The sequence below is a fragment of the Streptomyces sp. NPDC096048 genome (assembly GCF_044763415.1).
GTDB lineage: Bacteria > Actinomycetota > Actinomycetes > Streptomycetales > Streptomycetaceae > Streptomyces.
In genome coordinates, this window is record NZ_JBIWGG010000007.1 from 481183 (window position 1) to 538272 (window position 57090).

General features: G+C 73.1%; 51 protein-coding genes and 1 pseudogene (2 of these 52 cut by a window edge). 42 read left to right on the forward strand and 10 right to left on the reverse strand.

Annotation, left to right across the window (positions count from 1 at the left end; genetic code table 11):
- The 4 genes from ACIQ6R_RS22215 to ACIQ6R_RS22230 all read left to right on the forward strand — a co-directional run.
- Positions 1–332: the 3' portion of a YbaB/EbfC family nucleoid-associated protein gene (locus tag ACIQ6R_RS22215; RefSeq protein ID WP_121748203.1), read on the forward strand. It extends 13 nt beyond the left edge of the window; only the last 332 of its 345 coding nucleotides appear in the window; the start codon falls outside the window, past its left edge; the stop codon is at positions 330–332.
- A gap of 73 nt (positions 333–405) precedes the next feature.
- Complete coding sequence (gene recR / locus ACIQ6R_RS22220) at positions 406–1005, forward strand: recombination mediator RecR (RefSeq protein WP_087808111.1); 600 nt, start codon at positions 406–408, stop codon at positions 1003–1005.
- Complete coding sequence (locus ACIQ6R_RS22225; protein ID WP_404173498.1) at positions 998–1657, forward strand: DUF5063 domain-containing protein; 660 nt, start codon at positions 998–1000, stop codon at positions 1655–1657. The genes recR and ACIQ6R_RS22225 overlap by 8 nt, the downstream gene beginning before the upstream one ends.
- Positions 1658–1775: 118 nt before the next feature.
- Complete coding sequence (locus ACIQ6R_RS22230; protein ID WP_404222967.1) at positions 1776–1961, forward strand: DUF397 domain-containing protein; 186 nt, start codon at positions 1776–1778, stop codon at positions 1959–1961.
- A 138-nt stretch (positions 1962–2099) separates the two neighbouring features.
- Here the strand turns inward: ACIQ6R_RS22230 and ACIQ6R_RS22235 are convergent.
- A pseudogene (locus ACIQ6R_RS22235) lies at positions 2100–2321 on the reverse strand (FG-GAP repeat domain-containing protein); the annotation flags it as partial.
- Positions 2322–2580: 259 nt separating this feature from the next.
- Here ACIQ6R_RS22235 and ACIQ6R_RS22240 point away from each other — a divergent pair.
- From ACIQ6R_RS22240 to ACIQ6R_RS22255, 4 genes are all read left to right on the forward strand, one after another.
- Entirely contained in the window at positions 2581–3873 is a 1293-nt protein-coding gene (locus tag ACIQ6R_RS22240; RefSeq protein WP_404222968.1) for an aspartate kinase, read from the forward strand.
- Entirely contained in the window at positions 3873–4949 is a 1077-nt protein-coding gene (locus ACIQ6R_RS22245) for an aspartate-semialdehyde dehydrogenase (protein WP_404173519.1), read from the forward strand. The genes ACIQ6R_RS22240 and ACIQ6R_RS22245 overlap by 1 nt, the downstream gene beginning before the upstream one ends.
- 476 nt (positions 4950–5425) lie before the next feature.
- On the forward strand, positions 5426–6004 hold the full coding sequence (locus ACIQ6R_RS22250) for a SigE family RNA polymerase sigma factor (protein WP_404222969.1): 579 nt from the start codon (positions 5426–5428) through the stop codon (positions 6002–6004).
- Entirely contained in the window at positions 6001–7233 is a 1233-nt protein-coding gene (locus ACIQ6R_RS22255; RefSeq protein ID WP_404222971.1) for a hypothetical protein, read from the forward strand. Before ACIQ6R_RS22250 ends, ACIQ6R_RS22255 begins: the two co-directional genes overlap by 4 nt.
- Positions 7234–7276: 43 nt before the next feature.
- Here the strand turns inward: ACIQ6R_RS22255 and ACIQ6R_RS22260 are convergent, their stop codons facing one another.
- Entirely contained in the window at positions 7277–8089 is an 813-nt protein-coding gene (locus ACIQ6R_RS22260) for an SURF1 family protein (RefSeq protein WP_404222972.1), read from the reverse strand.
- 133 nt (positions 8090–8222) lie between these two features.
- Here ACIQ6R_RS22260 and ACIQ6R_RS22265 point away from each other — a divergent pair, with 133 nt between their 5' ends.
- Positions 8223–10079 (forward strand): S9 family peptidase, encoded by a 1857-nt coding sequence (locus ACIQ6R_RS22265; RefSeq protein ID WP_404173528.1) that lies wholly within the window; start codon positions 8223–8225, stop codon positions 10077–10079.
- A 147-nt stretch (positions 10080–10226) separates the two neighbouring features.
- On the opposite strand, the gene ACIQ6R_RS22270 is transcribed toward ACIQ6R_RS22265, so the two are convergent.
- Entirely contained in the window at positions 10227–12134 is a 1908-nt protein-coding gene (locus ACIQ6R_RS22270) for an NAD-binding protein (protein WP_404223030.1), read from the reverse strand.
- A gap of 243 nt (positions 12135–12377) precedes the next feature.
- On the opposite strand from ACIQ6R_RS22270, the gene ACIQ6R_RS22275 reads away from it, so the two are divergent.
- On the forward strand, positions 12378–12887 hold the full coding sequence (locus tag ACIQ6R_RS22275; RefSeq protein ID WP_404173531.1) for a hypothetical protein: 510 nt from the start codon (positions 12378–12380) through the stop codon (positions 12885–12887).
- 43 nt (positions 12888–12930) lie between these two features.
- Positions 12931–14484: a flotillin family protein gene (locus ACIQ6R_RS22280; RefSeq protein WP_404173534.1), complete on the forward strand. Its 1554-nt coding sequence runs from the start codon at positions 12931–12933 to the stop codon at positions 14482–14484.
- A 30-nt stretch (positions 14485–14514) separates the two neighbouring features.
- On the opposite strand, the gene ACIQ6R_RS22285 is transcribed toward ACIQ6R_RS22280, so the two are convergent.
- The 4 genes from ACIQ6R_RS22285 to ACIQ6R_RS22300 form a co-directional block, all read right to left on the reverse strand.
- Positions 14515–15558, reverse strand: a complete 1044-nt coding sequence (locus ACIQ6R_RS22285; RefSeq protein WP_404223031.1) for a PucR family transcriptional regulator — start codon at positions 15556–15558, stop codon at positions 14515–14517.
- Positions 15559–15795: 237 nt separating this feature from the next.
- Positions 15796–16098 carry a zinc-ribbon domain-containing protein gene (locus ACIQ6R_RS22290; protein ID WP_404173537.1) on the reverse strand — a complete coding sequence of 101 codons (303 nt, stop codon included), beginning with the start codon at positions 16096–16098 and terminating at the stop codon, positions 15796–15798.
- A gap of 110 nt (positions 16099–16208) precedes the next feature.
- On the reverse strand, positions 16209–16433 hold the full coding sequence (locus ACIQ6R_RS22295) for a helix-turn-helix domain-containing protein (RefSeq protein ID WP_376675265.1): 225 nt from the start codon (positions 16431–16433) through the stop codon (positions 16209–16211).
- The gene (locus tag ACIQ6R_RS22300) at positions 16433–16930 is read right to left on the reverse strand and encodes a DUF2975 domain-containing protein (RefSeq protein ID WP_404173540.1); all 498 of its coding nucleotides are present in this window, start codon (positions 16928–16930) and stop codon (positions 16433–16435) included. Before ACIQ6R_RS22300 ends, ACIQ6R_RS22295 begins: the two co-directional genes overlap by 1 nt.
- A 143-nt stretch (positions 16931–17073) precedes the next feature.
- Between ACIQ6R_RS22300 and ACIQ6R_RS22305 the strand changes: the two genes are divergently transcribed.
- The 3 genes from ACIQ6R_RS22305 (at position 17074) to ACIQ6R_RS22315 (ending at position 20417) form a co-directional block, all read left to right on the forward strand.
- A complete protein-coding gene (locus tag ACIQ6R_RS22305) occupies positions 17074–18198 on the forward strand; it encodes an amidinotransferase (protein WP_404222973.1) in 1125 nt (374 codons plus the stop codon).
- A 335-nt stretch (positions 18199–18533) separates the two neighbouring features.
- Positions 18534–18821 (forward strand): DUF3040 domain-containing protein, encoded by a 288-nt coding sequence (locus ACIQ6R_RS22310; RefSeq protein WP_404222974.1) that lies wholly within the window; start codon positions 18534–18536, stop codon positions 18819–18821.
- A 45-nt stretch (positions 18822–18866) separates the two neighbouring features.
- Complete coding sequence (locus ACIQ6R_RS22315; RefSeq protein ID WP_404222975.1) at positions 18867–20417, forward strand: potassium/proton antiporter; 1551 nt, start codon at positions 18867–18869, stop codon at positions 20415–20417.
- On the opposite strand, the gene ACIQ6R_RS22320 is transcribed toward ACIQ6R_RS22315, so the two are convergent.
- From ACIQ6R_RS22320 to ACIQ6R_RS22330, 3 genes are all read right to left on the reverse strand, one after another.
- On the reverse strand, positions 20408–20911 hold the full coding sequence (locus ACIQ6R_RS22320; protein WP_404222976.1) for a DUF4396 domain-containing protein: 504 nt from the start codon (positions 20909–20911) through the stop codon (positions 20408–20410). The genes ACIQ6R_RS22315 and ACIQ6R_RS22320 overlap by 10 nt on opposite strands.
- 203 nt (positions 20912–21114) lie before the next feature.
- Positions 21115–21768, reverse strand: a complete 654-nt coding sequence (locus tag ACIQ6R_RS22325; protein WP_404222977.1) for a DUF305 domain-containing protein — start codon at positions 21766–21768, stop codon at positions 21115–21117.
- 129 nt (positions 21769–21897) lie between these two features.
- Entirely contained in the window at positions 21898–22299 is a 402-nt protein-coding gene (locus tag ACIQ6R_RS22330; protein ID WP_404222978.1) for a DUF6153 family protein, read from the reverse strand.
- Between the two features lie 176 nt (positions 22300–22475).
- On the opposite strand from ACIQ6R_RS22330, the gene ACIQ6R_RS22335 reads away from it, so the two are divergent.
- From ACIQ6R_RS22335 to ACIQ6R_RS22470, 28 genes are all read left to right on the forward strand, one after another.
- Complete coding sequence (locus ACIQ6R_RS22335; RefSeq protein WP_404222979.1) at positions 22476–23579, forward strand: LuxR C-terminal-related transcriptional regulator; 1104 nt, start codon at positions 22476–22478, stop codon at positions 23577–23579.
- Positions 23580–23673: 94 nt separating this feature from the next.
- Positions 23674–23940, forward strand: coding sequence for an acyl carrier protein (locus tag ACIQ6R_RS22340; RefSeq protein WP_404173564.1), 267 nt, complete (start codon positions 23674–23676; stop codon positions 23938–23940).
- Between the two features lie 60 nt (positions 23941–24000).
- The gene (locus ACIQ6R_RS22345; RefSeq protein WP_404222980.1) at positions 24001–25251 is read left to right on the forward strand and encodes a beta-ketoacyl-[acyl-carrier-protein] synthase family protein; all 1251 of its coding nucleotides are present in this window, start codon (positions 24001–24003) and stop codon (positions 25249–25251) included.
- Complete coding sequence (locus tag ACIQ6R_RS22350) at positions 25248–26597, forward strand: beta-ketoacyl synthase N-terminal-like domain-containing protein (RefSeq protein WP_404222981.1); 1350 nt, start codon at positions 25248–25250, stop codon at positions 26595–26597. Before ACIQ6R_RS22345 ends, ACIQ6R_RS22350 begins: the two co-directional genes overlap by 4 nt.
- A gap of 5 nt (positions 26598–26602) precedes the next feature.
- Positions 26603–27589, forward strand: coding sequence for a beta-ketoacyl synthase N-terminal-like domain-containing protein (locus ACIQ6R_RS22355; protein WP_404223032.1), 987 nt, complete (start codon positions 26603–26605; stop codon positions 27587–27589).
- Entirely contained in the window at positions 27589–28431 is an 843-nt protein-coding gene (locus ACIQ6R_RS22360) for an alpha/beta fold hydrolase (RefSeq protein WP_404173573.1), read from the forward strand. The genes ACIQ6R_RS22355 and ACIQ6R_RS22360 overlap by 1 nt, the downstream gene beginning before the upstream one ends.
- Positions 28428–29387 carry an acyl-CoA thioesterase gene (locus tag ACIQ6R_RS22365; RefSeq protein ID WP_404173576.1) on the forward strand — a complete coding sequence of 320 codons (960 nt, stop codon included), beginning with the start codon at positions 28428–28430 and terminating at the stop codon, positions 29385–29387. The genes ACIQ6R_RS22360 and ACIQ6R_RS22365 overlap by 4 nt, the downstream gene beginning before the upstream one ends.
- Complete coding sequence (locus ACIQ6R_RS22370; RefSeq protein WP_404222982.1) at positions 29384–30526, forward strand: beta-ketoacyl synthase N-terminal-like domain-containing protein; 1143 nt, start codon at positions 29384–29386, stop codon at positions 30524–30526. The genes ACIQ6R_RS22365 and ACIQ6R_RS22370 overlap by 4 nt, the downstream gene beginning before the upstream one ends.
- Complete coding sequence (locus ACIQ6R_RS22375; RefSeq protein WP_404222983.1) at positions 30523–31629, forward strand: beta-ketoacyl synthase N-terminal-like domain-containing protein; 1107 nt, start codon at positions 30523–30525, stop codon at positions 31627–31629. The genes ACIQ6R_RS22370 and ACIQ6R_RS22375 overlap by 4 nt, the downstream gene beginning before the upstream one ends.
- Complete coding sequence (locus ACIQ6R_RS22380; protein WP_404222984.1) at positions 31629–32501, forward strand: SDR family oxidoreductase; 873 nt, start codon at positions 31629–31631, stop codon at positions 32499–32501. The genes ACIQ6R_RS22375 and ACIQ6R_RS22380 overlap by 1 nt, the downstream gene beginning before the upstream one ends.
- The gene (locus tag ACIQ6R_RS22385; protein WP_404173588.1) at positions 32498–33568 is read left to right on the forward strand and encodes a beta-ketoacyl synthase N-terminal-like domain-containing protein; all 1071 of its coding nucleotides are present in this window, start codon (positions 32498–32500) and stop codon (positions 33566–33568) included. Before ACIQ6R_RS22380 ends, ACIQ6R_RS22385 begins: the two co-directional genes overlap by 4 nt.
- A gap of 115 nt (positions 33569–33683) precedes the next feature.
- Positions 33684–33977 carry an acyl carrier protein gene (locus ACIQ6R_RS22390; protein ID WP_404173591.1) on the forward strand — a complete coding sequence of 98 codons (294 nt, stop codon included), beginning with the start codon at positions 33684–33686 and terminating at the stop codon, positions 33975–33977.
- Positions 33974–34402, forward strand: a complete 429-nt coding sequence (locus ACIQ6R_RS22395; RefSeq protein ID WP_404173594.1) for a 3-hydroxyacyl-ACP dehydratase FabZ family protein — start codon at positions 33974–33976, stop codon at positions 34400–34402. Before ACIQ6R_RS22390 ends, ACIQ6R_RS22395 begins: the two co-directional genes overlap by 4 nt.
- Positions 34399–34944, forward strand: a complete 546-nt coding sequence (locus tag ACIQ6R_RS22400) for a 3-hydroxyacyl-ACP dehydratase FabZ family protein (protein WP_404222985.1) — start codon at positions 34399–34401, stop codon at positions 34942–34944. The genes ACIQ6R_RS22395 and ACIQ6R_RS22400 overlap by 4 nt, the downstream gene beginning before the upstream one ends.
- Before the next feature lie 16 nt (positions 34945–34960).
- Positions 34961–35749: a 3-oxoacyl-[acyl-carrier-protein] reductase gene (gene fabG / locus ACIQ6R_RS22405; RefSeq protein WP_404222986.1), complete on the forward strand. Its 789-nt coding sequence runs from the start codon at positions 34961–34963 to the stop codon at positions 35747–35749.
- Complete coding sequence (locus tag ACIQ6R_RS22410; RefSeq protein WP_404222987.1) at positions 35746–36471, forward strand: 2-hydroxychromene-2-carboxylate isomerase; 726 nt, start codon at positions 35746–35748, stop codon at positions 36469–36471. The genes fabG and ACIQ6R_RS22410 overlap by 4 nt, the downstream gene beginning before the upstream one ends.
- A 181-nt stretch (positions 36472–36652) precedes the next feature.
- Entirely contained in the window at positions 36653–37069 is a 417-nt protein-coding gene (locus tag ACIQ6R_RS22415; protein ID WP_404173606.1) for a MaoC/PaaZ C-terminal domain-containing protein, read from the forward strand.
- 55 nt (positions 37070–37124) lie between these two features.
- Positions 37125–38792, forward strand: a complete 1668-nt coding sequence (locus ACIQ6R_RS22420) for a fatty acyl-AMP ligase (RefSeq protein WP_404222988.1) — start codon at positions 37125–37127, stop codon at positions 38790–38792.
- Positions 38789–40561 carry an acyl-CoA dehydrogenase family protein gene (locus tag ACIQ6R_RS22425; RefSeq protein ID WP_404222989.1) on the forward strand — a complete coding sequence of 591 codons (1773 nt, stop codon included), beginning with the start codon at positions 38789–38791 and terminating at the stop codon, positions 40559–40561. Before ACIQ6R_RS22420 ends, ACIQ6R_RS22425 begins: the two co-directional genes overlap by 4 nt.
- Positions 40558–42318 carry an acyl-CoA dehydrogenase gene (locus ACIQ6R_RS22430; protein WP_404222990.1) on the forward strand — a complete coding sequence of 587 codons (1761 nt, stop codon included), beginning with the start codon at positions 40558–40560 and terminating at the stop codon, positions 42316–42318. Before ACIQ6R_RS22425 ends, ACIQ6R_RS22430 begins: the two co-directional genes overlap by 4 nt.
- A 29-nt stretch (positions 42319–42347) precedes the next feature.
- Positions 42348–42632, forward strand: coding sequence for an acyl carrier protein (locus ACIQ6R_RS22435; RefSeq protein WP_404222991.1), 285 nt, complete (start codon positions 42348–42350; stop codon positions 42630–42632).
- Complete coding sequence (locus ACIQ6R_RS22440; RefSeq protein ID WP_404222992.1) at positions 42629–43969, forward strand: condensation domain-containing protein; 1341 nt, start codon at positions 42629–42631, stop codon at positions 43967–43969. The genes ACIQ6R_RS22435 and ACIQ6R_RS22440 overlap by 4 nt, the downstream gene beginning before the upstream one ends.
- Positions 43970–44068: 99 nt before the next feature.
- Positions 44069–46381 (forward strand): MMPL family transporter, encoded by a 2313-nt coding sequence (locus tag ACIQ6R_RS22445; protein WP_404173624.1) that lies wholly within the window; start codon positions 44069–44071, stop codon positions 46379–46381.
- A 207-nt stretch (positions 46382–46588) separates the two neighbouring features.
- On the forward strand, positions 46589–47572 hold the full coding sequence (gene sbnA, locus ACIQ6R_RS22450) for a 2,3-diaminopropionate biosynthesis protein SbnA (RefSeq protein WP_404222993.1): 984 nt from the start codon (positions 46589–46591) through the stop codon (positions 47570–47572).
- A gap of 6 nt (positions 47573–47578) precedes the next feature.
- The gene (sbnB, locus tag ACIQ6R_RS22455) at positions 47579–48580 is read left to right on the forward strand and encodes a 2,3-diaminopropionate biosynthesis protein SbnB (protein ID WP_404173630.1); all 1002 of its coding nucleotides are present in this window, start codon (positions 47579–47581) and stop codon (positions 48578–48580) included.
- 114 nt (positions 48581–48694) lie between these two features.
- Entirely contained in the window at positions 48695–48910 is a 216-nt protein-coding gene (locus ACIQ6R_RS22460; RefSeq protein ID WP_121748250.1) for an MbtH family NRPS accessory protein, read from the forward strand.
- A gap of 104 nt (positions 48911–49014) precedes the next feature.
- On the forward strand, positions 49015–54081 hold the full coding sequence (locus ACIQ6R_RS22465) for an amino acid adenylation domain-containing protein (protein WP_404222994.1): 5067 nt from the start codon (positions 49015–49017) through the stop codon (positions 54079–54081).
- Positions 54078–57090 carry the start of an amino acid adenylation domain-containing protein gene (locus tag ACIQ6R_RS22470; protein ID WP_404222995.1) on the forward strand. The gene runs 17126 nt beyond the window's last position, so the window shows 3013 of its 20139 coding nt (coding positions 1–3013); it begins with the start codon at positions 54078–54080; the stop codon falls past the right edge of the window. Before ACIQ6R_RS22465 ends, ACIQ6R_RS22470 begins: the two co-directional genes overlap by 4 nt.

Sequence of the window (57090 nt, forward strand, 5' to 3'; positions counted from 1 at the left end):
GTGGCCAGCCCAACATGCAGCAGCTGCTTCAGCAGGCCCAGAAGATGCAGCAGGATCTCGCCCAGGCCCAGGAGGAACTGGCGAGGACCGAGGTCGACGGCCAGGCGGGCGGCGGCCTGGTGAAGGCCACGGTCACCGGCTCCGGCGAGCTGCGCGGCCTCGTGATCGACCCGAAGGCGGTGGACCCGGAGGACACCGAGACCCTCGCCGACCTGGTCGTGGCCGCGGTCCAGGCGGCCAACGAGAACGCGCAGGCCCTCCAGCAGCAGAAGCTCGGCCCGCTCGCCCAGGGCATGGGCGGCGGCAGCGGCATCCCCGGCCTGCCTTTCTGAGTTCGCCTTTCTCAGACCGGCCGAAGCCCTCTACCGTACGTAGTGCAGGAACCTCAGGAAGGACGGCAGTCCGTTGTACGAAGGCGTGGTCCAGGACCTCATCGACGAACTCGGGCGGCTGCCCGGCGTCGGTCCCAAGAGCGCGCAGCGGATCGCCTTCCACATCCTCCAGGCGGAACCGACCGACGTACGGCGGCTCGCCCAGGCCCTCATGGAAGTGAAGGCCAAGGTCCGCTTCTGCGCGACCTGCGGGAACGTCGCGCAGGAGGAGCAGTGCAACATCTGCCGCGACCCGCGTCGCGACCCCTCCGTCATCTGCGTGGTGGAGGAACCCAAGGACGTCGTGGCCATCGAGCGCACCCGCGAGTTCCGCGGGCGCTACCACGTGCTCGGCGGCGCGATCAGCCCGATCGACGGGGTCGGCCCCGACGACCTCCGCATCCGTGAACTGCTCGCCCGCCTCGCGGACGGCACCGTCACGGAACTGATCCTGGCCACGGACCCGAATCTGGAGGGCGAGGCCACGGCCACGTACCTCGCCCGCATGATCAAGCCCATGGGCCTCAAGGTCACCCGCCTGGCCAGCGGCCTCCCGGTGGGCGGCGACCTGGAATACGCGGACGAGGTGACCCTCGGCCGCGCCTTCGAGGGGAGACGACTCCTAGATGTCTGACGCCACGCTGCACGCGACCAACCAGAACCCCGACGACTTCGCCGTCCAGATCGCCGACCAGATCGAGAGCTTCCTGGTCGCCGTCACCGAGGTGGCCAAGGGCGACGAGCCCGACTCCGCCGTCCCCTTCCTCCTCCTGGAGGTCTCCCAGCTCATGCTGGCCGGCGGTCGCCTGGGCGCCCACGAGGACATCGTCCCCGACGAGCGCTACGAGCCCGACCCGGGCCCGGAACTCGACGTGGACGAGCTCCGCGAGAACCTCGCCCGCCTCCTCGACCCGATCGACGTCTACTCCGAGGTCTTCGACCCCTACGAGCCGCGCAAGGCCCCGGTCCCGGCCCGTATCTCCGACGACCTCACCGACGTCATCACCGACCTGCGCCACGGCATGGTCCACTACAAGGCGGGCCGCACCACGGAGGCCCTGTGGTGGTGGCAGTTCTCCTACTTCTCCAACTGGGGCTCCACGGCCTCCGCGACCCTGCGCGCCCTCCAGTCGGTCGTCGCCCACGTCCGCCTGAACCAGCCCCTGGAGGAGCTGGACGGCCTCGACACCGACCAGGACCTCGGCGACGACGCCCTGGAGCGGGAGGCCGGCAAGGTCATGGTGGAGGAGATCGCGGGCCCGCTGGGCCTGCGCCCGGTCACCTGACGCGGGCCGCCCCGGCGGGCTGGAGGCGGGTGCTCATGCGGCATCGCGTCCGAGCGCCGCGCGCAGGCCCTCGGCCTCGCTGAGTCGGCTTGCTTCATCGAGGGGGTGGTGGATCGCCGTGAGTGACCAGCTGACGTGGATCAAGTCCAGCTACAGCGACGACGAAGGCGGCGCCCGCGTCGAAGTCGCCCTCGCCCCCACCATCCACATCCGCGACTCCAAGACGGCCCCCGACGCCCCCGGACTCCACGTCTCCGCTCCCGCGTGGACGGCGTTCATCGCCGCAGTTCAGCCCGGAGCTTGAGCCCCGGGACCCGAGCTCTTCCTGGTCCGGGTATGTGTCGAGGACCGTGTCGGCCTTCCGGGCGCCGAAGGGCGCGCGCCAGTTGCCGGTGCCGGGGTAGTAGTACGTTTCGTCCGCGCCGTGGGCGTACAGGTCGCGTCGGCCGTCGCGGTCGGCGTCGCCGATGCCGACGGTGTACCGATACGCGTTCCAGCCGCCGCCGATCCGCGTGCGGGGCGCGAAGGTGCCGTCGCCCTTGCCGAGGTAGAGCCAGAGGACACCGGCCTGCGGTGACGGCGGCCGCGAGCCGTCGTCTGGACGGACGCACCTGAGACAAGGTGGTGATCCCTCCCCGGGGCGCGGCGCACCGGCGCGCCACAGCCCTCAGACGCACCGCCCGCCCCAAGGGTTGTGCTCCCCGCGCGTGCGTGCTTTACGGAACGAAAAGACACTTGTGAACGTGTGACACACGGCACTTTTCCGAGTGACCCGCGCCCTCCTGGGCATGAGCCAGCCTGAGCGAGTACCCGGGTCTCACCATGCGATACCGCAGAGGGGAAACCCGGACGCTCGGTAAAATGAGCCGACCGCAGTACATATACGTACGTGCGGAAAGAGACGGATTGAGCGAGGAGCGCACGTGGGCCTTGTCGTGCAGAAGTACGGAGGCTCCTCCGTAGCCGATGCCGAAGGCATCAAGCGCGTCGCCAAGCGGATCGTGGAAGCGAAGAAGAACGGCAACCAGGTGGTCGCCGTCGTTTCCGCGATGGGCGACACGACGGACGAGCTGATCGATCTCGCCGAGCAGGTATCCCCGATCCCTGCCGGGCGCGAACTCGACATGCTGCTGACCGCCGGAGAGCGTATCTCCATGGCGCTGCTGGCCATGGCGATCAAAAACCTGGGTCACGAGGCCCAGTCGTTCACCGGCAGCCAGGCCGGAGTCATCACCGACTCGGTCCACAACAAGGCCCGGATCATCGACGTCACGCCGGGTCGTATCAAGACCTCGGTGGACGAGGGCAACGTCGCCATCGTGGCCGGCTTCCAGGGCGTCAGCCAGGACAGCAAGGACATCACCACGCTGGGGCGCGGCGGGTCCGACACCACGGCCGTCGCCCTCGCCGCCGCGCTCGACGCGGACGTGTGTGAGATCTACACCGACGTGGACGGCGTGTTCACCGCCGACCCGCGCGTGGTGAAGAAGGCGAAGAAGATCGACTGGATCTCCTTCGAGGACATGCTGGAGCTCGCGGCCTCCGGTTCCAAGGTGCTCCTCCACCGCTGTGTGGAGTACGCCCGCCGGTACAACATCCCGATCCACGTCCGGTCCAGCTTCAGCGGACTGCAGGGCACGTGGGTCAGCAGCGAGCCGCGCATTGGATCGACACAGCAGCAAGGGGAAAAGCAGGTGGAGCAGGCCCTCATCTCCGGTGTCGCGCACGACACCTCGGAGGCCAAGGTCACGGTCGTCGGTGTGCCGGACAAGCCGGGCGAGGCGGCCGCGATCTTCCGCGCGATCGCCGACGCCCAGGTCAACATCGACATGGTCGTGCAGAACGTGTCCGCCGCCTCCACGGGCCTGACGGACATCTCCTTCACCCTGCCGAAGACCGAGGGCCGCAAGGCCATCGACGCGCTGGAGAAGAGCCGGGCCGGCATCGGCTTCGACTCGCTGCGCTACGACGACCAGATCGGCAAGATCTCGCTGGTCGGCGCGGGGATGAAGAGCAACCCGGGCGTCACCGCCGACTTCTTCACCGCGCTGTCCGACGCCGGGGTGAACATCGAGCTGATCTCGACCTCCGAGATCCGTATCTCGGTCGTCACCCGCAAGGACGACGTGAACGAGGCCGTCCGCGCCGTGCACACCGCCTTCGGGCTGGACTCCGACAGCGACGAGGCCGTCGTCTACGGGGGCACCGGGCGCTGATGGTCGACATCGCGGGTGCCGGGCGCACCGGGCGGCCGACCCTGGCCGTCGTCGGAGCGACCGGCGCCGTCGGTGCGGTCATGCTCCAGATCCTGTCCCAGCACGCGGACATCTGGGGCGACATCCGCCTGATCGCCTCGCCGCGCTCGGCCGGCCGCAAGCTGGCCGTGCGGGGCGAGGAGGTCGAGGTCGTCGCGCTGAGCGAAGAGGCCTTCGACGGGGTCGACGTCGCCATGTTCGACGTACCCGACGAGGTCTCCGCCCAGTGGGCGCCGGTCGCCGCCGCCAAGGGCGTGGTGGTGGTCGACAACTCCGGCGCGTTCCGGATGGACCCGGACGTGCCGCTCGTCGTGCCCGAGGTCAATCCGCACGCGGTGCGGATGCGGCCGCGCGGGATCGTCGCCAACCCCAACTGCACGACGCTGTCCATGATCGTGGCGCTGGGCGCGCTGCACGCCGAGTTCGGGCTGCGCGAGCTGGTCGTCTCCTCGTACCAGGCGGTGAGCGCGGCCGGGCGGGACGGCGTGGAGACGCTGCGCCGGCAGTTGTCCCTGGTGGCCGGGACCGAGTTGGGGACACACCCCGGTGACGTGCGGCGGGCGGTCGGCGACGACACCGGGCCGTTCCCGGAGCCGGTCGCGCTGAACGTCGTACCGTGGGCCGGGTCGCTGAAGGACGACGGCTGGTCGTCGGAGGAGATGAAGGTGCGGGACGAGTCCCGCAAGATCCTCGGGCTGCCGCGGCTTCCGGTGGCGGTGACGTGCGTCCGGGTTCCCGTGGTCACCACGCACTCGCTGACCGTGCACGCCCGTTTCGAGGGCGAGGTCACCGTCGACAGGGCCCGGGAGATCCTGGCCACCGCGCCCGGCGTCGTCCTCTTCGACAACCCGGCCGCGGGGGAGTTCCCCACCCCCGCCGACGTGGTCGGCACCGACCCGGCCTGGGTCGGCCGGGTGCGGCGGGCCCTGGACGACCCGACGGCGCTCGAACTCTTCGTCTGCGGGGACAACCTGCGCAAGGGGGCCGCCCTGAACACCGCGCAGATCGCGGAGCTGGTGGCGGCCGAGTTCGCCTGAACAGGCATCAGGGGGGACAGAAGTCCTGGTCGTTGGGGGGTTTGTCCGGAGGATCCATGGGCGAGGTGTGATCCGGAAGTTGGTCCGGACTACTTGTATCCGACACCTGTGGCATCAGAGGATTTGCTCCCCGCCCTCCGCAACCGAGCGGAGGGCGGGGAGCGTCTTTGCGGTCACCCATTCAGGGCGCGGGGACGCGTGAGTCGGCGTGGGGACGCCGAGGACGGGCGTGGGGACGCTCGTGCACATGGGACATAGGGGAAGAGCGGGACGATGAGGGCCTATGACGCACCGTCGGACGGGTGGCTGCCCGACAGGCACGGGAACGTGACGCCCGGCACGTACAACCCTCGAGGGGGTGAGCGTGTCCAACTGGCGTGGCAGAGGTTCTCGAATTCACCGCAGGAACGCGCGGCGCGGCTCTGCGCCCGCCCAGCCGGTCCGTCCGTCCCCGTGCGGCCGGTCCGGCCGGTGGCATGCCGGTGATCGCGCCCATGCCCGCAGCGCGGCCGGCCCGCATATCGAACCAGCGCGACGGCGCGGAAGAGGACGCGGCGGCGGCGGGTACCACCGTCGACCACCTCACCGAGACGTACCGGGCGCACTACCGGTCACTGCTCGGTCTCGCCGCCCTCCTCCTCGACGACACCGCCTCCTGCGAGGACGTCGTCCAGGAGGCCTTCATCCGGGTCCACTCGGCGCGCAAACGCGTCCGTGACCCGGAGAAGACCCTGGCGTACCTGCGCCAGACCGTCGTCAATCTCTCGCGTTCGGCGCTGCGCCGCCGCATCCTCGGCCTCAAGCTGCTCTCCAAGCCGATGCCGGACATGGCGAGCGCGGAGGAGGGCGCCTACGACCAGCTGGAGCGCGACTCCCTGATCAAGGCGATGAAGGGACTCCAGCGCCGCCAGCGCGAGGTCCTGGTCCTGCGCTACTTCGCCGACATGACCGAGGCGCAGGTCGCCGAGACGCTCGGCATATCCCTCGGCTCGGTCAAGGCGTACGGATCGCGCGGCATCGCGGCGCTCAGGGTGGCCATGGAGGCACCGGCATGAGCGACGGCGACGACGCGGGGCGCGACGCCCGCGACGAGCACGGCCCCCGGGAGGGGGACGCGCCGACCGAGCCGACCGGACCGGCCGGGCTGATCGGGCAAGAGCAGCCGAAGCACACGCACACTGGGAACGGAACTGTGAACCACGGCCCAGCCGAACAGGGCCCCGACACTCAGGGGACCCGCGCTCAGGGACCCGACGGGCTCGACTCCGACGAGCTGGCCCTGCGCAGGATGCTGCACCACGCCGTCCAGGACGTGGAGCCGAGCGACGGCACCCTGGACCACCTGCGCCGCGCGGTGCCCGCCCGGCGGGCCCGCAAGCGCCAGGCCGCGGTCGGCGTGGCGGCCGCCGCGCTCTTCCTCGGTACGGCGGTCCCGGCCCTGATGCACGTCTCGGGTGCCACCGGACCGGGGGCCGACCCGTCCGTAGCGGGCCACGCCTCGCAGACCCAGGGCGGTGCCTCCCAGGGCAAGGACCCGGCAGGCGGCCAGAGCGGCATCGTCGGATCCGCGGGCACGGACGAGGGCAAGGACAAGGCCGGCCCGAAGGAGACGCCCGACAAGGACGAGGAGAGCGGCGCCGCGACGGGCTCGGCCCCGGGCGCCGACCCCTCCGCCAGTACCTCCGCCGGCATCCCCGTGTGCACGGCCGAGCAGCTCGGACCGGCCGTCGCGAGCAGCGCCGCCCCCGATTCCACGGGCGCGGTCTACGGTTCCTTCAGCGTCACCAACGTCTCCTCGGCCGGCTGCACCGTCGTCGGCCCCGGCAGCGTGGTCGTCACCCCGCAGGGCGCTGCGGACGCCGCGAAGATCGGCACGGCGCGGCACGCGGCCGGGGACGCGGCGGCCGGACTGCCCGACCCGTCCCTGGAGACCGCCTCGCTGACGCTGGCGCCCAGCTCCGCGTACGAGGTGCGGTTCGCCTGGGTGCCCTCGGAGACCTGTCCCACCACCGGCGGCACCACGGGGGGCGGCACCGGCGGCCCCTCGCCCGATCCCTCGCCCACCGAGGAACCGACCGGCGCGGGCGGCACCTCCACGAGCGGCGGCGGCGACACCGGCACCGGCACCACGCCCCAGCTGGTCACCGAGGACGGCCCGGCCGGCGGGAGCGTGTCGGTGACGTACACCCCGGAGGGCGGCGCCGGGTCGGCGACGGCCACCGTGTCCAACGCGTGCGCGGGGACGGTGTACTGGACGGGTGTGCTTGCGGGCACGGGGATGTGACCCCGCCGGCGGGTGCCGCCCGCGCTCTGCGGGCCGTCCGGCGTCAGACGCCGGAGGGGGTGGGGTGCGGCTCCCGCTCCGGCTCGTCCTCCGGGGCCAGGCCCAGCTCCGCGTCCCGGGCGAGTTCGACCTCGCGGCGCAGCAGCCGGAACCACATGAAGATCACGAAGCCCACGAAGGCGAACCACTCGGCGGTGTAGCCGAGGTTCTGGAACGCCTTGAGGTCCAGCCCGGTGTTCTGCGGCGCGCTCACGGGCACGGCGCGCATCCCTGAGTCGCCCTCGTTGAGGGTGACCCACGCGTCGTACACGTCGTACGGCACGAGGTTCAGCAGGGTCGCCGCGCTGATCGCGCCGGTCTGCCCGTCCGGCCACCCGGTGCGGCCGCTGACGCCGTTGGCGCCGACCGACTCGGCGGCCTGGAGGGCTCCGGTGACGGTGACCTCGCCGGCGGGCGGGGCCGGGGCCTTCGCCGGGTCGGGCTCACCGGGCAGCCAGCCGCGTACGACGGGCAGCGCCTTGCCGGCGTCGGTGCGCAGCAGGGTGAGGACGTAGTAGCCCTCCCGGCCGTCCAGCTCCCGCTCCGGGACGAGCAGCTGGTCGTCGTACCGGCCGCGCACGGCGGTCTGGTCGCCGACCGTCGCCTTGTCCACGGGCAGCAGCTCCGCCAGCGGGCGGGCCGCCTTCCCGCGGGCCGACTCGTCCCGGGTGGTCGCGGTCTCGTGGTCCTGCACCCGGTCCTCGAACCGGCCGAGCTGCCAGGAACCCATGAAAACGCAGAAGGGGATGGCCAGGACGACGAAGACGTTGATCCCCCACCATCGGGGCGTCAGCAGAAACCGGTACACGCCCTCCACGGTACGGTGCGCGCCCCCGCGATCCGTCCTCGGGGCTGTGGAAAAGCATCGGACGATGCCGGGTCGGGCGGAGTTGTCCACAGGCTGGGGATCCGGTCCGCGCGATGTCCCCGGGACGGGGCAGTATGGGGCCATGACTGAGAGCAACGGGTCCGTGTCACCGGACCAGCGGCGGGGACAGGACAGCGCGGGGGACGGGTCGCGGGGCGCGGAGATGCCCGACTGGGAGAAGCGGTTCCGGGCCCCGCGGGTGTCGCTGCCCGACTGGGCCGAGGACGCACCGGACCGCTCCCTGTTCGTGTCGAACGCGACGGGGACGTACGAGCTGTATGCCTGGGACCGGTCGACCGGCGAGCAGCGCCAGGTCACCGACCGGCCCAACGGCACGACGGACGGCGTGCTCTCACCGGACGGTGACTGGATCTGGTGGTTCGACGACAAGGACGGCGACGAGTTCGGCGTCTGGCGCCGCCAGCCCTTCCAGGGCGGCGAGGACGAACTCGCGGTGCCGGGACTCGACCCCTCCTACCCGGCGGGCCTCGCCCTCGGCCGGGACGGGCGCACGGCGGTGATCGGCCGCTCGACCGACGAGGACGGCACGACGATCCACCTCGCGTACGCGGGCGGGCCCCCGGCGGAGATCTACCGGCACCGCGAGTCCGCGGGCGTCGGCGACCTCTCCCACGACGGCACGCTGATCGCCATCGAGCACACCGAGCACGGCGACGCCATGCACTCGGCGCTGCGCGTCCTGCGCCCCGACGGCACGACGGTCGCCGAGCTGGACGACACCGAGGGCGGCGAGGAGGAGCTGGGCCTGGAGGTGCTCGGCTTCGCGCCGGTCGACGGCGACACCCGCCTGCTCATCGGCCACCAGCGCCGGGGCCGCTGGGAGCCCCTGGTGTGGGACGTGGCGACGGGCGAGCAGACCGACCTCGCCCTGGAGCTGCCCGGCGACGTCAGCGCCGAGTGGTACCCGGACGGCGGCGGCCTGCTGATCGTGCACGGCTTCGAGGCCCGCAGCGAGCTGTTCCGGTACGACTTCGCCGAGCGCGAGCTGGTCGAGATCGAGACCCCGGCCGGCACGGTCTCCGGGGCGACGGCCCGCCCGGACGGCAGCGTGGAGTACCTGTGGTCCTCGGCCGCCGAGCCGTCGGCGGTGCGCTCCACCACGGGCCGGGTCGTGCTGGACCCGCCCGGCATGAAGTCGCCCGGCTCGGTTCCGGTGGAGGACGTGTGGGTGGACGGTCCGGGCGGCCGCATCCACGCCCTGGTCCAGAGGCCGGCCGGCACGACCGGACCGCTGCCGACGGTCTTCGACATCCACGGCGGTCCGACCTGGCACGACAGCGACGCCTTCGCCGCCGGCCCCGCCGCCTGGGTCGACCACGGGTACGCGGTGGTCCGCGTCAACTACCGCGGCTCCACCGGGTACGGCCGGGCCTGGACCGACGCCCTCAAGCACCGGGTCGGTCTCATCGAGCTGGAGGACATCGAGGCGGTCCGCGAGTGGGCGGTCACCTCCGGCCTCGCGGACCCCGAGCGGCTGATCCTCACCGGCGGCTCCTGGGGCGGTTACCTCACCCTCCTCGGCATCGGCACCCGGCCGGAGGCGTGGACGCTGGGCATCGCCGCCGTGCCGGTCGCCGACTACGTCACCGCGTACCACGACGAGATGGAGGGACTGAAGGCCCTCGACCGCACCCTCCTCGGCGGCACCCCCGAAGAGGTCCCCGACCGCTACGAGGCGTCCTCGCCGCTGACCTACGTCGACCAGGTCAAGGCCCCGGTCTACATCTCCGCCGGTGTCAACGACCCGCGCTGCCCGATCCGCCAGGTCGAGAACTACGTCGAGCGCCTGGAGGCCAGGGGCGCGGCCCACGAGGTCTACCGCTACGACGCGGGGCACGGGTCACTGGTGGTGGACGAACGGATCAAGCAGGTCCGGCTGGAACTGGACTTCGCGGAAAGGTACTTGCCGGGCGACTAGCGGGGCGGCGGCCCGCGTCGGTGGGGTGGCTGCTGTGGCGGCCTCTGTGGTGCCTTCTTGGCCGGCCGAGCCGGTGGTGGGCGGGCACAGGCCGGGGGCCCAGGAGGCGGAGCCCCCTGGCGGGGTTGCCAGGGGGCGGGGCGGCCGCTACCGCCCCGTCCCCTGCCGCGTCCGCCGACCCAGCAGCTCGGCCAACCCCCGCCGCGTGGCCGCCAGCACCACCCGGTCCTCGCTCCGCAGGACATACGTGTCGGGCAGCTCCCACACCAACCTGGACTCCCGAGCCGCCGCACCGTCGGCACCGGCGTCGGCGGGGCGCTGCCCGTCGGAGGCCTCCCCATCGGTGGCCTCCAGGGCCAGCACCCGCCACGCCCCCGCCCGGAACGCCTCGCCGACCGTCTTCCCCTCCAGCTGCGGGTGCCCGGCCACCCTCACCGCCGCGAACAGCAGCACCCGCCGTTCGACGGGGATGGCCCCCAGGATCTGGCGGCCCATCATCGCCCCGGCGAACGCGGGCGCGGACAGGTGGGTCACACTGCGGCTCCGGGTGAGCGAGCCCGGGTGCGCGGCGCGCAGGGTGCGGTACACGGCGGTCGCGAAGTCGTCGTCGTACAGGCGCAGCACCACCCGCAGGCGGGACCGTACGGAGCGGGCGTAGAGCGCGGCCTCCAGGTTGGTGGTGTCCACGCTGGTCAGGGCGAGCAGTGAGTGCGCGCGGTGGATCTTGGCGGCCTCCAGGACGCCCTCCTGGGTGACGTCCCCGAGCACCACCGGCACCCGCAGCCGCCGGGCGGTCGCCATGCCGCGCGCCTCGGGATCGGCCTCCACACACACCACGGGGATGTCCATCTCCCGCAGCCGGGTCAGCACACGGGTGCCGATCTTGCCGAGACCGAGCAGGACGACGTGCCCGCCGAGCCCGCGCGGCGGCTTCCGTACCGTCGCGGCGTTGCGGAAGGTCCCGAGGGCTTCGAGCACGGCGGCCAGCAGCACCGGAAGCAGCAGCAACCCGACGAAGCCGGACAGCAGTTGCAGCACCTGCCGTCCCGAGTCGTCGTTGTGCGCGGGCTCGTTGATGGCGAACAGGTCGAGCAGCGTCACGTAGGTGGCGTGCAGTGGATGGTCTCCGGTGACCACCATCAGCGCCACCGCGAGCGCGACCACGCAGGCCCCCAGCCCCGTCAGCGACCAGCGCAGCCGGCGCGAGAACAGTTCGCCGAACGGGGGAACCCCGGCGCGTGCGGCGGGCAGTGGCGGACCGGCGTAGGACACCTGCTCCAGGGCGACGGTGGCGCGTCCGGTGGCCGCCTCCACCGCCGCCGCGTCGGGCAGCAGTTGCGGCCCCTGGTCGCCGCTGCCCTCCGAACCGTCGGCGCCGGCCGGGTCGTTGCTCGTCGCGGAGAGCAGCGCCAGGGTGCACAGCCCGGGGTCGGCCACCTCCCCGGGGCGGGGCGGCTGCCGTTCCACCGCGCGCAGCAGCAGCCCGTCCGTCTCGACGACCTTGCTGGTGCCGACGAGGGCCGTCGCGGCCAGCGCGGGCGCGGCCGTGTCGGCGTCGGACAGTACGGTCGTGGAGGTACCGGCACCGTCGAGCCCCGGGTCCCGTGGGTCGCCGCCGGTCGCCAGCGTGGCGGTCTGGTCGAGGAGTTCCTCGATGTGCCGGCCCAGCCGCCGGTTGTACAGGCGCAGGACCAGGCGCAGCCGGGGGTTGAGCCGCCGGGCGGTCAGGGCGGCGCGGATGTTGGTCTCGTCGTCGTCGTACACGAGGGCCAGCGCGGCCGCCCGGTCCACACCGGCCTCCGCCAGCACGTCCTCGGTCGGCTCGGCGGCCTCCAGTTCGCGGCCGGCGCCGTTCGGCTCGTCGTTGCCCGAGCGGTTGACGGCCGCGTTGACCATGTCCAGCAGCGCGGCCGAGGCCGCGCGGGCCCGCCCGACGACCGGCTGACGCACCCGCCGCCCGGAGGGCGGGACGACGAGGGTGACCTGTTCGCGGTACACGCCGCGCAGTTCGGCCGCCAGCCGGTGCGCCAGTCCGTCGTCGCCGCACACCACCATGTGCGCGTACGCGTCACCCTGCGGAACCTGATGCGGAACGCTCCCCGTATGAGTGCCCATTTGAGTAAGGACAGTACCGGCCGCGGGTGCGGTTCCACGTGCGTGCGAAGGGGCGGAGGAGAGACGGAGGACGGCATCAAAGACGCGTAAAGATTGCCGGAACACGGAAGTGACGCAATCCTGCGCCGCGTGTGACGATTCGTTTCACCGAAGCTCAGCGACGGGCGAGAGGGGGACGGCACGATGGCCTGGTTTCTCGGGCTGGGTATCACGGGGATCGTGCTGCTCGCCCTGTCGTTGGTCTTCGACGGACTGCTGGAAGGCGCGTTCGGGGGAGCGCTGGACGGCGTCCTGGAGGGGTGGCTGTCGCTGCCGGTCATCGCCGGATTCACGGCGATGACCGGCTTCGGTGGCGCCATCGCCCTCGGTACCGGCATGACCGGTCCCGCGGGCGCCGCCGGGGCCGGTGCGGTCGCCGGCGTCGGGGCCGGCTGGCTGACGTACCGCTTCAGCCGTGCGCTGATGCGTGACCGGAGCGCCGTCGCACCGAGCGCGGACGACCTGCTGGGCACGTCCGGCAAGGTCGTGACCGCCATCCCCGCGGACGGCTTCGGCGAGGTGCTGCTCCGGCTCGCGGGGCAGCCGCTGAAGTGCGCGGCGCGCAGCGCGGGGCCGGTGGCGCGGGGCGCCGAGGTCTGGGTCGAGGCGGTGCCGACGGGGACGTCGGTGGTGGTGCGCCCGGTCGACCGCTGAGTCTTCTTCTTCTCTGTTCCTCTCCTGATTCGGGGGCGTTGCCATGAGTCCTGTCGTCATCGCGGTGCTGGGAGTCGTCGTACTCCTGGTGCTGCTCGCGCTGGTGGTGGTCAGCCGCTACAAGGTGGCCGGGCCCAGCGAGGCGTTCATCGTCACCGGGCGGCGCGGCAAGAGCTCCACCGATCCGGAGACGGGCCGGGTGTTCACCGACAACAGCGGCCAGAAGGTCGTGGTGGGCGGCGGCGTGTTCGTCGTGCCCTTCGTGCAGCAGCGCTTCACGCTCGACCTCTCCTCGCGGCACATCCCGGTCGCCGTGCGCGGTGCGGTGACGCTGCGGGGTGTGAAGGCCAACCTCGAAGGCGTCGCCATCGTCAAGGTCGGCGGCACCGAGGACGCGATCCGGGCCGCCGCGCAGCGGTTCCTCATGCAGCAGGACGGCATCGTCGGCTTCACCCAGGAGGTGCTGTCCGGCGCGCTGCGCGCCATCGTCGGCCGGATGTCCGTGGAGGACGTCATCCGGGACCGGGCCGCGTTCGCCGGGCAGGTCGCCGAGGAGGCCGAGGCCAGCCTGTCCGGGCAGGGCCTGGTGCTCGACGCCTTCCAGATCCAGGACATCACCACCGAGGGTTCCTACCTGGAGGACCTCGGCCGCCCCGAGGCGGCCCGCGCCGCGCAGGAGGCCGACATCGCCGAGGCGGTGGCCCGGCGGGCGGCCGAGCAGGCGCGGCTGAAGGCCGAGGAGGAGATCGCGATCGCACAGCGGACCCTCTACCTGAAGCAGGCCGAGATCAAGGCCGAGACCGACCAGGCGTCGGCCCGCGCCAACGCCGCGGGGCCCCTCGCGCAGGCGGCCCGGGAGCAGGACATCCTCGCCGAGCAGGAGAAGGTCGCCGAGCGGCAGGCCGCGCTGAAGGACCGCCAGCTCGACACCGAGGTCCGCAAGCCCGCCGACGCTCAGCGGTACGCGGCCGAGCAGGAGTCGGAGGCCCGCCGGGTGGCGCGGGTGAAGCAGGCGGAGGCCGAGCGGTCGGCCGAGATCGCCGCCGCCCAGGCCGAGGCCGAGCGGGCCCGGCTCACCGGTGAGGGCGAGAAGCAGCGGCGTGGCGCGCTGGCCGAGGCGCAGGCCATCGAGGGCCTCAAGCAGGGCGAGGCGGAGCGTTCCCGGCGTGCGGCGATCGCCGAGGCCGTACGGCTGGAGGGCGAGGCGGAGGCCGCCGCGATCGGTGCCAAGGGCTCGGCCGAGGCCGAGGCGATGCGGCAGAAGGCCGACGCCTTCGGGCAGTACGGCGACGCCGCCGTGCTCCAGATGCTGGTCGAGGTGCTGCCGCAGGTGGTGGCCAAGGCGGCCGAGCCGCTGGCGGCCGTGGACAAGATGACGGTCATCTCGACGGACGGCGCGAGCCGGCTGTCGCGCACCGTCGCCGACAACGTGGCGCAGGGCATGGAACTGCTGGGCTCCACGACGGGCGTCGATCTGCCCGCGCTGCTGAAGAACATCACCGGGCAGGACGCGAAGACGGCGGACCGGCCGGGCGGTGCGGAGCAGTCGGAGGAGCCGGACCCGCAGCGCAACGGCAAGGTGGAGATCACGGGCTGACGGCCGCCCTGCCGGCCGGGGCCGGCCCGCTCAGATCTCCTGGGCGGGCCAGCGCAGCAGCCGGGCCCCGATGACCGCGGTCTGCAGGGTGTAACGGTGCACCGGGTCGGCGGGGTTGGCGCCGGTCAGCTGGTGGATGCGGTCCAGCCGGTAGGTGAGGGCCCGCACACTGAGCCTGAGGCGCCGGGCGGCCTCGGCCGCGGTGCAGCCGGCGTCGAAGTACACCTCCAGGGTCCGCAGCAACGGTTCGGCACCGCCGCGAGCCCCGCGCAGCGGACCCAGCACGCTCAGCACGAGGTCGGCCATGGCCTGCCGGTCACGGGTGAGCACCGGGTAGACGAGCAGGTCGGCGGCGCGCAGCACGGGTTCGTCGAGTTCCAGCCGGTCGGCGAGTTCGAGGGTGCTCAGCGCCTCCTCGTAGCTGTGCACCACGCCGCCCGCGCCGGTCTGGGGGCGCCCGATGGCCACCCGGCTGCCGTCCGTGGCCGCGTACGCCTGCTTGGCGAAGAAGGCGAGGACGTCGTCCTGGTCGCCGGGCGCGATGCAGATCAACTGCCCGTTCTTGGTGGTGATCAGGATGCGGCGGTCGCCGAAGCGGGAGATGAGCGCCGTCTCCACGAGCCGGGTCACCGGGGCGGTGTCGTCGTACGCCTCGGGCCCCTCGGCCACCGCGACGGCGTGGGCGTGGGAGAGGACCAGGCCGAACCGCTCGGCCCGTTCGGCGAGCCGGCCGAGGTCGCTGCGCCCGTAGAGCAGGTCGTCGATGAACTCCCGTCGCGCGGCCTCCTCCTGCCGTACGGCGAGGCGCTGGGCGCGTTCGTATCCCTCGGCGAAGGCGTCGACGGCCTGGGTGACGGCGGCGAGCACGGTGTCCGTGACGCCCGGGCCGGAGTCCGTCGTACCGCCGGGCCAGGAGGCGCGCGTGGCGTCCAGGTGCAGTCGTACGAGACCGCGCAGACTGTGCCCCGCCTCCGCGGCCTGCTCACCGAGGAGCCGCCGGGCCTCCAGCTCGTCGCGCGTGAGTCTGCGCCCCGTACCGGCCACCCCGGCCAGGATCTCGGCGTATCCGGTCAGATACGTCTCGGACTGATCCGCCTGCTGATCCGTCCACTGATCCGTCTGCCGGCCCGTCCGCTGGTCCGTCACCCCGCGCCTCCCCTGCCGTTCACGCCCGGTGCGCGGTGTCCGGCAACGTGAGGGTAGTCAAGGCTGCCGGAAACCGGCAACGCGGTGGGGGAGCGGCCCGGAGCACGGTGAGCGGTCCGGCCGCCGGGGCGAGCTGTCGAGACGTTCGTGTCCTTTCGCCGAGCGTCACGGCCGCTGGTAGGGCTGCTGCCGCGGCTGTCCGTACGCCTGGCCGCCGGGGCCGCCCTGGCCGCTCGTGGCCTGGGTCTGGAGCTGCTCCGCCTGCTCCTTCGTCACCTGCTGCTCGGCGCCGCAGAAGGTGCACTGCGTCAGGTACTTCGTGGAGAACGGGAACAGCGGCACGAAGAACAGCGTGAACTTCGTGACGCGCTTCCTGAGCGTGTGCGCGGACGGGTTGCCGCACTGGCCGCACACCAGCGTCAGTATCGCGAGCTGGTAGAGGTATCCCTTGGTGCCGAAGATGATCACGGGGCGGTCCTTCCGGGTCGGTGCCCGCGGGCGCGCAGGGCACCCAGATCTTCCCCCAGATTGCGCCAGGACGGGCCCCGGAAGCCAGCCGTGGACGACGCCGGCCGGCGTCACCCGTCCGCGTCCGCGCCCCCGGCCTCCCAGCGCAGCAGGTCTCCCGGCTGGCACTCGAGTACGTCGCAGAGCGCGGCGAGCGTCGTGAAGCGCACCGCCTTGGCGCGGCCGTTCTTGAGCACCGCCAGGTTGGCGGGGGTGATCCCGACGCGCTCCGCGAGGTCGCCCACGGACATCTTGCGCTTCGCCAGCATCACGTCGATGTCGACGACGATCGGCATCAGATCACCTCTGCCAGCTCGGCCCGCATCCGCGCCGCCTCGATGTCGCGCGCGACGGCCTGGGCGAGCAGCATCCGCAGGACGAGCACGACCAGCGCCACGCCCAGGATCGCGACGACGACCCCGCCCAGGAGGAGGACGATGCCGGGCGCGACGGCCTCGCCCGGGGCCAGGACGACCGCGAGCGCGAACACCAGGAGCGCGGCCGCGACGAAGGCACCGATCACGACATGGACGTACCTGAAGGCGCCGAGGGAGAACACGGTGCCCCGCCGCACCATCGTCACCAGCCGCCAGACGCAGACCAGTACGGTCTGGGCCGCCGCGGCACCCAGGACGACGATCAGGAAGACCGGTGTGCGTACGGACGCCAGGGCGGCGTCGGGATCACCCGATTCGGCCACCAGCAGCCAGAGCAGCACGCCCTGAATGAACGCTGAACCGGCGAGCAGCATCACCAGCACGCCTCGCAACGCGAGCACTGTCAGCTGTCCCATCGCCCCTCCTTCAATCGAACCACGATGGAAATCTATCGAGAAACGATAGCTTGGGCAAGGCCCGGTGAAGAGGGGAGGGTGTCATCCACCCGGTTCGGGGCACCCCTTAGGCACGGAGAGCCAGCGATCGGGAGCGGTCAGTCATGGCGGTGGCGCAGGAACCCGGAATCGCGGAGGCGGCGGAACCCGCCGCTTCGCCGGTCAGTTCCCACAACGAGTGGGACCCACTGGAGGAGGTCGTCGTCGGCCGGCTGGAAGGCGCGACGATTCCCTCCGACCACCCGGTCGTGACCTGCAACGTCCCGCCCTGGGCGGCCCGGTTCCAGGGGCTCGCCGCCGGCTTCCGGTATCCGCGCGTCCTGGTCGAGCGGGCGCAGAGGGAACTCGACGGGTTCGTCGCCCTTCTCCAGTCCCTCGGCGTCACGGTCACGCGTCCGGACGCGGTCGACCACCGGCAGCGCTTCAGCACCCCCGACTGGTCGTCACGCGGTTTCTGCAACACCTGCCCGCGCGACTGCCTGCTCGTCATCGGTGACGAGATCATCGAGACCCCGATGGCCTGGCCGTGCCGCTACTTCGAGACCCACTCCTACCGCCCGATCCTCAAGGACTACTTCCGGCGCGGCGCGCGCTGGACGTCCGCCCCGAAGCCCCAGCTCACCGACGAACTCTTCGAGCCGGACTTCCGCGTCCCCGCGGCGGGCGAGCCGATGCGCCACATCCTCACCGAGTTCGAGCCGGTCTTCGACGCGGCGGACTTCGTGCGCGCGGGACGCGACCTCTTCGTCACCCGCAGCAACGTCACCAACCGCATGGGCATCGAGTGGCTGCGCCGCCACCTCGGCCCCGGCTACCGCGTCCACGAGATCGAGAGCCGCTGCCGCACGCCCATGCACATCGACACGACGTTCGTCCCGCTGGCGCCCGGCAGGGCACTGGTCAACCCGGAGTACGTCGACGTCGACCGCCTTCCGGACGTCCTGCGCTCGTGGGACATCCTGACCGCCCCCGAACCCGACCCGATCGACGACCGCATGCTCAAGATCACCTCGATGTGCGGCAAGTGGCTCAGCATGAACGTCCTCGTCCTCGACGACAGACGGGTCATCGCGGAACGGCACCACACGGGCATGCTGCGCGCGCTGGAGAGCTGGGGCTTCGAGCCGATCCCGTGCGACCTGCTGCACTACGCGCCGTTCGGCGGCTCGTTCCACTGCGCGACCCTCGACGTACGGCGCCGCGGCACGCTCGAGTCGTACACCGACTGACGGTCGTGGGCTGACTGACGGTCGTGGGTCGGCTGACGGTCGTACACCGGCTGACGGTCGTGGGCCGACTGACGGTCGTGGGCCGGCCGGCCCCTGCACGTCGTACCCGGTCGCTTCTGGGTTCCGTACCGGATGGTGCCCGCGGCCCGCGGAAAGCGAGGCTGTAGCCGATCCAGCCTTTCCCGGACAGAGTCCGGGGTGGGTCGGCCACGTATGCGCGGCTGCGCCACTTCACCCTGGTGTGATCGTGACGTTCCCACCTCGCAAGGAGACCAGATGGCCCGCCCGACCGACCGCGTCGCCTGCCCAGGGCCCCGCGCCGGGAGGAGGACACCGTGCCCGGATCCGACGACCGGTTCAGTGAGATCGAGTCCCGCCTGCACCGCGACGACCCCCGGTTCGCCCACGCCCTCGACGTCGGCCGTCCCTGCCCACCGCGCGAGTACCGGTACCCCCGGGCCTGGCTGCTGCTCGCCGGCGCCCTGGTGGTGCTCGGCTCCGGGGTCGTCCTGGCCCACGGGCTGCTCATCGCCACCGGCCTTGTCCTCGCCGGCATGGCCGGGGAGCTCTTCGACCCGCACCGGCCCGCGCGCGGTGGCCGGTGCCCGCCGCGCCGGTCCTGACCCCGGCATCCGCCGACCGGTCCCGGACGGGTCGGGGCCCGCTCGATGACCCTGCCCGAGCTGTACCTGACCCTGCTGATCGGCGGCACGGTGCTGCTGGCCAGCATCGCCGCCGCCCGCGCCGCCCACCGGGTCGGCCTGCCCAGCCTGTTGCTGTTCCTCGCGGTCGGCGTCGTCGCCGGGGAGGACGGGCTGGGCCTGGAGTTCGACGACGCGCAGCTGGCCCAGGCACTGGGTACCGCCGCCCTGGCCGTCATCCTCGTCGACGGCGGCCTGACCACCCGGTGGAGCGACGTCCGGCGCCTGCTCGCCCCCGCCGGCGTGCTCGCCACCGGGGGTGTGGCCGTCTCCGTCGCGGTGACCGCCGCGGGCGCGCACTGGCTGCTGGGCATGGAGTGGCACCTGGCTCTGCTGCTCGGTGCGATCGTCTCCTCCACCGACGCCGCCGCGGTCTTCGCGGTACTGCGCTCACTGCCGCTGCCGCAGAAGGTGACAGGCCTGGTCGAGGCGGAATCCGGCTTCAACGACGCCCCCACCATCATCCTGGTCCTGATCTTCTCCACCACCACCGCCGGCGACCTGCCCGGTCCCGCCCCGGTCGTGGGCAACCTGCTCTACCAGCTCGCCGTCGGCGGCATCCTCGGCGTGCTGATCGGCCGCCTGGGCGCCTCCGCGCTGCGGCACATCGCGCTCCCCGCGACCGGCCTGTACCCGCTCGCCACCGTGGGGTTCGGCATCGTCGCCTTCGCCGCGGCCGGCGCGGTGAACGCCAGCGGCATCATCGCCGCCTACCTGTCCGGCCTGGTCCTCGGCAACGCCAAGCTGCCCCACCGCGCCGCCACCCGCTCCTTCGCCGAAGGCGCCGGCTGGCTGGCCCAGATCGGCCTGTTCGTCATGCTCGGCCTGCTCGTCGACCCCAGCGAACTGCCCTCCGCGATCCTCCCGGCCCTCACCGTCGGCCTGGTCCTGCTGCTGGCGGCCCGTCCCGTCTCCGTGGTCCTGTGCCTGGTGCCCTTCCGCGTTCCCTGGCGCGAGCAGGCGTTCATCTCGTGGGCGGGCCTCCGCGGCGCGGTGCCCATCGTGCTCGCCACGTTTCCCATCGTCGCCGGGGTCGCCGGTGCCGGTGACGTGCTGAACATCGTCTTCGTCCTCGTCGTCCTCTTCACCCTCGTGCAGGGCCCCACCCTGCCCGCCGCCGCCCGCCTCCTGGGTCTGGCCCGTTCCGACGCGCTGCGCGAGATCCAGGTCGAGACCGCCCCCCTCGACGTCCTGGACGCCGACCTGCTCACCGTGGCCATTCCGCGGGGCTCCCGCCTGCACGGCGTCGCCGTCTTCGAACTGCGCCTGCCGCCGCCGACCGTCCTCACCCTGATCGTGCGCGACGGCGTCACCGTCGTCCCCGACCGCGACACCGTGCTGCGCGCCGGCGACGAACTCCTGCTCATCACCACCCCCCACACCAGGGAGGTCACGGAATGCCGCCTGCGCGCCATCGGCCGCCGCGGCAAACTCGCCCGCTGGCTCGGCGAACACGGCGCGCCGGAACCGGAACCCGGCACACCGGCACGGGCGGCGGCACGCGCGGGTCAGTGGTAGGCGTGGACCACGGCGTGGCCCTTGCCGCGGCCGATCATCCACTTGTTGACGGGCGTGGTGATCACGAACGCCACGGCGAAGCCACCGAGCAGCGCGTACCAGAACAGCCCGTCGGACAGGTGCGCGTCCATCGCTCCCGGCGTCAGCGCGATGATGCCGTTGTCGACCAGTTCCATCACCGCTATGGAGACGGTGTCGGCGGCCAACGCGACCTTGATCGCGGCCTTCAGGGAAACCCCGGCGCGCACCACCGCCCAGAGGGTGAAGGAGTAGCCGAAGACGAAGGCCAGGGTGATCGCGAGGGCCATCGTCTGCACGTTGCCCCACATCAGGGCGGTGCCGATGACCATGCCGAGGATCTCGCCGATGGCGCACCCGGTGAGGCAGTGCAGCGTGGCCTTCATCGCCGTCGCCCAGGTCGTGCCCTGGCCGTGGCCGCCCTCGTGGGCGGTGTGGTCGTGTGCGGTACCGGAGTGGTGCGTGCTGTGGTCCATGGGGCCGAGGGTATACCCCCTAGGGGTATACCGGAAGGGTGGGTCGGCGGGCAGGGCGGTGCTCGGCGGACGGGGGCGGTGACCAGGGGTGGCCGGTGGGCAGGGCGGTGCTCGGCGGGCGGGGGCGGTGGCCAGGGGTGGCCGTGGGCAGGCCGGAGCGGGGCGGGCGCCGTCGACGCCCACCCCGCTCCGGCGTGCTGCGGTCAGTTCTCGCCGAGCAACCGGGTCATCTGCTCGATCTCCGCGCTCTGCGAGGTGATGATCTCTCCGGCCATCTTCGTGGCCGGGCCGTAGGCGCCGTCGGCCTGCTCGGTCTTCGCCATCTGGACCGCGCCCTCGTGATGCCTGATCATCATCTCCAGGAAGGCGGTGTCGAACGCCTTGCCCGAGGCGTCCTCCAGCTCGGTCATCTCCCCGGCCGTCATCATCCCGCCCGTGCCGTGCGCGGAGTGGTCCATGGCGCCCTCGGCGGGCACTTCCTCGCCCCAGGAGGTCAGCCAGCCGGAGAGCGTCCTGATCTCCGGGTCCTGGGCCTTCTTGATGTCCGCGGCGAGCTTCTTCACCTCGGCCGACCGCGCACGGTCGGGCGCGAGGCCGGCCATCTCGACGGCCTGGCGGTGGTGGGGGATCATCCCCTTCGCGAAGGCGACGTCGGCGGCGTTGTGCTGCCCCTGCGACGCGGGCGCCGACGCGGACGCCGATGCCGGCGCGGGCGCCGACGAGGAAGCGGGTGCGTTGTGGTCGCCGTGTCCGGCCGGGCTGTCGCCGTCGCCGCCACAGGCGGCCAGGACGAGTGCCGCCGCCCCGGCGGCGGCAACGGCGGCACCGCGGCGGACGAGTGAGCGCTTGCGGGTCATGGTCGTGCAACTCCTTCACGCGCGCCGTTCCCAGCGCGCGGTTCAAGCGGATGTGGGCGTGCGAAAGCACGGCACCCGTCGCCGGAGGACTCCGGTCCGCTCTCGGGTGGGGGTGCCGGGCGGGCCGCTCTATATCCGCAGGAGTTGCAGCTCGGAGAGGTCAGGGGGCGCCCGGCCGTCCTGGGGCGACCCCATGGCCGCCGCGGCGGGCGAGGACGCGGTGGGCGCGTCCAGTACGTCGCCGGCCAGCGCCGGCGGCGAGTAGGCGGAGCCGGTCCCGGCAGCGGCGCACGTCGCGTCGGCGTGGTCGAGGTGACCCGATCCGCCCTCCGGGTGCGCGCATCCTCCGCCCGCGTGCGGAGCGGTGTCCGCCGAAGCCGTCACCATCTCGTGGCCGGTGCGCGTCTGCGCCGACGGCGTCACTTCGGGTGCCAGGCCGTGCATGCCCAGCACTCCGGTCAGGACGGCCAGCACCAGCAGCACGAAGAGCCGCCCTGTCGGGCGGCTGCTCGATCGGGTGCTCCTGGCCACGCGCCCATCGTACGGGCCCACCGCCGGAGTACGGGCCCACCGCCGGAACGGCGGGAGTGACGCCTGACCGCGGCGGGTGCGCCGAAAAACAAACAAACAACTTCTTCACACCGGGGCTACCCTGTGCCGGGGGGGAGGTCGCGGGGCCGGCGGCCTTCATGACACGGGGGGACCGCATGCTGGAGCTCCTGGGACTGGGAAAGAACTCGGTAGAGCTTTACCGGGCCGTGCTGGCGCATCCGGGAATCTCGGTCGAAGACCTGGTGGACACCTTGAAGTGGCCGGCCGAGCGGGTGCGCTCCGCGCTCGACGAGTGCGTACGGCTGTCGCTGGTGAGGCCCTCCTGGGAGGAGCCGGGCACGCTGAAACCGGTCCCGCCGGGCGTCGGACTCCAGGCACTGCTCGCCAGGCAGGAAGCCGACTTCCTGGAGCGGCAACGGCAGATGACGGACGCGCGCGTCGAGGTCTCACGGCTCGTCCACGACTATGCCGCGGTGCAACGGGAGTCGTCCCACCTCGAGACCGAGCGCATCGAGGGAATCGACGAGATCCGGTCCCGGATCGAGGAGCTCAGCCATTCCTGCCACGACTCGCTCCTGGCGTTCCATCCCGGCGGCGGGCAGTCGGCCGCCAGCCGCGCCGCGGGCCGGCCGCTGAGCGGCACTCTGCAGAGCCGTGGCGTCGTGATGCACACCATCTACCTCGACAGCATCTACAACGACCCCGAGTCGGTCGACTACGCGCGCTGGCTGCTCCGTTCGGGAAACCACGTGCGCACCACGGCCTCGCTGCCCTCCCGGATGCTCATCTTCGACCGGCAGCAGGCGATCGTGCCCATCGACCCGGACGACTCCGCGGCCGGCGCCATGGTGTTCCGCAGCGCCGGGATCCTCGCCAACCTCTGCGAGCTCTTCGACCAGGTATGGGACAAGGCCGTGCCGCTCAGCGGCGAGAAACGGCCGCGGCAGCCCGTCGAGGAGAACGAACTCACCGGTCAGGAACAGACCGTCCTGCGTCTGCTCGGCGAAGGACTCACGGACGAGGTGGTCGCCCGCCGGCTGGGTGTCTCGGTGCGTACCGGACGCCGGATCACCGCGGAGCTGATGGGCCGGCTCGGCGCCAAGAGCCGCTTCCAGGCCGGGATGCGCGCCGTCGAGTACGGCTGGCTCGGCGGTGACGAAGACCGGGCCGCGCCCCCGGACGGCGCCGCGGAGGAACCCGCCGAGCCCTTGGGCGAGACCTCGGCCGACGCCTCTGAACTGGGCGAATCATCCGTATAGAGCTGGCATAGCGCCCCGGCCCAACATCGACTCACCGAACGGATGGGCGGAGTCGCACGACTCCGGATCCTCACCGATCTCTCAGGGAGTCGACATGAGCAACGCGACCACCGGACTGGACGCCGCACGCAAGCAGGACATCAAGGAGGTCGTCTGCGACATCCTTGAGATCGACGAGGACGAGGTCACCGAGGTCAGCCTCTTCAAGGAGGACCACGACGCGGACTCGCTGCGCGCCATCGAGATCCTCGCCGCCCTCGAGCGCACCCAGCACGTGACGATCGACCAGGCCGAGCTGAGCCGCATGGTCAACCTCGTCGGCGTGTACACCGTCATCGAAGAGGCCTCCGCCCGCGGCTGACCGGCAGTGCTCCCGCCCTGCCCCGATCAGCCGGCTGAGTCAGCCAGAGGGTGAGCTTCGATGAACACAGGTATGCGAGGCACGGACGCCACCCCCCGCAGGGTGGTCGTCACCGGACTCGGCGTCGTCACCAGTATCGGCATCGGTATCGACGCGTTCACCACCGGACTCCGCGAAGGACGCGGCGGAGTCAAGCCGATCACGGCGTTCGACACCACCGGGTTCGACTACGCCAACGGGTGCGAGGTGACGGACTTCGACCCGGCGCGGTGGATCCACCGGGTGGACCCCGAGGAGCTCGGGCGGGCCAGCCAGTTCTCCGTCGCCGCCACCCGGATGGCCATCGAGGACGCCGGGCTGACCGTGGACGAGGTGCGGGCCCGCCGCTCCCTGGTGTCCGTGGGCACCACGGACGGCGAGTCCCGCGACCTCGACCAGCTCGTGGAGACCGGTCTCGCCACCGGCCCCGAGTCGTACGACCCGGTGGTCGCCCGCCGGGTGCCGGCCGGACGGCTCTCCTCCGGCATCATCCGGGAGTTCGCCCTGGAGGACGTCGAGGCCGTCACGATCCCGACCGCCTGCGCGGCGGGGAACTACGCGGTCGGCTACGGCTACGACGCACTGCGCAGCGGTGACGTGGACGTGGCCCTGGTGGGCGGGGCGGACGCGCTGTGCCGCAAGACCTTCACCGGTTTCTACCGGCTCGGCACCATCGCCCCCGAGGCGTGCCAGCCCTTCGACAAGGACCGCAAGGGCATCCTCACCGGTGAGGGGGCCGGGATCCTCCTGCTGGAGAGCCTGGACTCCGCGCTCGCCCGGGGCGCCCGGATCTACGCGGAAGTGCTCGGTTACGGCCTCGCCTGCGACGCCCTGCACCCGGTCGCCCCCGACCGGGACAGCATCGCCCGCACGATCGACATCGCCCACCGCAACGCGGGGGTGACGCCCGACCAGATCGATTTCGTCTCCGCGCACGGCACCGGCACCAGGGCCAACGACATCACCGAGGTCGGCGCGATCCGGCAGATCTTCGGCGCCGACGCCATGCCGCGGACGGTCTCCATCAAGTCGATGATCGGCCACAGCATGGGGGCGGCCAGCGCGGTCGCCGCCGCGGCCTGCGCCGTGGCCCTCACGCAGGGCTTCATCCCGCCGACCGTCAACCACAACGAGACGGACCCCGAGTGCGGCGTCGACTGCGTACCCAACGAAGCCCGTGAGGCCGAGCTGAACATCGTGCAGAACAACGCGCTCGCCTTCGGCGGGAACAACGCGGTGGTCATCCTCGGCAAGTACCGGAGCGCGGCATGAGCTGGCTCGTGACCGGTACGGGAGCCGTCGCCAGCATCGGCTCCGACACCGACGAGATCTACGAGTCGCTGGTGGCGGGCCGCAGCGGTCTCGCCGGACTGCGCGGCTACGACCGCAGCAAGTTCCGCGCCCAGGTCGCCTACGAGATCGACGACCGGCCGGCCCCCGGCGTCGACGAGCCCCTGCGGGCCACCCGCTGGCTGGAGCGGGCCGTCGAGGTGGCCGCGCGGGAAGCCGGTCTCGGCGACGACCTGTCGTCGGTGCCGGTCCTGGTCGGGACGACCCTGCGCGAGCTGCGCTCGGTCGAGCTGTCGTGGCGGGACGGGACGCCGGTGGAGGTGGCGGACCTGCACTTCGGCACCATGCTGCGCAGGCGCTTCGGTGCCGCCGACACCCACACCGTCGCCAACGCCTGCTCCGCGTCGCTCTACGCCCTGGCCCTCGCCACCGACCTGCTCGACCTCGGGCAGGCCGACACGGTGGTGGTGGCCGGCGTGGACACCATCTCGGAGAGCACGTACGGGCTGCTCGACCGCTGCTACCCCGAAGCCCCGGACCGGGTGCGGCCGTTCGACCGGGCCCGGCGCGGCATGCTCCAGGGCGAGGGCGCGGTCGCCGTCGTGCTGCGCAGGGAGGCCGACGGGCCCGGCCCGGGAGCCACCGTGCGGGCACGGGTGCGGGGTGTCGCGGTCAACTGCGACGCCTACCACCCCTCGGCGCCCGAGGCGAAGAACATCGCCGCGGCCGTGCGGGAGGCGCACCGCCGGGCGGGGGTCGGCTCCGCCGACATCGACCTGGTGATGCTGCACGGCACGGGCACCCCGCTCAACGACGAGGCGGAGTCCGCGGCCCTCGGCTCGGTCTTCGCCGGCGTCGAGCCGTCCCCGTACATGACCGCCATCAAGTCGATGACCGGGCACACCGCCGGGGCGTCCGGGCTGCACAGCCTGGTCGCGGCCGTCGACGTGATGCGGCGCGGGAGTGTGCCGCCGATCGTCGGGCTCGACGACCCGGTGGAGTCGGTGGCCGGGTTCCGGCTGGTGCGCGGGCAGGCGGTACGCCCCGACGAGGAGCTGCGGATCGCCCAGATCGACTCCTTCGGCTTCGGCGGGCTCAACGCGGTCGCGATCGTCGAGCGGTACGCGGGAGACGACGCGTACGCGGGCCACGGGGCGGCTGCGGGACACGACGCGCACGCGGGACACGACACGTACGCGGGAGACGACGCGGGCGCAGGACACGACACGTACGCGGGAGACGAGGCGCACGCGGGACACGACACGTACGCGGGAGACGACGCGGACGGCGGGAACGGCGTCGTCGCGGGTCAGGAGGAGGGGCGGTGAGCCGGATGCACATCGTCGTCACCGGACTCGGTACGGCGGTCCGCGGTCTCGACACACCCGGGGGACTGCTCGGCGACCGGCGGCCCGCAGGGGAGCCGGCCGACCCGGTGGACCGGCTGACCGGCCGGGGCCTGCGCTACAAGGACCGGGCCACCAAGCTCGCCATGGTCGCCGGTGAGGAGGCGCTCGCCGCGGCCGGTCTGATCGGGGCCGACGGCGCGTCGACGGTACCCGGCGAATCCGTCGGCACCGTCGTCAGCACCAACTTCGGCAACGTCGACACCGTCTGCGAGACCGTCGAGACCATCGCCCGCGACACCTACCTCGGCACCAGCCCCATGCTGCTGCCCGCGACGTCCAGCAACGTGGTCGCCTCCTGGCTGGCCATCACGCACGGGCTGCGCGGCGCCAACCTGACCCTGTGCAACGGCCGTACCTCCGGCCTCGACGCGGTCAACTGGGCGCGGCTGCTGATCGGTTCGGGCCGGGTCGAGCGGGTGCTCGTGGTCGGCGTGGAGCCGGACAACCCGGCCGTCCGCCATCTCGCGCCGGAGCAGGACGAGTTCTTCGACGGGGCGGCCGCCCTGGTGCTGGAGTCCGCCGAATCGGCGGCGGCGCGCGGGGTGCGGCCCCTGGCCGGACTCGGCCCCTACGCGCGCCGGGCCGCGCACACCAGGGCCGTCGCGGACGTACGCGAACGTGAACCGCGCGCCGTCGGCCTGTGGTGCGTGCCCGAACACCCGGAAGGCGTCCGGGCCCCCGGAGCCTCCCTCGGGTCGGTGCCGGTCGGCGGCGTACGCGATCTGTCCGAACTGCTCGGCCCCAGCTCGGGTGCGCTCGGTGTGCTCCAGTGCGTGGCCGGCACGGCCTGGCTGGCCGGTGCGGCGCCGGACGGGGCCGATGCCGTGGTGCTCGCCAGCGCGGGTACCGGGGACACCGGCCGGGACGACGCGGCCGCGGCCCTCATCCTCACCCCGGCGGGGAGCACGTGATGACGGCCGACGAGGACCGTGAGACCGGCGTGCGGGTCCGGCTGCGCCGGGCGGCGCACGACGGCGCCCGGCGGCCCGTGCGGGTACTGCTCCTGCACGGCCTCGCCGGCTCGACCGCCGTCTGGCGCCGGTTCACGGAGCTGGCCGGCGGTGAGCTGGAGCTGTGGGAGGCCGAACTTCCCTGGGCCGCCCACGGCGACACCCGGTGGAGCCACGACCCGGACCCGGTGCCCTGGGTGGCCCGGGCGCTGGACGCCGTACCGGGGCGGGTCGATCTGCTGATCGCGCACTCCTTCGCGGCCAACGCCGTACTGGAACTCCTGGTCTCCCGGCCCGCCGGGCGGCCGGGCGCGGTCGTCCTCGTCTCCCCGTTCCACCGCGGTACGCCCGAGGAGTTCGAGTGGGACACCGCCGTCTACTACCTGCACGGCTTCCAGCGCATCCTCGACGAGGGGCTGCGGGTCGGCTCGGACGGCCGGATCCCCGTCGAGCTGCGCGAGGCGATGGCGCTGCGGGTGCGTGACCGGATCGGCCCGTACGGCTGGATGCGGTTCTTCGACGCGTACCTGCGCAGTCCCTTCCTCGACACCGCGGCCATCGGCCTGCCCACCCTCGTCGTGGCCGGCGAGCACGACTTCGCGGCCCGGCCCGCGGACGCCCGCGCCCTCGCCGGGGCGCTGCCGGACGCCCGGCTGCGGATCTTCGAACGGTCCGGGCACTTCCCGATGGCCGAGCAGCCCGAGCTGTTCGTCGGGGCCGTGCACGGCTTCCTGTCCTCCCTTACGCCCACCTCTTCCTCTCATCCCTCCCGCCTCCTCACCGAAGTACCGGAGTTGACGTGACCGCGAACAGCACCGCTCTCACCTTCCAGGAGCCGAGCTCCCTGGAGATACGGCCCCGCTACGAGGGCTCCAACATCTGCACCTGGATCGGCTTCAAGCACGTCAACTACCTCGTCGAGGAAGCCGTGCTGAACCACCTGCGGCACAGTGGCCTCCTGCCGGGCACGGTGTACGAGACGTACGGCCTGTGCACCGACATCGTCGACATCGACACCCGCATCCTGCACGCCTTCCACATCGACGACGTGGCACGCGCCGAGGTCAGGCCGCACCGCAAGGCCAAGGACGGCGAACTGCTGCTGTCGGTGGTGCTGCACGTCCAGCGCGAGACGCTGCTCAAGGCCGTGACCTCCACCGTCCGCGTCCAGCTGCGCCTCGACCCGCGAGGCGGGGGCAACGAGCCGGTGCCCGCGTCCCTCGCCCCGTACGCCGTCGAGCGGCTGGCCGCCGCCCCCGCCTGGGACACGGTCCCGCCCGAGGTGAACCCGGACTCCGCGGACCTGGTCAAGGAGCTGACGGCGGGCACCAACTCCTTCGCCTGGAAGTTCCGGATCCCGTACTGGTACTGCCACTTCACCGAGCGCATCCAGATGTCGGGCTACCTGCGGCTGATGGAGGAGGCCAAGGACCAGCTCGTCGCCGACCGCGGCGTCTCCATCAAGACCCTGCTCGACGAGCAGAACTGGATCCCCGTCGTCCCGCACTCGCGCATCACCGTCCTCGACGAGGCGCGCATGGAGGAGGACCTGTACGTGGTCCTCACCGTCGAGGAGATCTTCAAGGGCTTCACCTACACCTCCCGGATGGACACCTACGTCGTCCGTGACGGGGCGCTGGTGCACACCGCGACCGGGCGGATCACCCACGGCTACGCGGTGATCGAGAACCGCCGCGACTGGAGCCTGGTCTCCTTCGACGACCGCATGAACGCGGCGCTGGAGGGCAAGTCGGCATGACCGGCGAGGTCGTGGTCACCGGGATCGGTGCCGTCACCTGCCACGGCGGGGGTACGGACGCGCTGTGGCGTGCCATGACGGCGGCCCGGATCCGTCGGCCGGACGAGCCGGCCGACCCGCTCGCCGTGATGGAACTGCCGCGGATCAACCTGGTGCCCGACCCCGACCTGCGGGCGGCGCGTGCCACCCGGTTCGCCGTCGCCGCGGCCCGGGAAGCGCTCGCCGACGCGGGCCTGACCGGGCTGTCCGAGGCGGCGGTCGTCCTCGGCAGCTGCATGGGCGAGCCCGGCCCCAACGAGCGCGAGCGGGGCGGCGCCCGATGGACCGCGCCGTTCCGGCTGGCCTCCGAGACCGCCACCCGACTCGGCCTGGCGGGCGTCGCCCACGACATCGGCAACGCCTGCTCGGCCGGCGGCTACGCGCTCGGCATGGCGTACGACATGGTGCGGGCGGGCGAGGCCGACGTGGTGCTCGCCGGCGGGTCCGACGCCTACTCGCGGGTCGCGCTCGGCTGCTTCAACCGGCTCGGCGCGGTCGACCCGGACCGGTGCCGGCCCTTCGAGACCGACCGGGCCGGCACGGTCTTCGCCGAGGGCGCGGGCATCCTCGTCGTCGAGTCCGCCGCCCACGCCGCGGCCCGCGGCGCCACGGCCCCGCTGCCCCTGGCCGGCTCCGGCTGGAGCTGCGACGCGGGGCATGTGACGGCGCCGCACGAGGACGGCGAGCAGATCGTACGGGCCATGCGCGAGGCCGTCGGCGCGGCGGGCGGTGCCGCCGCCGTCGGCTGCGTGATCCCGCACGGCACCGGGACACGGCTCGGCGACGAGGTGGAGAGCCGGGCGCTGCACCGGGTCTTCGGCGAGCGGACGCCCGACGTGCCGCTGTACAGCCTCAAGGCGCTGCTCGGCCACGCGGGCGGGGCCTCGGCCGCGCTCGGCGCGGTCGCCGCCGCGCTGATCCTGCGCGACGGGCAGGTCCCGCGCAACGTGCCGCTGCGCGAGCAGGACCCGGCGTGCGACGTGTGGCTGCCGCAGCGCACCCCGGTCCCGCTGCCGCACGACCGCCGGCGGGTCCTGGTGAACGCCTACGGGTTCGGCGGCAGCAATTCCTCACTGGTCCTGGAAGGAGCGGCGGCATGAACGGGACCGGCGGGACCGACGAGACCAGCGGGACCATGTGGGCCGTGACGGGGGTCGGGGGTGTCGCCCCCGAGGCCGGTGCCGAGGACGGCGACTGGTTCGACCACCGGGTCCGGCTCGGGCCGCGCGGCTACAAGTACCTGCCCGCCGCCGCCCAGTACCTCCTCGCCGCGGCCCGCGACGCGCTCGCCGACGGCGGCCGCACCGACGCGGTGCCCGCCGACCGCAGAGGCGCCGCGCTCGCGCTCAACGGCGGTTTCGCCGGGCTCTTCGACGCCATGGACCGCCGGATCGCCCTGGAGGGCGGCGCGGCCGGACTGTCGCCCGCGACGGCGCCCTTCTTCGCGGTGAGCCTGCTCGGCTCCCGCCTCACCTCCGAGCTGAGCCTGAAGGCCTTCGCACTGACACTGGCGAGCCCGAGAGTCGCGGCCCTGGAGGCGGTGGAGGCCGGTGGCCGGGCCCTGGCGGCCGGCCGCTGCGACACGCTCCTGGTCGGCGCGGCCGAACACCGGCTGCCCGAGTCCCCGGCCGGGGACGGCTCTCCGGCCGGTGATGGCTCCCCGGCCGGTGACGGCTTCCCGGTGGGTGACGGCTCCCCGGCGAGTGATGGCTTTCCGGCGGGTGACGGCTCCCCGGCCGGTGGCGGCGAACAGGGCGCTGTCGCCCTGACCCTGGAGCCGCGTTCCGCCGCCGAGGCGCGCGGCGCCCGCGTCCGGGGCACCGTCGCCGCCCGCTCGCTGTTCGTCCCGCCGGGCCGGGAGCTGCCCGCCGGGCTGGTCTCCGGGGCCGTACGCCGGCTGCTGCCGGACCCCGAGCCCACCGTGGAGGTCCACCACGTCCTGGACGGCTCGCCGTTCGCCTCGGCGGTGGCCGCCGCCGTGGACCGCGCGGCCGGTACCACCGGACGCGTGACCCCCGCCGGGGCGGGCTGCCTGGCCGCCGCCCAGGCGCTGGCCGGGCTGCTCACCGGCCCGCCCGGCACCCGGCTGCTGACCACCGCCACGCGCGAGGGACACGCCGCGCTGGCACTCGTCCGTACCGGACCGGACCCGTACCGGGACTCCGGGACGTCGCACACTTCCCAGAAGCGGGGGACCCACTGATGCTGAAATCCCTTGAAGGCAGCTGGTGCCTGGTACTCGGAGCCTCCAGCGGAATCGGCCGGGCCATCAGCCTCGGCCTGGCCCGCGAGGGCGTCAACGTCGTCGGAGTGCACTTCGACACCGCGGCCAGGGACGAGGAGGTCGCGGCACTCGTCGACGAGATCCGCGGCCACGGCGTCGAGGTGGCGTTCCACAACGCGAACGCCGCGAGCCGCGCCACCCGCGACCGGCTCGTTCCAGAGATCGCCGAACTGACCGGCTCCACCGGCGGCGTCCGCATCCTGGTGCACTCCCTCGCCTTCGGCACGCTCGTGCCGTTCCTGCCCCGCGAGGGCTGGGACCGGCCGATCGCCTCCCGGCAGCTGGAGATGACCCTCGACGTCATGGCGCACAGCCTCGTCTACTGGACGCAGGACCTGCACCGGGCCGGACTGCTGCGCAGCGGCTCCAAGATCTACGCGATGACCAGCGCGGGCGTCGTCCAGGCCCTGCCCAGCTACGGCGCGGTCTCCGCCGCCAAGAGCGCCCTGGAGGCCCATGTCCGCCAGCTCGCCTGTGAGCTGGCGCCGCAGGGCATCGCCGTCAACGCCCTGCGGGCGGGCGTCACGCTGACGCCCGCGCTCCAGGCCATCCCCGAGCACGCCGGCTATGTCGCGCGCGCCGCCGAGAACAACCCGCACTCCCGGCTGACCAGGCCCGACGACGTCGCCGAGGCGATCGCGGTGCTCTCGCGCACCGACTCGTCCTGGATCAGCGGCAACACCATCGGCGTGGACGGCGCCGAACTGCACGCCGCCGCCGGGGCCTGGGGCCCCGCCCCCACCGGCACCACCGGCACCGCCGACAACGAACTGAAGGGCGAAGGACGATGACCGCAGACAGTCTTGTCGTGTCCGGGTGGTCCACGGGATCGCCCTACGGGCTCGGCGCCGAGGCGTTCGCCGACGGAGTGCGCGCGGGCCGGGACGCCACCACCGCGTCCGGGCAGGGCCCGTACCGGCGCGCCGGCGAGATCCCGGAGTTCGACGTGCGCGCGATCCTCGGCCGCAAGGGCACCCGGTCCATGGACCGGGCCACCGCCATCGCCGTCGCCACCACGGGCATGCTCCTGGAGACCGCCGGCGGCGGCCTCGCCGACGACCGGCCCGACGACGTCGGCATGGTGCTCGGCACCGGCCACGGCAGCGTGCAGAGCATCATGGACTTCACCCGTGACTCCCTCACCGGGGAGAAGCCCTTCCACGTGGACCCGGCCCGCTTCCCCAACACGGTGATGAACCGGGCGGCCGGACAGAGCGCCATCTGGCACACCCTGCGCGGCCCCAACGCCACCGTGGCCGGCGGCGCGCTGACCGGACTGCTGGCCCTCAACTACGCGTCGCGGCTGCTGCGCCGGCGGCACTGCGAGGCCGTGCTGTGCGGCGCCGTCGAGGAGTACTCGGCCGACCGCGCCTGGCTGGAGTACCGGGGCCGGCAGGACGCCGCCCGGCGCTCGGCGGGGCCGCTCGGCGAGGGCTGCGCGCTGTTCCTCCTCGAACCCCGCGCCCGCGCCGAGTCGTACGGGCGCCGCCCGCTGGCCACCCTGCTCGGCAGCCGCTTCCTCGGCTTCCCGGAGCCGGAGAACGCCCAGCAGGCCGTCGTACGGGCGGTCACCGAGGCGCTCAAGGAGGCCGGCGCGGAGCCCGAGGACGTCTCGCTGATCGTGCCGAGCGACACCGGCGGTGCCCTCGGCGGACGCGAGGAGGCCGCCCTCAACGAGGTGTTCGGCCCGCACCGGCCGCGGCGGCTGCGGCTGCGCCGGCTCATCGGTGACGCCTCCGCCGCGTCCGCCGCCTTCCAGCTGGCCGCCGCGCTCAGTGTCACCGGCCCCGGCGAGCTGGCCCTGGTCACCTCCGTCGACCCGGACGGCCAGGTGGGCTGCACGCTGCTGCGGGTCTGAACCCGTGCCGCCGACCGCCCGCCGCCGCGCCTGCCGCACCCGCCGCCTGCTCGTCCAGGCCCTGTACGCCGCCCCCGCCGCCCCAGTCCGACACATCCGAGAACGGAAGACGACCATGACCGAGACCGCAGTCAGCAGCCCCGCCACCGGCACCCCCGCCCTCGACAAGGAGGGCCTGCGCGTCCTCGTCGCGGAGATCCTCGACCTGGACGTCGCGGAGGTCACCGACGGGGCCCACTTCGTCGACGACCTCGACGTGGACTCGCTGATGGCCCTGGAGATAACCGTGCGCCTGGAGCGGGAGTACGAGGTGAAGATGGCCGAGGCGGAACTCGTCGCCATCACCTCCCTCCAGGGCACCTACGACCTGCTGGAGAACAAGCTGAAGGAGAAGGGACGGGCCGCGTGAGCCGCGCGAGCGCGCTCGGTGCGGACGGCCTGGAGCTGCTGCGCAACGAGCCGTCCGGCGCCACCACCGCCTTCGTAGCCGAGCCGGACGACCCGGTGCTCATCGGCCACTACCCGGGCTTCCCGGTGCAGCCGGGCGTGTTCCTGGTCGAGGCCGCCGACCGCACCGTCCGGCTGTGGGCGGACGGCGCCGGTCTCGGCGCGGACCTCGAACTGGTCGCCATGGACCGCTGCCGCTTCCGCCGTCCGGTCTTCCCCGGCGACCGGGTGTCCACCGAGGTGACGGTCGACGCCGGCGAGGACGGCGGGTTGCTGACCGCCAAGGCCTCCGCGCTCACCGTGTCCGGAGCCGTCGCCGACATCAGACTGCGCTACCGCCGCGCCTGCGCGGCGACGACGCCGACACCCGAAGGAGAGGCCCAGTGAACGCGTCCGCACCCGAGGAGGTACGTGACGGGACCGGTGAGACCGGCGGATTCCACGGGATCCACCGGATCAAGAACACCATCCCGCACCGCGTCCCCATCCTGCTGGTCGACCGGGTCGGCGAGGTCGTTCCCGGCGTGCGCATGACGACGTACAAGGCGATCTCCGGCAACGAGCCCTGCTACGCGGAGCTCGGGCAGCACGCGGGGCCCGCCGACTACGCGTATCCGACCGCCTTCGTCATCGAGTCGTGGGCGCAGTCCGCCGTGCTCCTGTCCACCTGGGAGCAGCCCAACCCGGACGTGCTCGCCGGCAAGGTCGAGCTGGCCGGCGCCATCAACGACGTGGCCTTCGACGGCCAGGCGTACCCGGGGGAGGTCCTCGAACACTCCGTACGCCTGCTCAAGCAGGCCGGGGACACCGCGATCCTCACCGGCGAGACCCATGTCGGCGGCCGACGGCTGCTCAGCGTCGGCGCCTTCGTCGTCGCCCTCAAGGACGTCACCGAACTGCTGCCCGCGCCCGCGGGCCTGCCTGTGTGAAAGGAGGACATCACCCATGACTGCTGAGACTGCCAAGACTTCTCGGACCGCTGAGACCGTTGAGGCCCCGGAAGCGAAGGTCGCCCTGGTCACCGGCGGGTCGCGCGGCATCGGCCGCGCCGTCGTGAAACGGCTCGCGAGCGACGGCTACGACATCGCGTTCTGCTACCGCTCCGACGAGGCCGCCGCCGAACTGGTGTCCAAGGAGGTCGCGGCCCTGGGCCGCCGGGTGTTCGCCCGCAAGGTGGACGTCGCCGACCGCGAGCAGGTCAAGGCGTTCGTCACGAGCGTCGAGGACGAGTTCGGGCCGGTCGCCGCCGCGGTCACCTCGGCCGGGATCACCCGGGACAACCCGCTCGTCCTGATGCCGGACGACGACTGGGACGCGGTGATACGGACCAACCTGGACGGCACGTACCACGTCTGCCGTTCGGTGATCTACCCGATGATCAAACGGCGCGGCGGCGCGGTGGTGACCCTGTCGTCCATCGCCGGCGTCGCGGGCAACGCCGCACAGACCAACTACGCGGCGTCCAAGGCCGGCATCATCGGCTTCACCCGCTCCCTCGCCAAGGAGGGCGGCCGGTACGCCATCCGCGCCAACACGGTCGCCCCGGGCTTCATCGAGACCGACATGACGTCGGCCCTGACGGAGAAGGTCACCAAGGAGATGATCGGGCGGATCCCGCTGCGCCGCTTCGGCACGGCCGACGACGTCGCCGCGCTCGTCTCCTTCCTCGTCTCCGACCAGGCCTCCTACGTCACCGGACAGGTGTTCCAGGTGGACGGCGGCATCGCGCTGTGAGCACCGGGAAGCGCAAGCGGGTGACGCCGCGGTTCTACTTCTCGCTGCGCAGCCCGTACTCCTGGCTCGCCTACCGCGAACTCGTCGACGAACACCCGGAACTGGCCGCGCGCATCGAGTGGATCCCGTTCTGCGAGCCGGACGAGCTGAGCCGCAAGATGCTGGAGGCGGCGGGCGGGGAGTTCCCGTACGCCGCGATGTCGGCGGCCAAGCACCGCTACATCCTCCAGGACGTACGGCGTCTCGCCGCCGCGCGCGGGCTGGGTTTCCGGTGGCCCGTCGACCGGGACCCGGTGTGGGAGGTGCCGCACCTCGGCTACCTCGCCGCCCGGCGGCACGGCGAGGGCGCACGGTTCGTCGCGCTCGCCGCGCGGGCCCGCTGGGAGGAGGGCCGGGACATCTGCGACCCGGCCGTCATCGGCTCCTTCGGCCCGGAACTCGGCATCGACAACGCCGAGTTGGCGGGCGCGGCCGACGACCCCGAGCTGCGTGAGGAGGGCCTTCGGGCGCTGCTCGCGGTGGACCGCGACGGGGTGTTCGGGGTGCCGTTCTTCACCGTCCACTACGACAAGTTCTGGGGCGTGGACCGGCTGCGGGACTTCGTGGCGGCGGCCGCCGCCCGCGAGGCCCTGGAAGCCGGGGACGCCGACCGCCCCGACGAGAACCGGAAGCTCCCGCCGGGCCCGTCGTTCGACGACGGCCACGCGGGCGGCTGCGGCTGACACCGGGCGCCGGGACCACCCGGCGTCACGGGCCGTCGTACGGCCGGCACCCCCCCTTGCGGGCCCAGAGGCACGTCCCGCGGCCACCAGGCCGCCGTCCGGCACCCCCCTGCCGTACGGCGGCCTCCCGCGCGGCCTCCCACGTGAAGCTCCCACGCCGACTCCCAAAGGACGGAACGTCATGACCGCCACCGGTACGCCGGCCGTCGCCAACAGCGCCGACTTCGACGTCATGCGCCGCAACGCGCACTCCGCCGCCGTCGCCTTCACCGTCGCCGAGGCCGCCGCGGACCCCACCGTCGCCGGCCACTACCCGGGCTTTCCGGTGCTGCCCGGTCTCTATCTCGTCGAGGCGGTCGACCGCGCCGTCCAGGAGTGGGCGGGACCGGCCCGCGAGGTCGGGCTGGTCGGCATGGACCGGTGCCGCTTCCGCCACCCCGTCCACCCGGGGGACCGGGTGTTCGCCGCCGCCGAGATCACCGAGACGACGGAAGGCTTGCAGGTCAAGGGCACGGTGACCACCAACCGCGGCCGGGTGGCCGATCTGCGGCTGCGGTACCGCATCGCGGCAGGGCCCGCATTTATAGGGCCGGGATAGCCGTGCCGACGAGGGTGGGCCCACCAGTCGGCTTCGAACGCAGGAGGAGTGGCACGTGATCTGCTTCGACGGGTACGTGAGCGGATTCCGGCGCCGGGTCGCGGAGCATCCGGACCGCACCGCCGTCCGTTTCGCCTCCGCGGACGTCGCCACGGACGAGCTGGTCAGCTACGCCCGACTGGACGTCGACGCCCGGTCGGTGGCCCAGTGGCTCGCCTCCCGCACCTCCCCCGGCCAACGGGTGCTGCTCGCCTTCCACCCCGGTACCGGATTCATCCGGGCCTTCCTCGGGTGCCTGTACGCGGGAGTGATCCCGGTGCCCGTACCGGCGCAGGGCGGGCACAGCGCGCAGGAGGCGCGCGTCCAGGGCATCGAGGCCGACAGCGGCGCGAGCCTGATCCTCGACGAGGCGACGCTCGAGAGGGCCGTGGCCACCGATGTGCTCGGCTGGACGCCGCCCGCCGTACTGCCGCGGCTGCCGGCCTTCCTCCAGTACACCTCCGGCTCGACCAGTGAGCCCAAGGGGGTGGTGGTCTCCCACGCCGCCCTGGTCCACAACATCGAGCTGATGCGCACCAGTCACGGCTGGCACGGCGGGCAGACCTGGTGCAGCTGGCTGCCCGCGTACCACGACATGGGGCTCATCGCGATGATGCTCACGCCCCTCTACCTCGGCGGCACCGCGGTCCTGATGCCGCCCACCGACTTCCTCAAGCGGCCCGTCTCCTGGCTGCGGCTGATCGACCGGACCGGCGCCGCCATCAGCTGCGCCCCGAACTTCGCGTACGACCTGTGCGCGCGGCGGCTGACCGACGAGCAGGTCGCCGGACTCGACCTGTCGCGCTGGACGCACGCCTGCAACGGCGCCGAACCGGTCGACGCCGCGACCCTGGCCCGCTTCGCCGCCCGTTTCGCACCGGCCGGGCTGCGCCCCGAGGCGCTGCTGCCCGGCTACGGACTGGCCGAGTCGACGCTGTTCGTGACCGGCACCCGGGTGGAGACGCCCCCGGTGGTCACCGCGGTGGACGCCGCCGCACTCGCCGCCGGACGCCTCACCGGGGCCGGTCCGGGCGCGCCGGGGCAGGAGCTGGTGAGCAGCGGCATCGTGCGCGGCCTGGAGGTGCGGATCGTCGACCCCGCGACCGCCCGGGCCCTCCCGGACGGGGCGATCGGCGAGATCTGGATCCGCGGCGAGAGCCTCGCGCTGGGCTACTGGGCGCGCGAGGAGGAGACCCGGCGCACCTTCGACGCCACCGCCGCCGGACTGGGCGGCGGCTTCCTGCGCACCGGCGACCTCGGTGCCCTCTTCGGCGGCGAGCTGTACGTCACCGGCCGCATCAAGGAAATGATCATCGTGCACGGACGGAACCTCTACCCGCACGACATCGAGCGGGAGATCGGCGCCCTGGAGGAGGAGTTCGGGAACCTCCCGGCCGCCGCCTTCGCGGTCCCGCAGGGCCCGCACGAGGAGATCGTCGTCACCCAGGAAGTACGGGCGGGCCGCCGCGGCGAGGACGAGCTGCGGCACCTGGCGACCAGCGCGCGGACCCGGCTGGGCCGGCGCCTCGGGGTCAGGGTCGGCGCCGTCGCCCTGGTGCGGGTCGGCGAGGTCCGCCGCACCACCAGCGGCAAGATCCGGCGGACCCTCATGCGGGAGCTGTACCTCAAGGACGCGCTGGCGCACGCCGGTGCGCCCCGGACCCGGAAGGCGGACAGCCGGTGACCACGGCGGCCACGACAGCGACCACGGCCGGGGAGTGGTCCCCCTACGGGCTCACCGAGGAGCTGGAGGGCCGGTTCGGCGATCCCCATGACGCGGCCCTGGCGTTCTCCTTCGCCCGGCTCGGGGCGCTCGACCGGGCGGAGGCCTTCCCGGCCGAGGTGTGCCGGCAGCTCGACACGCTCGGCCTGCCGAAGTGGTTCGTGCCCGCGCGGCTGGGCGGTGAACTGCGCTCCAGCGAGGAGCTGCTGCAGATCATCCGCACGCTGGGCCGGCGCGACTTCACCGTCGCGCTCGCGCACACCAAGACGTATCTCGGCGCGGTCTCGGTCTGGGTGGGCGGCTCCCCGCAGCAGGCGGCATGGCTGGCCGGGCGGGTCATGGACGGCGCGGTGGTCTCGCTCGCGCTGACGGAGCAGTCGCACGGCAGCGACCTGCTGGCCGGCGAACTGACCGCCGAGCGCACCCTGGCGGGGGGTTACCGGCTCGACGGCGAGAAGTGGCTGATCAACAACGCCACCCGGGCCGACCTGGTGACCGTCCTGGCCCGCACCGACCCGGCCGGCGGCGCCCGCGGCTTCAGCCTCTTCCTCGTCGACAAGTCACGGCTCGCCGAGGGAAGCTGGCGACCGGTGCCCGCGCTGCCCACCCACGGCGTGCGCGGCGCCGACATCAGCGGGATCGCCTTCACGGGCGCCGAGATCCCCGCGGCGGCGCTGATCGGCGCCGAGGGCGCGGGACTCGAGATCATCCTCAAGGGCTTCCAGATCACCCGCACCCTCTGCTCCGCGATGACGCTCGGCATGGCCGGACAGGCCCTGGGCGTCGCGGTCGCCTTCGCCGAGCGGCACGAGCTGTACGGGCGACGCCTCGCTGACCTCCCGCAGGCCGGCCGCACCCTCGCCGAGGCCTACGCCGACCTGCTCGCCGTCGAGGCCGTCAGCCTGGTCGCGACCCGCGGCATCCACACCCTCACCGGGGAGCAGAGCGCCGTGTCGGCCGTCGTGAAGTACCTGGTCCCCACCGTCGGCGACCAGCTCATCGCCGGCCTGCGGCAGGTCCTCGGGGCGCGCGCCATGCTGGTCGCGGACCACGCCGAGGGCACGTTCCAGAAGATCGAACGCGACCACAGGATCGTCGGCATCTTCGACGGCAGCACCGTCGTCAACCTCAACTACCTCATCAACCAGTTCCCGGTCCTCGTCCGCGGCTGGCGCGGCGGGCACGCCGACCCGGCGGGCGTCGCCGCCTCCGCCCGGCTCGACGCACCGCCCCCCGCGCTCGACCCGGACGCCCTGACCCTGTACGCCCGGTCCGGGTGCAGCGTCGTACAGGCGCTGCCGGCCGCCGTCGGCCGGGTCCGGGACCGGGAACCGGACAGCGCCGTCGCCGCGCAGGCCGGGCGACTGCTCGTGCTGGCCGGGGAGCTGCACGACGAACTCGCCGCCCACCGGCCCTCCGCCCGCGACGTCCCCGAACACGCCTTCGCCCTCGCCCGCGACTACACGCTGCTCTACGCGGCCTCGGCCGCCCTGCACCTGTGGCTGGAGAACCCCGCCGGACGCTGGGCCGACAGCGGCTGGCTGGAAGCCGTACTCACCCGGCTGCTGCGGCAGCTGAGCGGTGAGCCCGATCTCGACGACGAGGACGGACCGGCCCTGGACCGGCTGCTGCCGACGCTGCGCCGACAGCACCGTGAAGGGCTGCTGTTCTCCCTGTTGCACTGCGAACTGGCCGAGGCCGCGGGCCGCCCGACCCAGGAGGGGTCATGAGCGAGACGATCACGCACGCACCCGGACCGCCCGTATCCGGACCGCACGCACCCGGGCCGCTGCCCGCGACGACCGCGAACGACCCGGACCACCGGGTGCGCACCGCCGCCCTCGAACGCCTCGTCGGACCCGCCGATGACCCCGGCAACCCACTGGGCACCGCCGCCGTGCTCGCCGCGGACGAACAGGGTGAACTGTCCGCCGAGGGCGAGCGGCTGCTCACCGGATACGGCCTCAACGCCGAGTTCGTGCCCCGCGCCCTGGGCGGCCGCTTCACGCAGGCCGACGGGCTCGCGTACCTCATGCGCACCGTGTTCCGGCGCGACTGCTCCCTCGGCATCGGCTACGGCGTCACCAGCTTCATCGCCGGACTGCCCGTCTGGGCGTCGGGCTCCGCCGCGCAGCAGCGGCGGGCCGCCGACATCCTGCTCTCCGGCGGCCGCGTCGTCGCCGCCTACACCGAACTCGCCCACGGCAGCGACTTCTCCCGCGTCGGCCTCACCGCCACCCCCGCGCCCGAGGGCCTGCGGCTGCGGGGCGGCAAGCAGCTCGTGAACAACGTCTCGCGGGCCGAGGCCGCCGTGGTGTTCGCCCGCACCAGCGACCGACCGGGCAGCCGCAGCCACTCCCACCTCCTGGTCGACCTCGACCGGCTGCCCGCCGACGCGGTGCGCCGCGACATCCGCTACCCGACGTCGGGCGTCCGCGGCTGCCTGCTCGGCGGCATCGAGTTCGACGACTGCCCGGTGCCCGCCGACTCCGTGCTCGGCACCCCCGGCGACGCCATGGAGACCGTGCTGCGCGCCTTCCAGGTGACCCGCAGCGTGCTGCCCGGCATGGTCGTCGGCATCGGCGACACCCAGGTGCGGGCCGCGCTCGGCTTCGGACTCGGGCGGCACCTGTACGGCCGGCCCGTCGCCCGGCTTCCGTACCCGCGCGCCACGCTGGTGGGGGCCTTCGCCGACCTGCTGGTGAGCGACGCCCTGGCCACGGTCGGCGCCCGCTCGCTGCATCTGCTGCCGGGCGAGACCAGCGTGCAGTCCGCCGCCGTGAAGTACCTGGTGCCCAAGCTGCTCCAGGAGTCCTCGTACCGCCTGTCGGTGCTGCTGGGCGCCCGCAGCTACGTGCGCACCGGCCCGTACGCCGTCTTCCAGAAGGCCGCCCGCGACCTGCCCGTGGTGGCGCTCGCCCATGCGGGCAGCGCCGTCTGCCAGGCCACGATCGTGCCGCAGCTGCCGCGGCTCGCGGACCGCGGCTGGTTCCGGCCCGGAACCGAGGCCCCCGCGGCACTGTTCCGCCCCGGCGACCCGCTGCCGCCCCTGGACCTCGCGCGACTGGAGCTCAACTCGCGCGGCCGGGACACCCTCAGCCGGGCCGTCACCGACACCGAGTACGACGACCCCCGCGTGAACGCCCTGGCCCGGCTGTTCGCCGGCGAACTGCGGGGCATCGCGCGCCGCGCCGCCGAACTGCCGCCCCGGGACCGGACGGTGCTCGCCTCGCGCCGCGGGTTCATGCTCGCCGACCGGTACGCGCACGTGCTCGCCGCCGCGGCCTGCCTCGGCGTGTGGCGGCACGGCGACGGCCCGCGGCGCGATCCGGCCTGGGTGATCTGCGCCCTGCACCGGCTCGCCGACCGTCTCGGCCTGAAGCCGGGGCCGCTGCCCCGGGACGCGGCCGAGGAGCTCCACACGGAGCTGCTCCACCGGCACGAAGAGCGCCTCACCTTCGATCTCATCCGCGCTCCGCTCGCGTGAGCGGGGCGCTGTCCCACGGGAGTTCAGCCATGTCCATCGCCTCCACCGGGCCCACCGCACCCGAGACCGTCCCCGCCGCCGACATCCGCGGCTGGCTCGTCGAACGGATCGCCTTCTACCTGGAGTGCTCCACGGAGGAGATCGACGAGGACGCTCCGCTGGTCGACATCGGCCTCGACTCGGTCTACTCGCTCACCCTGTGCGGCGACGTCGAGGACCGCTTCGGGCTCGCCGTCGAACCGACCATGGCCTGGGACCACCCGACCGTCGGCGCGATCACCGCCCACCTCACGGAAGAGCTGGCCAGGCGGTGACCGCCGCACTCCCGCTCTCCGCGGGCCAGGAGGCCATGTGGTTCCTGCACCGGCTCGCCCCCGGCAGCGCCGCGTACAACGTGGTCCTCGCCGTGCGCGTGCACAGCCCGCTCGACGCGGAGAGGATGCGCCGCGCGGTGGCCGCCCTCGCCGACCGCCACGAGCTGCTGAGCTCCGTGTACGAGGAGGAGGACGGGCAGCCGGTACGCCGGCCCGCGCCCGGCCTGCCGGTGCCGTTCGAGGTGCGCGAGGTGCCCGGCGGCACGGACGAGGACGTGACCGCGCTCGCCCGCGAGGCCGGCGCCCGGCCCTTCGCGCTCTCCCGGGCCTGGCCGTTCCGGGTCGTGCTGCTGCGCCGCGGGCCCGCCGACGCGACGCTCGTGGTCGCCGCCCACCACATCGCCAGCGACGCCACCAGCCAGTGGCTGATGCTGCGCGACCTCCTCGACGCCTACGCCCTCGGCGGTGGCCCGCTGCCCGCCGTCACCGTCCCCTACAGCCGGTACGTCGACCAGGAACGGGCGCTCGCCGGCAGCCCCGCCCGCGCCCGCGCCGAGCGGTACTGGGCCGGGCTCGGCCAGGGCACCACCGCCGCGACCCTGACCCCCGACCGTCCCGCCACCCAACCCGCGGCACCGCGCGGCGCGACCTACGTCCACGAGGTCGCCCCGGCACTCGCCGCCCGGCTGCCCGACGCGGCCGCGCACGCCGGGGTGACGCCCTTCGCGCTGCTGCTCGGCGCCTTCCAGGCCGCGGTGCACCGCTCCACCGGGCTCGACGACTTCCTCATCGGCTGCCCCGCGTCCAGCAGGATCGGCAAGGGCACCGCCGACATGGTCGGCTATCTCGTCAGCTCCCTCGCCCTGCGCGCCCGGTTCGCCGCCGGCACCACCATCGGCGACACCGTGAGCGAGGCCCACCTGGGCCTGCTCGCCGGCCTCGGACGGCTGCGCCACCCCGTCCCCGTGCCCAGGTTCGCCATGGCCGTGACGCTGATCGCGACCGACCGGCTGCCGGTGCCCGGACTGGTCGGCGCGGCGGGACCGACCACGTACGGGGGGCTGAGCCTGTCGCTCCTCGACCTTCCGCACATGGAGGGCCAGTTCGACGTCAACGTCGAACTGCGCAGCGGCGCGGACGGTCTGACGATCGTCCTGCGCTACGCCGACGAGTTGTTCGACCGGGAGACCGTCGAGCGGTTCGCCGCGGTCTGCACCCGCATGATCGAGGCGGCCGTGGACGAGCCCGCGGCGGTCGTCTCGCGCGTCCCGCTGGCCGCGGGCGACCAGCTCGCGGAACTGCTGAGCCTGGGCGACGGCCAGTACGACGACTGGTGAGTGCGGCACCCCCCCACCCCCGGGGCCTCAGGATATAGGCCGTTTATGAGAAGGCGGTGCCAGCGTGAGCCCACCACCCCTACCGACGAGGTCACCATCATGAAGCAGGCAACCGGGGCCGGCCGACGGCCGTTGGTCGAACGGATCACCCACTGGAGTGTCCGAAACCGGAAACGGGCAGCCTTCGGCTGGCTGGGTCTGGTTGTCCTCATCATCGCGATCGGTGCGGGCCTGGGTTCCACCAGCCTCGACGAGCACGCGCCGGGTGAGACGGGCCGCGCACAGAAGATGCTGGACGACGCGGCCGTGTTCTCACCGCCGCAGGAGAACGTGCTGATCGAGGCGGAGGCGGGCGACCCCGCCTACGCCGACAACCCCGAGATGCGGCAGGCGGCCGCGGATGTCGCGCAGGCGCTGCGCGGACTCGGCAAGGACGAGACCGGCGCCGACTGGGCCTCCGACGTCGTCACGCCGACCGACGGCGCCGAAGCGGCCGAGAAGCTGGTGTCCGAGGACGGGCGTTCGCTGCTCGTCCGGTTCTCCGTGACCGGCTACTCGATGGAGCCGATGGAGAAGGCCGTCGCCGAACAGGCGAAGGCCCACCCGGGCGTCGACATCACGCAGACCGGCAAGGTCAGCGTCAGCCAGGCGATCGACAAGATCCAGGACGACGACTTCCTCCGCGCCGAGGTGCTGTCCATCCCGATCACCGTGGCGATCCTGACCGTCGTCTTCGGCTCGCTCATCTCGGCCGGCCTGCCGGTGCTGATCTCGCTGGTCTCCGTCGTGGCGGCCATGGGCTTCCTGACGTTCTTCGGCAAGTGGATCGCGATCGGCGACTCCACCCCGTCGGTGGTGCTCCTGATCGGCATGGCCGTGGGCGTCGACTACTCGCTGTTCTACCTGCGCCGGGCCCGCGAGGAGCGCGCCGCCGGACACGACAACGACACCGCCCTCATCATCGCGGGCCGCACCTCCGGCAAGGCCGTCGTGGTCTCCGGGCTCACCGTCATGGTCGCGCTCGCCGGACTGTTCTTCACCGGCATCGAGACCTTCACCGGTATGACCGTCGGCACCATCGCCGTCGTCGGCATCGGCATGCTCGGCGCGATCACCGCGCTGCCCGCCGTGCTGTCCTGGCTCGGCGAGCGCGTCGACCGCTGGCAGGTGCCGTGGCTCGGCGCCCGCCGCACCGTCGTCAAGGACTCCCGTGTGTGGGGCGCGATCGTGCGCAAGGTCGTCAAGGCCCCCGTGATCTGGGCCGTCGTCGGCGCGGCGGCCCTGGCCCTGCTCGCCGTGCCCGCGCTCGGCATGAAGCTCTCCGACCCCGACCTCAAGCACCGGCTGCCCACCGACGTACCGGCGTTGCAGGCCCTGGAGCGGGTCGAGAAGGCGTTCCCGGTGGACACCCAGCCGGCCGAGGTCGTGGTGCGCGGCTCGGATCTGGACGGAGCCGCGGTCAAGTCCGCGATCGGCACGCTCAAGGAGCAGGTCGCCGGCAGTGACGGCAAGCTGATGGAGCCCGTCGAGGCCAGCCTCATCCCCGGCGGCGAACTCATGGTGGTACGGGTACCGCTGGCCGGTGACGGCAAGAACGCCGAGTCCGTGGCCGCCCTGAAGGAACTGCGCGACAACGCGCTGCCCGCCTCGTTCGGCGAGGTCGACGGCCTGGAGTACGCGGTCGCCGGCGACACCGCCAAGCAGGAGGACTTCAACTCGGCGCTGGAGAACAGCGCCCCGTGGGTCTTCGGCTTCGTGATCGTCCTCGCGTTCGTGCTGCTCGCGGCCGCCTTCCGGTCGCTGGTGATCCCGATCGTGTCGATCGTCCTCAACCTGCTGTCGATCGGCGCGGCCTACGGCGTCCTGACCCTGGTCTTCCAGGACGGGCACCTGTCCTCGCTGCTCGACTTCCGCTCGTACGGCGCGGTGGTCAGCTGGCTGCCGCTGTTCATGTTCGTCACCCTGTTCGGGCTGAGCATGGACTACCACGTGTTCATCCTCAGCCGGGTGCGCGAGTACCGCGGCCGGGGCATGTCCACCAAGCAGGCCGTGGTGGAGGGCATCACCAAGAGCGCGGGCGTCGTCAGCAGCGCCGCCGCCGTGATGATCGCGGTGTTCTCGGTCTTCGCCACGCTCTCCGCCATCGACTACAAGATGGTGGGCGTCGGCCTCGCGACGGCCGTGCTCATCGACGCCACGCTCGTGCGCGGTGTCCTGCTGCCGGCCGCGCTGACGATGTTCGGCGACGCCACCTGGAAGATGCCGCGTGCCCTGCGCTGGCTGCCGGGCGTCAGCCTGGAGGGCAGCGACGACGAGCCCGCGCCCACCCCCGTCCCGGCGGCGCCGGACACCGCACCGCTGCCGACGGCCCCCCGCCAGGAGCCGGCCGGACAGACGGCCGTCACCCGCTGACGGCTCCTGCCTCTCCGGAAGAGCCCGCGAGAGCCGCGGGAGCCGCACCCAGCCGGCCCGTGAAGGAGCCGGGGCACGCCGCAACCGGCGTACCCCGGCTCCTTTCGCGTGCCGGCCCGCGCCGTATAGGGGGGGTATAGCGGTCCCGCACAGAATTCGAGAGTCAGGTCAGAGCTTTTCCACAGTGCCTGCCACGAAGGGACAACCGTGCCCGATAAACCGTACTCAGGAATTCTGTCGACCATCGGGAACACCCCGTTGGTCCACATGGAAAACCTGCTGCCCGGCTTCGGGTCCCAGGTCTACGCCAAGGTCGAGCGCTTCAACCCGGGCGGCAGCATCAAGGACCGGTCGGCGCTGAGAATGCTCGTCGACGCAGTGCGCAGTGGCGAACTGCGGCCGGGCGAGTCCGTCGTCATCGAGTCCAGTTCCGGCAATCTCGCGGTCGGACTCGCCCAGATCTGCCGCTACTTCGGGCTGCGCTTCATCTGCGTGGTCGACGGCAAGACCACCACGCAGAACCTCGCGATCCTCAAGGCCTTCGGCGCCGAGATCGAGGTCGTCACCGAGCGCGACACGGCCACCGGCGAGTATCTGCCGTCCCGGCTGCGCAGGGTGCGCGAGCTGGTCGCGAGCACCGCCAACGCGTTCTGGCCCAACCAGTACGCCAACCCCCTCAACCCGCGCGCCCACGAGGTCACCATGCGGGAGATCGCCCGGTCCCTGGACGGCCGGGTCGACTATCTCTTCGCCTCGGTCTCGACCTTCGGCACCCTCAAGGGCTGCGCCGACCACATCCGCGAGGAAGGCCTCGGCACCACGGTCGTCGCCGTCGACGCCCTGGGCAGCGCGATCTTCGGGCTGGAGTCGACGGTTCGGCTCATCCCCGGTCACGGCGCCTCCGTGGTGCCGCCGCTGATGGACCCCCAGGCCGCCGACGAGGTGGTCCACATCTCCGACCTCGAATGCGTCGCCGCCTGCCGCAGGCTCGTCGCCCGCGAGGCGATCCTGGCCGGCGGCTCGTCCGGGGCGACGGTCGCGGCCCTGCGGAAATACGCGGAGCACATTCCGGACGGGTCGAATTGCGTGCTCATTTTCCCGGACGGCGGCGACCGCTACCTCGACACCATCTACTCCGACGACTGGGTGCACCGGAATTTCGGCGAGGTCTCCCATCTCTGGAAGGACTGACTTCCCATGATTGTCATCCGGCACGCCGATGTCGAGAGCATCCTCGACGGCCGCGAGGCGGACAACGTCCGCACCGTCGCCGAGGCCTACCGGCTGCATGCCTCCGGGCAGACCGCGGTCCCGCACTCCGTCTTCCTGCGCTTCCCCGGCCACGACCGGGACCGCATCATCGGCCTGCCGGCCTACCGCGGCGGCGACCGTCCGGTGGCCGGCATGAAGTGGATCTCGTCGTTCCCGGCGAACATCGAGTCCGGACTGCGGCGCGCCAGTGCCGCGATCCTGCTCAACTCGCTGGCCACGGGCCACCCCGAGGCGCTGGTCGAGGGCTCGGTGATCTCCGCCATGCGCACCGCGGCCAGTGCCGCGCTCGCCGCCGAGCTGCTGACCCGCGACGCGCGCCCGACCGGCGTCGCGCTCATCGGCTGCGGTGTCATCAACCAGGAGGTCCTGCGCCATCTGCGCGCGGTCCTCCCGGAGCTGACCGGGGTCACGCTGTTCGACCGGTCGCGGGCCCGCGCCGAGGAGTTCGCCGGCCGGCTCGCCGCCGACGCGCCCGGGCTGCGGGTCGCGTACGCCGACTCGCTCGACGAGGCGCTCGGCGCGCACCCGCTGATCTCCTTCGCGACCACGGCGGGCGTGCCGCACACCGGCCTCGACGCGGTGCGGCCGGGCTCGCTGGTGCTGCACGTCTCGCTGCGCGACCTGCACCCCGAGGCGCTGCTCGGCGCCCACAACATCGTCGACGACGCCGACCACGTGTGCCGCGAGCGCACCTCGCCGCACCTGGCCGAACAGCTCACCGGCAACCGGGACTTCATCGACGCCTCGATCGGCGAGCTGCTCAACGGCGACCGGGAGTTCGTCCGCGTCCCGGGCCGGACGACGGTCTTCTCGCCGTTCGGGCTCGGGGTGCTCGACATGGCCCTCGCCGCCGCCGTGCACGAAGAGGCGGCCGCCAAGGGCCTGGGGGTACGGGTCGACGGTTTCCTGCCGCCGCCCGCCGCCTGAGCCCACACCCGCACCACCGGCACTACCAGCACCACCGGCACTACCCGCACCACCTGCACCACCTGCACCACCCACCACAGGGCGACCGCCCGACCACCCTTCCAAGGAGCAGACATGGCGACCGAGCCGACCGACGACCGCACCTACCGCGTCGTCCGCAACGACGAGGACCAGTACTCGATCTGGTGGGCCGAGCGCGACCTGCCCGCCGGCTGGAGCGCCGAGGGCACCGAGGGCACCCGCGAGCAGTGCCTCGCCCGGATCGCCGAGGTCTGGACGGACATGCGCCCGCGCAGCCTGCGTGAGCGCATGGAGGCCGACGCGGCCTGACCCGCGCCCCCACCCGCACCCGCACCCGCGCCCCCACCCGCGCCCCGCCCCCCACTCCCTTCCTCCGCACCTTCTCTCTTTCGCAATTCGGAACAGGAGATCTCGTGAACGCCGAACAGCGGTCGGGTGACGTCCCCGACATCCGTCCCCGGCCGTCGGCGGCCGGAGGCACCCCTCTTCTGCACGAGAGGTTCGCCGCGCAGGCCCTGCGCACGCCGCACGCCGTGGCCGTCGTCGACGGCGCGCGCACGGTGACGTACGCGGAGCTCGACCGCGCGGCGAACCGCATGGGGCACTTCCTGCGGGGGCTGGGGGCCGGGCCCGAATCCGTCGTCGGGGTCGGCCTGGAACGCGGCGTCGACCTGGTCGTCGCGCTGCTCGGGGTGTGGAAGGCCGGGGCCGCCTACCTGCCGCTGGACCCGGGGCAGCCGCCGGCCCGGCTGACCGGCCTGGTCCGCGCGGCGGGCGCCCGGGTCGTCCTGGCCGGCCCGGCACTCGAAGACGCCGTACGCGAGGCGGGTGCCCGCCGGACGGGGTCCGAGGAGGTGCCCGCCGAGCTGCCGGACACCGCCCCCGCGGGCGGCGCGGACCCGGACGGCGCCGCCTACACGGTCTTCACCTCCGGCTCCACCGGCGCCCCGAAGGGCGTCGTCATCACCCACGCGGGCATCGCGAACCGCGTCGGCTGGACCGTGCGCAAGCACGGCATCGGGCCCGGCGACCGCGTCCTGCAGAAGACGTCCATGGGCTTCGACGCGGCCGGCTGGGAGATCTTCGCCCCGCTGGTCGGCGGCGGCAGCGTGGTCCTCGCGCCGCGCGGCGCCGAGCGGGACCCGGCGGCGCTCCTGCGCGCGGTGGCCGACCACCACGTCACCGTCCTCCAGGTGGTCCCCTCCGTCCTGCGCGTCCTCGTCGAGGAGGGCGACTGGAGCGGCTGCGGCTCCCTGCGGCTGCTGTTCTCCGCCGGTGAGGCGCTGCACGGCGAACTCGTCGCCCGGCTGCGCGAGAAGGCCGGCCCGGCGCTGGAGGTGTGGAACACCTACGGGCCCACCGAGTGCTCCATCGACATCACCGCCCAGCCCGTCGACCCGGCGCAGACCAGCGGCGCGATACCCATCGGCCGCCCCATCCCCGGGATGCGCGTCCTGGTCCTCGACCCGAACGGCGACCCGGTCCCGATCGGCGCCCCGGGCGAGCTGTACGCGGGCGGGACCGGCGTGGCCCGCGGCTACCTCGGCCGCCCCGACCTGACCGCCGAGCGCTTCGTGCCCGACCCCTACGCGAGCGAGCCCGGCTCCCGCCTCTACCGCACCGGCGACCTGGTGCGCTGGCGCTCCGACCGCACCCTCGACTACCTGGGCCGCCTCGACCACCAGGTCAAGGTCAACGGCGTCCGCGTCGAGCCGGGCGAGATCGAGGCGGCGCTCACCGCCCACCCCGGCGTCACCGGCGCGGTCGTCCTGCCCTACGAGGCGGAGGGCGGCGGCAAGCGGCTCGCCGCGCACCTCACCGCGGCCGGTGCCGAGGCCGCCGGCCCGTCGGCCGACGCGCTGCGCGCCTTCCTGCGCGAGCGGCTCCCCGAGAGCCACGTCCCGTCGTTCTTCCACACGCTCGACGCCTTCCCGCTCACCCCCAACGGCAAGGTCGACCGGGCCCTGCTGCCCACCCCGGGCGAGATCGCCGCCGTCGGCCGGCCGTCGTTCGTCACCCCGCGCACCGCCGCCGAACAGCTCGTCGCGGGCGCCTGGGCCGACCTGCTCGGAGCGGACCGGGTCGGCGCGCACGACGACTTCTTCGCCCTCGGCGGCACCTCCCTCCAGCTGACCCGCCTCGCCGCCAGGCTGCGCGCCGCGTCCGGCGCGCGGATCTCGCTGCGCGGCCTGCTGCGGGCCACCACCGTCGAGGGGCAGGCCGGTCTCATCGAGGCCCCCGCCACCGACGAGAGCCCGATCGTGCCCGTCCCGCGCGACGGCGAGCTGCCGCTGTCGTCGGGCCAGCGCCGCCTGTGGTTCCTGGACCGGATGCACCCGGGCAGCCCCGAGTGGGTGGCCCCGCTCTTCCTGCGGCTGCCCGAGGGCACCGGCGCCGACACCGTGCGGCGTGCCCTGGACGCGCTGTCCGCCCGCCACGAGGCGCTGCGCACCCGCTACCCGGACCGGGGCGGCGAGCCGTACCAGGTGATCGGCGAGGCCGGTGAGCGACCGGTCGAACTCCGCGTCGAGGACACCTCGCGCGACGGCCTGGAGCGGCTGTTCCGCGAACAGTTCGAGCGCGGCTTCGACCTGGCCTCGGGGCCGCTGTGGCGGGCGCTGCTCGCCCGCACCGACGACGGCCACGTGCTGCTCCTCACCCTGCACCACATCACCGTCGACGGATGGTCCACGGTCGTCCTGGAGCGTGAACTGCGTCAGCTGTGCGCCGCGTTCGAGGCGGACCGCGAGCCGCGGCTGCCCGCGCTCGCCGTGCAGTACGCCGACTACGCGGCCTGGCAGCACGCCCGGCACACCGAGGAGTTCATCGCCGGCGAGCTGGCCCACTGGCGTACCGCACTGGCCGGCGTCGAGCCCGTCGACCTGCCCCTGGACCACCCCCGCCCGGCCGAACGCGACCCGCGCGGAGCCGTCGTCCCCTTCCGCGTCGAGCCCGAACTCGCCGACCGGCTGACCGAGCTGGGCAAGGCGCACCGTGCCACGCCCTTCATGACGCTGCTCACCGCCTACGCCACCCTCGTCGCCCGCTACAGCGGCGCCTGGGACATCCCGGTCGGCACCCCCGTCGCCGGGCGCGGCCGCCCCGAGACCGAGGGCACCGTCGGCTTCTTCCTCAACTCCCTCGTCGTGCGGTGCGCGCTGGACGCCGACGTCACCTTCGCCGACGCCCTCGACCGGGTCAGCCAGGCCGCGCGAGCCGCCTTCGCCCACCAGGAGCTGCCCTTCGAGCGGCTCGTCGACGAGCTCCAGCCCGAGCGCGACCTCTCCCGCACCCCGCTCTACCAGGTCGCCTTCGACCTGCACAGCGAGGGCGTCACCAGCGTCGCCACCGAGGACGCGGACATGGCGGCCTTCACCGCCGCCTGGCAGGTCGCCAAGACCGACCTCTCCCTGTTCATGCGCGGGACGGGGGACGGCGCCCTGGACGGCGTACTCGAATACGCCACCAGCCTCTTCGAGCGCGCCACCGTCGAGCAGCTCGCCGGACACTTCACCAGCCTGCTCCGGCAGGTCGCCGAGCAGCCCGACCTGCCGCTCGGCAAGATCGACTTCCTGTCGGCCGACGAGCGCGGCCGTCTCCTCGTCGGCTGGAACGACACCGAGGTCAGCGCCGAGTCCGAGACCGTGCTCGCCCTCGTCGAGGCCTGGGCCACCGCCGACCCGGACGTCTCCGCCCTCTCGTACGGCTCGGAAAGCGTCACCTACGGCGAGCTGGACGCCCGCGCCAACCGCCTCGCGCACCTGCTGCGGGAGCGGGGCGTCGGTGCCGAGTCGCGGGTCGCGGTGCTCCTGGACCGCGGGCCCGAGCTGATCACGGCCCTGCTCGCGGTGTGGAAGGCCGGCGGCGCCTATCTGCCCGTCGACCCCGCCTGTCCCGCCGAGCGGCTCACCGCGATGCGCCGGAGCGCGGGCGCGCACACGGTGATCACGTCGAGCGGGTACGCGGCGACCGCCGGGGACGGGGCGGTCCTGGTCGACACCGACGCCGCCCGGATCGCGGCCGCGCCGGCCACCCGGCCCGCCCGCACCGACGACCTCGACCGGCTCGCCTACGTGATCTTCACGTCGGGCTCCACCGGGACGCCCAAGGGCGTCGAGGTCACCCACCGCGGCCTCGTCAACCACGTCGCCTGGGCGGCGCGGGAGCTGGCGCCGCGCGACTACGGCGGGGCGCCGCTCTTCTCGTCCGTCGCCTTCGACCTCGTCGTCCCCAACCTGTGGGCGCCGCTGGTCACCGGGCAGCGGCTGTTCCTGCTGCCGCAGGACACCGACCTCTCGGAGCTGGGCAAGCACCTCGCCGAGGCCGAGCCGTTCAGCTTCGTGAAGCTCACCCCCGGCCACCTCGACGTGCTCGCCCTCCAGCTGACCCCGGCCCAGGCCGGCGCGCTGGCCCCGGTCCTCGTCGTGGCGGGGGAGGCCTTCTCGCGGGCCACCCTGGAGCGGTGGCGGGCCCTGGCCCCCGACACCCGCCTGGTCAACGAGTACGGGCCGACCGAGGCCTCCGTGGGCACCTGCGTCTTCGAGGTGCCCGACGCGTCCGAGGGGGCCACGGAGATCCTGCCGATCGGCCGGCCGCTGCCGAACATGACGATGTACGTCCTGGACGACCGGCTCCAGCCGGTGCCCGCCGGGGTCGCGGGCGAACTGTATGTCGGCGGCACGGGAGTGGCCCGCGGCTACGCGAACCGCCCCGACCTGACCGCCGAACGCTTCCTGCCCGACCCGTTCGGCCCGCCCGGCGCCCGCGTCTACCGGACCGGCGACCGGGTCCGCCGACGGGCCGACGGCAACGTCGAGTTCCTCGGCAGGTACGACGACCAGGTCAAGATCCGCGGCTACCGCGTCGAACTCGGCGAGGTCCGGGCCGTCCTGGCCGGGCACCCCGCGGTGCGCGAGGCGTTCCTCACCGTCCACGCGTCCGACAACGGCGAGCAGCAGCTCGTCGCCTACTACGTCGCCGAGCCCCAGCCCGGCACGGACCCCGGGCCCGGCGGTGATCTCGCCGGCACCCTCGCCGCGCACTGCGCCCGGCTGCTGCCGGACTACATGGTCCCCGCCGTCTGGACCCCGCTCGACGCGCTGCCCCTCAACGCGAACGGCAAGGTCGACCGGCGCGCCCTGCCCGCCCCCGGCACGGACAGCGGGCCGGCGGACCGGGTGCCGCCGAGCGGTCCCGTCGAGGAACGCATCGCCGAGATCTGGACCGAGCTGCTCGGCACCGAGGCCGGCGCGCACGACAACTTCTTCCACGTGGGCGGCAACTCGATCCTCGCGATCCGGCTGATCTCCCGCATCCAGGAGGAGTTCGAGATCGACTTCGCGGTGCGCACGGTGTTCGAGGGACCCACCGTCGCGCGCCTCGCGGCCACCGTCGAGGAGCGCATCAAGGCGGAGATCGCCGCGCTCACCGACTCGGAACTCGTGAATGACGAACTGCTGGTGAAGGGGTACGACGCATGACCGGGGACAAGGCTCAGACGGTCCGGGACGCCGCGGCACTGCGCGACGAGCTGCTGCGCCGCCGGATGGCGGGCCGGCGCGGCGCCGGCCGGCGCACGGCGGTGCCGCGCGCGGACCGCGACGCTCCTCTGCCGCTGTCGTACGGCCAGCAGCAGATGTGGTTCCTGAACCGGCTGGAGCCGAACAGTACCGAGTACCTGGTGCCGCTCGTGCTGCGGCTGCGCGGCCCGCTGGACACCGGGGCGCTCGGCCGCGCCTGGCAGACGCTCCTGGAGCGCCACGAGATCCTGCGCACCCGCTACGCCCTCGCCGGTGACGAACCCGTCCAGGTCATCGACGCGCCGCGCCCCACCGCGCTGGACGTCACCGCGGTGGCGGACGAGGAGAGCCTGCTGCGGGCCGTCGAGGACGACCTGGGCCGGTCCTTCGACCTGGCCGGCGAGTGGCCGGTGCGCGCCCGGCTGCTGCGGCGCGCCGCCGACGACCACGTGCTGTCGCTCGTCTTCCACCACATCGCCTGCGACGCCTGGTCCACCGGCGTCCTCGGCCAGGAACTCTCCGCCCTGTACGGCGCCTTCACCAGCGGCGCCGAAAACCCTCTGGCGCCCCTGCCGGTGCAGTACGCGGACTACGCGGCCTGGCAGCGCGCGGAGCTGAACGGCGGCGTCCTGGCCCGGCAACTCGACTACTGGACCACGCGGCTGGCGGACCTGGAGGCGCTGGAGCTGCCGGCCGACCGGCCGCGGCCCGCCGTGCGGGACGCGGCCGGCGACTCCGTCGCCTTCACCCTGCCCGCCCCGCTCGCCGACCGGGTCCGCGCGACCGGCCGGCACCACGAGGCCACCCCCTTCATGGTGGTCCTCGCCGCCTTCCAGGGCCTGATCGGCCGCTACACCGGCCGCACGGACGTCGCGGTCGGCACCGTCGGCTCCGGGCGCACCCTGCCCGAACTCCAGGGCCTGATCGGGTACGGCATCAACAGCCTCGTCCTGCGCGGCCGCTGGAGCGCGGACGCGTCCTTCGGCGAACTGCTCGACGCCACCCGCTCCACCGTGCTCGACGCCTTCGACCACCAGGCGGTGCCCTTCGCGCAGCTCGTGGACCGGCTCCAGCCGGAGCGCGACATGTCCCGTACGCCGCTCTACCAGGTGGCGTTCACCATGCACGGCGAGCGGACGGCCGCCTTCGAGCTGGCCGGGCTCACGGCGGAGCCGTACCTCGGCACCGGCCACGTCGCGAAGACGGACCTCGACCTCCAGCTGACCGAGGGCGCCGACGGCTCGTTCACCGGCCGCTTCGAGTACGCCACCGCCCTGTTCGACCGCGCGACGGTGGAGCGCATGGCGGACCACCTGCTGCGCCTCCTGGACACCGTCACCACCGACCCGGCCGCGCGCCTGTCCTCGGCCGCCCTCCTCGGCGCCGACGAGCGGGCCCTGCTCGCCGGCGGCCCCGAGCGCGTGGAGCCGGTCACCCGCCGCGTCCACGAGGTCTTCGAGGCGCAGGCGGCCCGCACCCCGGACGCCGTGGCCGTCGTCTTCGAGGACCGGGAACTCTCGTACGCCGAACTCGACACCCGCGCCAACCGCATCGCGCACCTGCTGCGCGCCAAGGGCGTCGGCCCCGAGGACCTCGTCGGCATCTGCCTGGAACGCGGCATCGAACTGATGCCCGCACTCCTCGGCGTGCTCAAGTCGGGCGCCGCCTACCTGCCCCTCGACCCCGCCAACCCCGCCGACCGCCTGGCGTACATCGTCAAGGACGCCGACGCCCCGGTGGTGCTGACCACCGCCGCACAGGCCGGCGTCCTCGACGGGCGGTACGAGGGCGACGTGGTCGAACTGGACACCGAGGCCGCCCTCCTCGCCGTCCAGCCCGGCACCGCCCCCGGCGTGGCCGGCACCCCCCAGAACCTGATCTACACCATCTACACCTCGGGCTCCACGGGCCGCCCCAAGGGCGTCGCCCTCACCCACGAGAACGTGGTGCGCCTCCTCGCGCGCGGCCGGGAGCACTACGCCTTCGCGGAGACCGACGTGTGGCCGCTGTTCCACAGCTACGCCTTCGACGTCTCCGTGTGGGAGATGTGGGGCGCGCTGCTGCACGGCGGCCGCCTCGTCGTCGTCCCCTTCGACGTCACCCGCTCGCCCGAGGAATTCCTCGACCTCCTCGTCGACCAAGGCGTCACCGTCCTCAACCAGACGCCCTCCGCGTTCCGCGCGCTGACCGGCGCCGCCCGCGACGGCGACCCGCGCGTCGACCGGCTCGCCCTGCGCGCCGTGGTCTTCGCCGGCGAGAAGCTGGAGGTCTCCGAGCTGGGCCCGTGGGCGGAGCGCATCGGCCTGGACCGCACCGCCCTGGTGAACATGTACGGGATCACCGAGACCACCGTGCACACCACCTACCGGCGGCTGACCGACGCGGACCTCGACCCGCGGTCCGGCAACCCCATCGGCCGCCCCCTGGCCGACCTGACCGTCCACCTCCTCGACGGCAACGGCGAGCTGGTGCCGGTCGGCGTCCCCGGCGAGATCCACGTCGGCGGTCCGGGCGTCGCCCGCGGCTACCTCAACCGCCCCGAGCTGACCGCCGAGCGCTTCGTCCCCGACCCGTACGGACCGGCCGGCGCCCGCCTCTACAAGAGCGGCGATCTGGCCCGCCGGCTCCCCGACGGCCAGCTGGAGTTCCTCGGCCGCGCCGACGACCAGGTGAAGATCCGCGGCTTCCGCATCGAACTGGGCGAGATCGAGAACGCCCTCGCCGCCCACGAGGCGGTCCGCGACGCGGTCGTCCTGGTCCGCGAGGACACCCCCGGCGACGTGCGGCTGGTCGCCTACGTCACCGCGGACGACGCCGACGCCCCCGCCCCGGCCGAGCTGCGCACCCTGCTCGCCGCCGCACTGCCCGAGTACATGGTCCCGGCCGCCTTCGTCGTCCTCGACGGGCTGCCGCTGACCACCAACGGCAAGCTCGACAAGCGCGCTCTGCCCGCCCCCGGCCAGGACGCCG

What these genes read in the sequence shown, in the direction of transcription:
- ACIQ6R_RS22265 (WP_404173528.1), top strand. Translation starts at nt 8,223, where the DNA reads ATGACTGAGAGCAACGGGTCCGTGTCACCGGACCAGCGGCGGGGACAG.
- ACIQ6R_RS22295 (WP_376675265.1), bottom strand. Translation starts at nt 16,433, where the DNA reads ATGCCGATCGTCGTCGACATCGACGTGATGCTGGCGAAGCGCAAGATG.
- ACIQ6R_RS22245 (WP_404173519.1), top strand. Translation starts at nt 3,873, where the DNA reads ATGGTCGACATCGCGGGTGCCGGGCGCACCGGGCGGCCGACCCTGGCC.
- ACIQ6R_RS22335 (WP_404222979.1), top strand. Translation starts at nt 22,476, where the DNA reads ATGCTGGAGCTCCTGGGACTGGGAAAGAACTCGGTAGAGCTTTACCGG.
- ACIQ6R_RS22270 (WP_404223030.1), bottom strand. Translation starts at nt 12,134, where the DNA reads ATGGTGGTGTGCGGCGACGACGGACTGGCGCACCGGCTGGCGGCCGAA.
- ACIQ6R_RS22430 (WP_404222990.1), top strand. Translation starts at nt 40,558, where the DNA reads ATGAGCGAGACGATCACGCACGCACCCGGACCGCCCGTATCCGGACCG.
- ACIQ6R_RS22315 (WP_404222975.1), top strand. Translation starts at nt 18,867, where the DNA reads ATGACCCTGCCCGAGCTGTACCTGACCCTGCTGATCGGCGGCACGGTG.
- ACIQ6R_RS22380 (WP_404222984.1), top strand. Translation starts at nt 31,629, where the DNA reads ATGCTGAAATCCCTTGAAGGCAGCTGGTGCCTGGTACTCGGAGCCTCC.
- ACIQ6R_RS22355 (WP_404223032.1), top strand. Translation starts at nt 26,603, where the DNA reads ATGCACATCGTCGTCACCGGACTCGGTACGGCGGTCCGCGGTCTCGAC.
- ACIQ6R_RS22320 (WP_404222976.1), bottom strand. Translation starts at nt 20,911, where the DNA reads ATGGACCACAGCACGCACCACTCCGGTACCGCACACGACCACACCGCC.
- ACIQ6R_RS22435 (WP_404222991.1), top strand. Translation starts at nt 42,348, where the DNA reads ATGTCCATCGCCTCCACCGGGCCCACCGCACCCGAGACCGTCCCCGCC.
- ACIQ6R_RS22460 (WP_121748250.1), top strand. Translation starts at nt 48,695, where the DNA reads ATGGCGACCGAGCCGACCGACGACCGCACCTACCGCGTCGTCCGCAAC.
- sbnB (WP_404173630.1), top strand. Translation starts at nt 47,579, where the DNA reads ATGATTGTCATCCGGCACGCCGATGTCGAGAGCATCCTCGACGGCCGC.
- ACIQ6R_RS22255 (WP_404222971.1), top strand. Translation starts at nt 6,001, where the DNA reads ATGAGCGACGGCGACGACGCGGGGCGCGACGCCCGCGACGAGCACGGC.
- ACIQ6R_RS22340 (WP_404173564.1), top strand. Translation starts at nt 23,674, where the DNA reads ATGAGCAACGCGACCACCGGACTGGACGCCGCACGCAAGCAGGACATC.
- ACIQ6R_RS22345 (WP_404222980.1), top strand. Translation starts at nt 24,001, where the DNA reads ATGAACACAGGTATGCGAGGCACGGACGCCACCCCCCGCAGGGTGGTC.
- ACIQ6R_RS22280 (WP_404173534.1), top strand. Translation starts at nt 12,931, where the DNA reads ATGAGTCCTGTCGTCATCGCGGTGCTGGGAGTCGTCGTACTCCTGGTG.
- ACIQ6R_RS22325 (WP_404222977.1), bottom strand. Translation starts at nt 21,768, where the DNA reads ATGACCCGCAAGCGCTCACTCGTCCGCCGCGGTGCCGCCGTTGCCGCC.
- ACIQ6R_RS22385 (WP_404173588.1), top strand. Translation starts at nt 32,498, where the DNA reads ATGACCGCAGACAGTCTTGTCGTGTCCGGGTGGTCCACGGGATCGCCC.
- ACIQ6R_RS22225 (WP_404173498.1), top strand. Translation starts at nt 998, where the DNA reads ATGTCTGACGCCACGCTGCACGCGACCAACCAGAACCCCGACGACTTC.
- ACIQ6R_RS22350 (WP_404222981.1), top strand. Translation starts at nt 25,248, where the DNA reads ATGAGCTGGCTCGTGACCGGTACGGGAGCCGTCGCCAGCATCGGCTCC.
- ACIQ6R_RS22360 (WP_404173573.1), top strand. Translation starts at nt 27,589, where the DNA reads ATGACGGCCGACGAGGACCGTGAGACCGGCGTGCGGGTCCGGCTGCGC.
- fabG (WP_404222986.1), top strand. Translation starts at nt 34,961, where the DNA reads ATGACTGCTGAGACTGCCAAGACTTCTCGGACCGCTGAGACCGTTGAG.
- ACIQ6R_RS22275 (WP_404173531.1), top strand. Translation starts at nt 12,378, where the DNA reads ATGGCCTGGTTTCTCGGGCTGGGTATCACGGGGATCGTGCTGCTCGCC.
- ACIQ6R_RS22415 (WP_404173606.1), top strand. Translation starts at nt 36,653, where the DNA reads ATGACCGCCACCGGTACGCCGGCCGTCGCCAACAGCGCCGACTTCGAC.
- ACIQ6R_RS22305 (WP_404222973.1), top strand. Translation starts at nt 17,074, where the DNA reads ATGGCGGTGGCGCAGGAACCCGGAATCGCGGAGGCGGCGGAACCCGCC.
- ACIQ6R_RS22250 (WP_404222969.1), top strand. Translation starts at nt 5,426, where the DNA reads ATGCCGGTGATCGCGCCCATGCCCGCAGCGCGGCCGGCCCGCATATCG.
- ACIQ6R_RS22445 (WP_404173624.1), top strand. Translation starts at nt 44,069, where the DNA reads ATGAAGCAGGCAACCGGGGCCGGCCGACGGCCGTTGGTCGAACGGATC.
- ACIQ6R_RS22300 (WP_404173540.1), bottom strand. Translation starts at nt 16,930, where the DNA reads ATGGGACAGCTGACAGTGCTCGCGTTGCGAGGCGTGCTGGTGATGCTG.
- ACIQ6R_RS22390 (WP_404173591.1), top strand. Translation starts at nt 33,684, where the DNA reads ATGACCGAGACCGCAGTCAGCAGCCCCGCCACCGGCACCCCCGCCCTC.
- ACIQ6R_RS22370 (WP_404222982.1), top strand. Translation starts at nt 29,384, where the DNA reads ATGACCGGCGAGGTCGTGGTCACCGGGATCGGTGCCGTCACCTGCCAC.
- ACIQ6R_RS22375 (WP_404222983.1), top strand. Translation starts at nt 30,523, where the DNA reads ATGAACGGGACCGGCGGGACCGACGAGACCAGCGGGACCATGTGGGCC.